This window comes from Planotetraspora kaengkrachanensis (assembly GCF_016862895.1).
In the GTDB taxonomy this organism is placed as follows: domain Bacteria; phylum Actinomycetota; class Actinomycetes; order Streptosporangiales; family Streptosporangiaceae; genus Planotetraspora; species Planotetraspora kaengkrachanensis.
Window position 1 is genome coordinate 1 of sequence record NZ_BONV01000045.1, and the last position, 44,504, is coordinate 44,504.

Sequence of the window (44,504 nt, forward strand, 5' to 3'; positions counted from 1 at the left end):
CTCATCATGTTCCTTCCGGGGATGTCGTAATGGACCGTCTGCCTAGCTGGATTCGCCAGCACCTCGCCGCGATCAGAGCAGTCATCGTGCTGACTGTGATCCTCGGCGGTATCTATCCACTGGTCATCACCGGCGTCGCACAGGCGCTGTTCAACTCCAAGGCCGACGGCCAGATCATCGAGAAGAACGGCGCCGAGGTCGGCAGCGCCATCATCGGCCAGAACTTCACCGACAAGGACGGCAACCCGATCGGGAAGTACTTCCAGAGCCGTCCGTCCGCCGCCGGCGACGGGTACGACATGTTGTCGACCGCCGCGAGCAACCTCGGTCCCGAGGACGTCGTCGACACCCTTCCCGTCCCCGGCGCCACGGACGACGAGGGCAACCCGGACACCGGATCACAGAGCCTGCTCACCCAGATCTGCGCCAGGTCCAAGGCGGCAGGCGAGCTGAACGGCGTCAGCGGCGCCCGGCCGTACTGCACGGCCGACGGCGTGGGCGCGGTCCTGAAGGTCTTCCCGGCAGCCGGCAAGCCGACCCGCGCGGTCAGCGTCAACCAGGCTTGCCCGGCGGCGCCCTTCATCGCCGACTACCAGGGTGTGAAGGTCGAGTGCGGCAAGCCCGGCGAGGACTACTCGGCCGGCCGGACCGTGCCCGTCCGCGGCGACGCGCCGACGCCCGCGGTTCCCGCGGACGCGATCACCGCGAGCGGCAGCGGGCTCGACCCGAACATCTCGGTGGCCAACGCCGACCTTCAGGCCCCCCGGGTGGCCAAGGAGCGCGGCCTGGACGTCGCGAAGGTGCGCTCGCTCATCGACGAGAACACCACCGGCAGGGCTCTCGGCTTCATGGGCGAGCCCGCGGTCAACGTCCTGCAGCTCAACCTGGCCCTCGACGACCTGGCCTCCGGCACGGGACAGTGACGGCCGTGCCAGGGCGACGCTCCCGCACCGGCCCCGGATTCAGCTCCGGGGCCGGCGCGGGCCCCCGTGGCCGGCGCGCGCCGGGCGGCGACGCCCGGCGGCGTTCCATCGGCCACTTCGTCCGGCGCTCCGCCGGGCGGCCGGTCCACGGACCGGCCGGATGCTCCACGCGGACCCTCCCGCCTCGCGGGAAGGACCGGGGGACATCGTGACACGCGTTCTCGTCGTCGACGACGAACCCCAGATCATCCGGGCGCTGCGCATCAACCTGGTCGCGCGCCACTACGAGGTCGCCGTCGCCTCCGACGGGGCGTCGGCGCTCCGCGAGGCGGCCGACTGGCATCCCGACCTGGTCGTGCTCGACCTCGGGTTGCCCGACCTCGACGGCGTGGACGTCATCCACGGCCTGCGCGGGTGGACCAACGTCCCGATCATCGTGCTCTCCGGGCGCACCGGGCACCAGGACAAGGTCGACGCCCTCGACGCGGGCGCCGACGACTATGTCACCAAGCCCTTCGGAATCGACGAGCTGCTCGCCCGCGTCCGGGCGGTCAGCCGCCGGGTCGTGGCCCAGGAGCCCGGACCCTCCGTGATCCAGATCGGCGACCACTCGGTCGACCTCGTCGACAAGACCGTCTCCGGCGACGTCCGGCTGACGCCCACCGAGTGGCATCTCCTGGAGATCCTGCTGCGCAACCCGGGCAAGCTGGTCAGCCAGCGGCAGCTGCTGACCCGGGTCTGGGGCGCGGGGTTCCTCAAGGAGACCAACTACCTGCGCCAGTACATGGCCCAGCTGCGGCGCAAGCTCGAGCGGGATCCCGCTCATCCCGAGCATCTCATCACGGAACCGGGCATGGGCTACCGGTTCAAGCCCTGAGAGGACGCGATGTCCGCAGTAGCGAGCCCGCCCGCCGTTCCCGCGGCGCGGGAGTCCGACGGCGAACGGCACCGGCTCACGGTGATCGGCGGGCTGGCCGCGCTCTCGCTGGACGCGATGGCGTCCGTGGCGTACGGCCCCGAGGCGATCGTCGTGGTGCTCGCTCTCGCGGGCGGCGCGGGACTGGGCTTCGCCCTCCCCGTCACCCTGGGGATCGCACTGCTGCTGGCCGTGCTGACCCTGTCCTACCGGCAGGTCATCGCGGCCTTCCCCCAGGGAGGCGGCGCGTACGGGGTGGCGAAGACCCACCTCGGCCCGCGGGCCGGCCTGCTCGCGGGCGCGAGCCTCATCGTGGACTACGTGCTGAACGTGGCGGTGTCCGTGGCGGCCGGCGTCGCGGCGCTGACCTCCGCCTTCCCCGGGCTCGTGCCGTACACCGTCTGGTTGTGCCTGGCCGTCCTCGCCCTGGTCACCGCGGTCAACCTGCGGGGCATCGCGCACAGCGCCCGCGCCTTCGTCGCGCCCACGGCCGTGTTCGTCGGGGCGATCCTGCTGGTGATCGTGGCGGGTCTGCTCCGTGACGCGCCCGCGACGGCCGTCGAGCACGCCGCCCAGGCCGGGAACCTGAAGGCAGTCGGCGTCCTGCTGCTGCTCAAGGCCTTCGCGAACGGCTGCGCCTCGCTCACCGGAGTCGAGGCGATCGCCAACGCGGTCCCCTCCTTCCGCGCGCCCAGGGTCAGGCGGGCCCAGAACGCGGAGGTCGCCCTCGGCGCGCTGCTGGCGGTCATGCTGATCGGCATCGCCGTCCTGATCGGGAAGTTCGCGATCGCGCCCGTCGACGGGATGACCGTGCTCGCGCAGGTCAGCCGGGCGTCCGTGGGCGACGGGCCGCTGTTCTACCTGGTGCAGTTCGCGACCGTGGTGCTCCTCGCGCTCGCCGCCAACACCTCCTTCGGCGGCCTGCCCGTGCTGGCCCGGCTGCTCGCCCAGGACAACAACCTGCCGCACCTGTTCGCCGTGCGCGCCGACAGGAACGTCCACAGGTACGGCATCGCCTTCCTCGCCGTGACCTCCGCCGCGCTGCTGGTCGCGGCACACGGCGAGATGAACCTGCTGGTCCCGCTGTTCGCCGTCGGGGTCTTCGTCGGCTTCACGTTGTCCCAGGCAGGCATGGTCAGGCACTGGATGACCGACCGGCCCGACGGGTGGCGCGGGCGCGCGGCGCTGAACGGGTTCGGCGCGCTGCTGACGGCCGTCGCCGCGGTCGTGGTCGCGGTCTCGAAGTTCACCGAGGGCGGCTGGCTGATCGTGGTCGCGCTCCCGCTGATCGTGCTGCTCATGCGGCGGATCAACCGGTCGTACGCCCTGATCGGCAAGCGCCTGGAACTGGGCAGGACGCCCGTGCCGCCCCGTCCGCGCAGGTCGCTCGTGGTCGTCCCCGTCCAGCAGGTCAACCGGCTCACACGTGACGCCCTGTCCGCCGCGCTGTCTCTCGGCGACCGCGTGGTGGCGGTGCACATCTCCCATCCGGAGAACGAGGAGGGGAGCCGCCGGTTCGGCGAGGACTGGGGCCGCTGGGCGCCCGACGTCGAACTGGTGCGGCTCTTCGACGCCCACTGGCGGCTGGACGAGCCCCTCGTGGGCTACCTCGGGAGCGTTCCCGAGGCGCACGTGTTCGTGCTCATCGCCGAGGTCGAACCCGAGCACGTCTGGCAGCGGCTGCTGCAGAACCAGCGCGGCGCCGTCCTCGCCCGCGCGCTGCGCCGGCGCACCGACGTCGTGGTCTGCCGCATGCGGTTCCGGGTCGGCGGGCCCGCCGAGGAGCAGGCCCAGCAGATGGGACGCGAGACGGAAGGCGACCGGCGCGGGAAGAAGGCCAGATGAGCGCACGCGGCGCCGGACATCCGTCGGGGCGGTTCCCGGGCGGATCGACCGGCCCGGACTCCGGGGTGCGGTGGACCCTGCCCGCCATGGTGATCGTGCTCGTCGGCGTCGTGGCCGGCGTCGTCGCCTGCTTCGTCATGACGCGTGCGGCGGACACCTATCCGCTGACCCACCGGCAGGTCGACGCCCACATCGTGCGGGTGATCGGGCCGCCGGGCGGTGGACGGTCCGTGCCCGCGCCGGGAGCCGACGTGGAGGTGTCGTGGACGGGCGGGGACGGGGCGGTCCACAGCGGCAGGACGCACGTCGGCCCGCTTCCGGACCTGAAGGGCTCCGTCCGCGTGTGGGCCGATGCGAGGGAACGGCTGGACTGGGGACCCCCAGGAAACGGCACGATCATTTTGGGATCGGTGCTCGGGGGGCTCGCGGCGGCGAGTGCCGCATGGTCGGCCGGTCGCCTTCTGCGCGTCGGCCGCCGGGCCTGGACGGCGCGCCGCGCCGTGGCCGGATGGGAGCGAGAATGGAAGGACATCACCGCCACAGGGCGGTGATGTCCTTTTTGCAGGGCTGTTCTGCTAGCGCCGCGGCTCAGCCCTGCGGCTCGGGTTCGCCCGCGGGCCATTCGGCGAGGCGGGCGGTCAGGTACTCCGCGATCGACGCGGAGTCCTCATCCTGGTCGGCCAGGTCCTGTTCGAGGACGCACATCATGCGGTCCTGGCGGCCGGCCGGGACATGGTCCCGGCGGGGTCGATCACGATGCCGATCACGTCGAGGTCGTTGATCATGCACCGGAGCGCGGGTTCGCTGAGGCGTATCCATTCCTGGTCACTGCCGAGCACCTTGGCCAGCCGTAGCGGCGAGGTGAAGGCCACCGAGGTCTTCTTGCCCGATGCCGTGCGGAACAGGCGAAGGGAAAGGGAGAGCGTGCCGCGGTTGACGGGCACATATAAAGGATCTTCCAGCATGGGTCGCCTCCAGGGAGAACTCGTACAAGGGCGACGCTAGACCCGGATTTCCGGGAAATGCCTGATCACTACGGAATTCCGACGTCGGTCCCGCGAACGCTGACGCCGCTTTGACGCCCTCGGGACGGCATGCCCGCGCCGGGCGGAGGATCCCGGACCCGCCAGGTGCTCTGGCAGAATTCGGAACGTGACACGCGCGGTGCAGCAGACGACACGTGACCTGCGGCGCCACAATCGCTCCGCGTTGCTCTCGCGCCTGTACGTCCAGGGGCCGACGAGCCGCCAGGACCTGACGATGGAGTCCGGGCTCAGCTCCGCGACGGTGAGCAACGTCGTCTCCGATCTGATCAACGACGGCGTCGTCGCCGAGGCCGGGCTGGTCGATTCCGACGGCGGGCGTCCGCGCACGCTCATCCAGGTGCGCGGCGAGTTCGGCCACGTCGTCGGGGTGGACATCGGCGAGACCCACGTCCAGATCGGGCTGTTCGACTACACGCTCGGGACGCTGGCGACCGCGACGTACTCGGTGGCGGCCACCCGGCTGGAACCCGAGCCGGTCGTCGGCCTCGTGCTCGCCGGGGTGGCGGAGGTCGTCGCCAAGGCCGGCGTCGACGCGGGCGGCCTGCTCGGGATCGGCGTCGGAGTCCCCGGGGCCGTGCAGGTCGCCGGGCGCGAACTGGTCTACGCCCCGACCCTCGGCTGGTCCGCGGTGCCCCTCGCCGACATGTTGCGGCGGGACCTTCCCGCGCCGGTCTACATCGACAACTGCGCCCGCACGCTCGGGCAGGCCGAGATGTGGCGAGGAGCGGGCCGCGGAGCGCGGCGGGCGATCGTCGCGCTCCTCGGCGTCGGAGTGGGGGCCGCGGTGGCGACGGCGTCCGAGCCGTTCCGCGGCATGGCCGGCCTGACCAGCACGACCAGCGAATGGGGCCACACCGTCATCAACGTGGACGGCAGGCCGTGCCGATGCGGGTCACGCGGATGCCTCGAGGCCTACGTGGGGGCGGAGGCGGTCCTCGACGACTACCTGGCGCTTCCTGACGCCCGGCCGTTCGGGTCGGAGGGGACCGAGGCGCGCCTGGCGGAGCTGGTGGCGCGGGCCGAGGGCGACGGCGGCGCGGCGCAGGTCCTCGGCAGGACCGCGGAGTACCTGGGCATCGGCATCGCGAACCTGATCAACCTCCTCAGCCCCGACAGGATCGTCCTGTCCGGATGGGTGGGGGAGACCATGGGGGCCGCGATCCTGCCCGCCGTGCGGGAGACCGTGCGGCGCCACGCCCTGTCCTACATGTACGGCCAGGTCCGCATCGAGCTCGGCCAGCTCGGGCAGGAGGCCGTGGCGCTGGGGGCCGCCACGTTGCCGGTGGTCCAGGTCCTGGCGAGTGGAGGGTCGCTCCGCGCCTGACGGCACGGAGCCCGACGTCGCGCCTGGCGGAGGACGACCCCCCTTGCCATGATCGTCACGCGGTCGTGAGGATGGGGGCCATGCCTGCTTTCACCGCTCCCGACGGGACCGAGCTCGTCTACCACGTGACGGGTGAGGGCGAGCCGCTGGTCTGCCTGCCCGGCGGGCCGATGCGCGCCTCCGCCTACTTGGGCGATCTCGGCGGGTTGTCGGGGCGCCGCCGCCTGATCATGCTCGACCTGCGCGGCACCGGCGACTCCGCCGTCCCCTCGGACCCGGCCACGTATCGCTGCGACCGGCAGGTCGCCGACGTCGAGGCCCTGCGCGACCACCTCGGGCTGGACCGCGTCGACGTCCTCGCGCACTCCGCCGGCGGCGATCTCGCCCTCCTCTACGCGGCGGGGCACCCGCGTCGCGTCCGGACGCTCACGCTGGTCACCGCTCGTGCGCGCGCCCTGGGCGTGGAGTTCACCGAAGACCACCGCCGGGAGGCGGCGGCCCTGCGCGCGGCCGAGCCCTGGTTCGGCCCCGCGTACGACGCCTACGAAGCCGTCTGGGCCGGTTCCGCGACCGACGACGACTGGGACGCCGTCGCCCCGTTCTTCTACGGCCGCTGGGACGCCGCCGCCCAGGCGCACGCCGCGGCCGACCTCGAACAGAGCAACCTGGAGGCGGGGGAGCTGTACGCGGCCTCCGGCGCCTTCGACCCCGGCGCGGCGCGCGCCGCCGTCGCGACGCTGGACGCGCGGGTCCTGGTCCTCGCGGGCGAGCTGGACGGCGCGCCGCGTCCCGAGGTCGCGGCCGCCGTCGCCCGGATGTTCCCCCGGGCGGAAGCGGCCGTCCTGCCGGGCGCCGGCCACTACCCGTGGCTCGACGACCCGCGTCGCTTCACCCGCGTCGTGGCGGCGTTCCTCGACGCGGACGGCCCGTCCGCCACGGGGGCGGGGCAACCGGGATCGCCAGTTGACCTTCAAACGAATGGTACTTAGCTTAAGTCGTGGACTAAGTATCGCGACCCTGGTGCCGCGCACCGGAAGATCCCTCGGAGTTCGAATGCCATCTCGTCATGCCGACGGCCACCTCTACATCGACGGCGCCTGGCGTCCCTCCGCGTCGGGCCGGTTCGGCGACGTGGAGGAGAAGGCGACCGGTGCCCGCATCGGGCGCTACGCCCTGGGCGACGCCGCGGACGTCGATCGGGCGGTGGACGCGGCCCGCGCCGCGCAGCCGGGATGGGCGGCCCTGTCCGCGCCCGAGCGCGCCGGCCACCTGCGCCGGATGGCCGCGCACCTCCACGACCGTTACGAGGAGCTCGTCACCCTGAGCATGCGGGAGACCGGGGGGGTCCGGGCCAAGGCCGAGGACGAGGTCTCCACGACCATCCGCCAGCTCGGCATCTCGGCGGTGCAGGCGACGGAGAACGCGGGGGAGGTCCTCCCGCCCTACAAGGCGGGCAAGCTGTCCCTGTCGCGGGTGGTACCCCTCGGCGTGCTCGGCGTCATCACGCCGTGGAACTACCCGATGAACCTGGCCATGCGGGCGGTGGCGCCCGGGCTGGCGTTCGGCAACACGGTCGTGCTCAAACCGGCGGAGCTCACCCCGATCATCGGCGGGCAGGTGCTCGCCGAGGCGGCCGAGCACGCCGGTCTGCCGCCCGGCGTGCTCAACGTGGTCACCGGCGACGGCCCCGGCGCCGGATGGCCGCTGGCCACCCATGACGGGCTGGACCTGATCGACTTCACCGGCTCGCGCAGGGTCGGCCTGGACATCGCCGCGTCGGCGGCCGCCGTTCTGCGTCCCATTCGCCTCGAACTCGGGGGGGACAACGCATTCCTCGTGCTCGGCGACGCGGACGTCGACCTGGCAGCCTCGCTCGCGATGGTCGCCTCCCTCGAGTTCCAGGGGCAGACCTGCATCAGCTCGAGCAGGCACATCGTGGTCCGCGACGTGGCCGAGGAGTACATCGCCGCGGTGACGCGCAGGGTCGAGGCGCTGCGGGTGGGCGACCCGCTGTCCGGCGAGGCCGACCTGGGCCCGTTGATCAGCATCGCGCAGCGCGACCGGGTGCATCAGACGATCGTCGAACCGTCCGTCGCGATGGGCGCCAAGCTCGTCGCGGGCGGCACCTACGACGGCCTGTTCTACCGGCCGACGGTGCTGACCGGCGTCACGCCGGACATGCCGGCCTTCACCGAGGAGATCTTCGGCCCGGTCATCCCCATCACGGTCGTGGACACCGAGGAGGAGGCCGTCGCCCTGACGAACGGATATCCGATGTTGATGAACTCGGTCTTCACCGCCGACCTCATGCGCGGCATGCAGGTGGCCGAGCGGTTGCAGGCCGGCGAGGTGCACGTCAACGACGCGCACGCCCGGCACGGCGCGGAGAACCAGATGCCGGGCTTCACCCGGCGCCAGTGGATCGGCGTCCAGCGCACGCCGCTCGACCTCCCCGCCTGGACCGCCGATCCGGCGGGCCGTCCGTGAGCGGGCAGCCTGTGAGCGGGTCGTCCGTGAGCGGGCAGCCTGTGAGCGGGTCGTCCATGAGCGGGTCGTCCGCGCGTGAGGGGGCGCGCCGGGCGCTGGTCGTACGCGGCGGCTGGGAGGGCCACGTGCCCGTGGAGGCCACCGAGCTGTTCATCCCGTCGCTCGCCGAGGCCGGGTTCGACGTGACCGTCAGCGAGGATCTCGACGTCTACACGGACGCGGAGCTCATGACGGCGACCGACCTGGTCGTGCAGTGCTGGTCGATCGGGACGATGACCCCGGAGCAGAGCGCCGGACTGGTCTCGGCCGTGCGCGCGGGCACCGGCTTCGCCGGCTGGCACGGCGGAGTGGTCGGCACCTTCGGGGGCAGCCACGACTACCTGAGAATGGTGGGCGGACTGTTCCTGTGGCATCCCGAGGACTTCCTCGAGTACGACGTCACGATCGTGCCCGGACAGGCCGGCCACCCGATCGTCGCCGGTCTCGGCGACTTCACCGTGACGACCGAGCAGTACTGGATGCTCACCGACTCGCTGAACACGGTCCTGGCGCGGACCACGTTCACACCGGAGGACGGCGAGCACGGGGGAGGGCCGGTCGACATGCCCGTGGTCTGGACCCGCCGGTGGGGCGCCGGAAAGATCTTCTTCTCGGCGGTCGGCCACCGGGTCGCCGATCTGGAGCACCCGACGGTCCGTACGCTCACCGAGCGCGGTCTCGTCTGGGCGGCGCGATGAGCGCCCCCGTGGGAGGCTCGGCGGACCGGGCCGTTCCCGGCGCCGTGGTGCTGGCGATGCCCGCGGGCCTGCCGTCCCGGCTCTTCCGTGGAGAGTGCGCGGAACGGCTCCGCGCACTCGTCGGCCCCGACTGGGGCCCGCCCGTGACCGGGTTCCACTCCGCCGAGGCTCTCGAACGGCTGGCGCGGGCGCGCGTCCTGCTCACCGGCTGGGGCAGCCCCGTGATCGACGCCGGGGTGCTCGACCACGCGCCCCACCTGCGGGCCGTCGTCCACGCGGCGGGCACGGTGAAGGGCCACGTCTGCCCCGCGGTGTTCCAGCGGGGCGTCCTGGTGAGTTCGGCGGCCGACGCGAACGCGGTGCCCGTCGCGGAGTACACCGTGGCGATGATCCTGCTCGCCAACAAGGCGGTGCCCGCGATGGCCAGGGAGTACCGCGCCCGGCGGGGGGCGATCGACCTCCTCGGGGAGTATCCCGACGTCGGAAACCACGGCAAGACCGTCGGCCTGGTGGGCGCGTCGAAGATCGGGCGCAGGGTCGCCGAGCTGCTCCGGCCGTTCGACCTCGAGGTGCTGGTCAGCGACCCCTACCTCGACGAGGCCGGCGCCGCCGTGCTCGGTGTGCGCAAGACCGGCCTCGACGACCTGTTCGCCTCCTGCGACGTCGTGTCCCTGCACGCCCCCGCGATCGAGGAGACGCGGGGGATGGTCGACGCGGCCCGCCTCGCGGCCATGCGTACGGGCGCGACCCTGATCAACACGGCCCGGGGGTCACTGGTCGACCACGACGCCCTCATCGCGGAGTTGCGGCGGGGCCGGATCTCCGCCGTACTCGACGTGACGGAGCCCGAGATCACCCCGCCGGACTCGCCGCTGTGGGATCTCCAGAACGTCGTCCTGACGCCCCACGTCGCCGGGTCCCTGGGCAACGAGCTGGCCCGGCTGGGAGAGCAGGCATTGGACGAGGTGTTCCGGGTCATCGACGGCCGGCCGCTGCGCCACCCCGTCGACCTCGCCGCGCTGCCGGTCAGCGCCTGAAACCACGCGCCGACGTCGGCGCCGGGACGCCCCGGGGGTACCCTGCGCTCATGACGCTCGACGATCAGGCTCCGCGTAACGGCCGGCACGACATGAGGGCATCGGCCGCGCCGGTCTCCATCGCGACTCCGGCGCCGTCGTCCGCGGGACCGGTGGGCTGAGGTCATGGCGAGCGGAGTCCGGCGCATCGTCCTGCTCACACTCGGCTGGGAGGAGCTGCCCAAGACGGTCTCGGTGCACGGTGACACTTCGGGGACGCGGCTGCGCGAGCCCGTGCCCGGCGTGCTGCTCCAGACCGACGGCGGCTGGGTGCTGCTCGACACCGGGTTCAACACCGCGTTGATCCGTGACGCGGCCCTCGCCCGGCGGTTCCACCCGCGGCCGGAGTATCTCGCCGTGCTCCCCGGGCCAGGTGAGCCGCTCGAGGAGACGCTCGCCGAAGCGGGCATCGCGATGGACGAGATCCGCGCGGTGGCGGTGAGCCACCTGCACCTCGACCACGCGGGAGGGCTCAAGCACTTCGCCGGGCGCGTTCCCGTGCACGCCCAGCGGACCGAGCTGCGATACGGCCTGTCCGGCGCGGCGGAGGCGCACGGCATCTTCCGCGTCGACTTCGACGACCCGCGCATCGACTGGCGGCTCGCCGACGGGGAGGCGGAGCTCGCCCCGGGAGTGACCGCGGTTCCGACGCCCGGCCACACCCCCGGCCACCAGAGCTTCGTCGTCGACCTGGACGAGTCCGTGGGCGGCGGCGGCTTCGTCTTCGCGTTCGACGCTGCCGACCTCACAGAGAACATCGACGGGGAGCTCGCGGTGGGCGGGTTCATCGACTGCGGGCCTGAGGACACCGTCGAGCAGATCAGGAAACTCAAGAAGATCGCTGCGGCGAAGGGGTATCCGCTGATCCCGGGACACGACCCCGTGGCGTGGCCGGCCTACACGGCCGAGTTCGCCGAGCGCTTTCCGGGCCCGCGCTGATACCAAAAGCCCATGAAATAGCGGCACTCTGGCCCGGCTGAGTGAAAAATGGGGGCGACTGCCACGAAAGGTGGACGCCATGGCCAGCGAGGAGCCCGCCGAGTTATCGGGCATCGACTTCCACGAGATGCCCATGCTCGATCTGGTCGCACTTCACGACGAAAGCGCCGAGGGGCTGCATCCCCTTCCCCAGGCAGTCATGGACCGCATCTGCGAGGCCATACGTGAGGGCATCCATTTCTGCGGATGCGACATGACCGACCTCATGGTCAGGCTACTCGGCGGCTGAGCGCGAGCACCCGCGCCGTTCGGAACGAGCGAGCCCGCCGGAACGCCGTCCCGGCGGGCTCTTTCTGATCTACATTGTAAAGGCGGGGGCGGCGGACGGCCCGCGTTCAGACGGACGGCCCGCGTTCAGACGGACGGCCCGCGTTCAGCGGGTGCGGGAGGAGTAAGGGAGAAGGGCTATCTCGCGGGCGTTCTTGATGGCCCGCGCGAGCTGCCGCTGTTGCCGGCCGCTCACTCCGGTGACCCGGCGGCTGCGGATCTTCCCGCGGTCGGAGATGAACTTGCGCAGCAGATCGGTGTCCTTGTAGTCGATGTAGTCGACACCGAGCAGGGGGTTGGACTTCTTCCGCGGCACGCGACGGGGCTTCATGCGATCTCCTCCAGATCCAGTACGGCGGCGAACGGGTCGTCGTAACCGGCCCAGGCGTCGGGGCCGGCGACGGACTCCTCCGGGGTGAGCAGGCACGAGTCGAGCAGGGCGTGAATACGCTCGCGGTCGAGCTCGGGACCCGTGAAGACGAGGTGCTGGACGCGGTCGCCGACGACGGGCGCCCAGTCGAGCGAGGCGGCCGCGCGGCGTGCGGGCGAGACCAGCTCCCATGCGGCTTCGGGCAGCGCCGCCAGCCACGGGCCCGCGTCCTCCACGGACACCACGCCGGCCACCGCGTCCCAGGCCAGCAACCGCTGCGGCCGCGTGGCCAGCCAGAACCGGCCACGGCTGCGGACCGATTCGGTGACCAGCTCGTCGACGGCCTCGAACAGGCGGTCCGGGTGGAGCGGCCGAAGGCGGTGCCAGACGACCGTGGTGATCTCGTCGGTCACCGCGTCGGACGGCAGCTGCACGGTCGCCGGGTCGACGCGCGCCGCCAGCTCCTCGGCGCGCAGGGCGGCCCCCGTCACCTCGGGGAGCGGCCCGTCCACCGGCGTGACCGGGGTCAGCGGGGTGAGATGGCCCAGCACGGCGCACGTCAGCTCCACGTCGCCCTCGTCGCCGTCGCCCTTGTGGACCATCAGGCCGGTGGCGTACTCGATCTGCCGGGCGAGCACCTCGGCCAGGTAGCGCTGGTCACCCTGCGCGGCCTGCCTGCCGACCTCGGAAAGGCGGTCCGCGCGGGCGATGTCCACGGGCATGTGCACGGCGTCCAGCGCGGTCAGCACGGCGGTGACCCTGAGGAGGTCGCGCGCCTCCTCGCAGTCGAGGGCCTCGGCGACCGACCGGGGCTCGACCGAGTCCCACAGGTCCGCGATCAGCAACGGGGCCGCGCCGGCCTGCCGTACGAGCTCGGGGACCAGATCCTCGCGGACCGTGCAGGTGACGCAGCCGTGGGCGAGCCGGACGTCGGTCCTGTCGCGGATCCGGGAGGCGTCGCGGACGACCCGCTCCACCCGGCCGCGGGTCACGTCGCGCAGGTCGTGGTGGACGGCGAGCGCGCCGGGATGGGCGCGCAGCAGCCGGTCGACGGCGGCGGTCCTCGCCGCGTCGTGCAGGCCCGCGACGAGGACAACAGGGACGGACACGTGGTCTCCCTCCAGGAATAAAACGGTTATCATTTTCATTCTACGACCCGAAAGGAGCTGGAGTGGCCAGAAGCGAGGTGCGTCCCGTGGTCAAGCTGCGTTCGACCGCCGGAACCGGCTACACCTACGTGACCCGCAAGAACAGGCGCAACGACCCCGACAGGCTGACGCTGCGCAAGTACGACCCCATCGCCCGGCAGCACGTGCTGTTCAGAGAGGACCGATAACCATGAGGAAGGGCATCCACCCCGAGTACCGTCCGGTCGTCTTCCGCGACCCCAGCGCGGACTTCGCCTTCCTGACGAGGTCCACGGTCACCAGTGACAAGACCATCGAGTGGGAGGACGGCAACGTCTACCCGGTGGTCGACGTCGACGTGTCCTCGGCGAGCCACCCGTTCTACACCGGCCGCGGGCGGGTGCTCGACACCCAGGGCCGCGTCGAGCGGTTCCGGCAGCGCTACGGGAGCCGGTGATGTCGGCTCACTGCCAGCTGACCGGGGCCGCACCGGTCTTCGGTAACAACGTCTCCCACTCCCACCGGCGCACCCGGCGCCGGTGGGAGCCCAATGTCCAGCGCAAGCGCTACTGGCTGCCGAGCGAGGGCCGGTTTGTACGGCTCACGCTCAGCGCGAGGGCGATCAGGACCATCGACAAGATCGGCATAGAGCGGGCCGTCGCGCGGATCCGGGCACGGGGGGAGAAGGTCTGATGGCCAAGAAGAGCAAGATCGCGGCCAATGAGCGCAGGAAGGCGGTCGCCGCCCGCTTCGCAGGCCGCCGGGCCGAGCTCAAGGAGCTCGTCAGGACGGGTTCCGCGGACGAGCGCGCGAGGGCCGTACGCGAGCTGAGCAGGCAGCCGCGGGACGCCAGTGCCACCCGCGTGCGCAACCGGGACGTGGTCGACGGCCGTCCCCGGGGATATCTGCGCACGTTCGGGATCTCCCGCGTGCGCTTCCGGGAGATGGCCCACCGGGGAGAGCTCCCCGGTGTCACCAAGTCGAGCTGGTAGGAGAGCCATGGCCGTCCCCAAGCGCAAGACGTCCCGCAGCAACACGCGCAGCCGCCGTTCCCAATGGAAGGCGCAGGCCCTCGACCTGGTGCCCATCGTCCTCGACGGGAGGCGGATCCTCGTTCCCAGGCGACTCGTGAAGGCCTATCACGCGGGGCTCATCGAGCCCCCTTCCTAGGTCCTATCTCCCTGGGCCCTGTCGCTCCAGGCGAGGGAGCAGCGGTGCCCGAGGGGCCCGGCGCGGTGGCCGACCCGCGTCCGGGCCCCTCGGCGTCTACGGACTCCGCCGGTCCCGGGTGTGCCGGCGGCTGATCCGGATGCCGAGCGCGGAGCGCGACAGCGCCAAGGCCGTGCGGGCGGACGGGTTGATCCGCATCGCCTCGTAGGCCGCGATGGTGGACAACGCCCTGCCGCCGGGACCGAGCCCGCGGGCGAGACGGCCGATGGTGAGCCACGCCTTGGCCCGGTCGCCGGCGTTGAGCGCCGCCACCGTCAGGAGCCTGCGCGCCTCGGCGAGCTCGCCCTCCTGGGCCAGGATGTCCGCCATGCCGAGCAGCACGTCCATCGGGCTGCGGTCGAGGAGCACGGTGTTCCCGACGCGCAGGGCGTCGTCGTGCCGCCCGGACTCGTAGAGCTCCTTGAACTCGGCGACCCGGAAGTCGAGCCGCTGTTCTGCCCGCGCCGCGAGGCGTTCGTCGTACAGGCCGTCGAGGCCGTCGGACGGCCCGGCCGCCTCCGTCGAGCGCGGCAGGCTGAGCGCGGTCGACATGCGCTCGGTGAAGGCCGGGATGTCGAACAGGTCCTCCACCTCGCGGAAGCCGTCCTCCGAGATCGGTTCGCACAACACCGCCTGGAGCGCGGCGAAGGCGGCGTCGGGGGTGTACTCGCCGAAGGACCGGTAGCCGGACACCCCGGCGAGGACCTCGTGGGAGCCGACCCGCTCGTACGTCACCACGCGCAGCCTCTGCTGCACCGCCTCGACCACCGACAACGGCATCGGGTCGTCGACGCTCGAGAGGAAGAAGACGTCGGACTCGGCCAGCTCACGCCGTACGCGGCGGCGCGGCAGCGGGCCGAGCCACTCGACGGCGTCGGAGACGAGCGTGCTCTCACCGAGCCGCCGCGTCCGCTGCCCGATCCAGGTGAAGCGCCAGGGCAGGCCGAGAGCGCGGGCCCGCTCGGCCACCCGGGAGAACAGGTCGACGCCCTTGCGGTCCTGGACGCTGCCCACCATGACGATCCGCGACTCGCTGGAGACCCCCTCCCTGGCCAATCGCCGCTCGGGATCGCGGGGCACGGTGTTGTAGACGATCATCGGGTCCCTGGCCCCCAGCGTGCGGAACAGGTCGGCCTGCGCCTTGGAGACGCACAGCAGCTGGACGAGGGGGAGCAGCTCCAGCATGTCCGTGTGCCTGTCGCCGCGGATGCTCGCCTCGTAGTCCATCACCCACTGCGTCTCGTGGACGTACACGGCGACGCGGATCCCCGACTCGACGAGGGCGCGCACGACCTCGTTGGCGATGGGGGACCGCCAGAAGAAGGCGAGGCTGTTGACCAGCACCACCTCCATGTCGCGCAACGCCGCGAGCACGTCGCTCACGGTCGAGAACGCCTGGATGTCGAAGTAGTGGACGGCCACGGGGCTGCGGGCGAGCAGCGACTGGGTGTAGGTGAGCACCGGGACGGCGACGCCCGTGGCGTAGGAGAAGTCGTCGCCGAGCACGGCGAGCGAGTGCGGCCGGGTGACCCGGTCACGCACGTCGGCCAGGGCGCGTTCGGTGAGCGTCGCGGGCGCGGGCGCGGACGCGGGGGAGCGGATGGCACGTTCCACCGGGGCGGGAGACGGCTTCCGCGGGACCCGCGCCGCGAGGATCACGTCGAGGATGTCGTCGGCCACGCCGTCGCCGAAGCTGAGGAAGTGGTCGAGCGGCTCGCCGTGGGCGTTGCCGGCGAACGTGGCCGACGTCTTGAGCTGCAGGGCGACGTCGGTGAGCGCGGCGATGGAGCCGACGTTGCGCAGCATGGCGTGCTGGATCACCGGGAAGACGATGTTCAGCCGCTCGGGGTTGTAGAGCACCAGCGGCGTGCCGGCGCGCAGCGTCTGCAGGTAGGTCGTGGAGAAGAACGTGACGGCCAGGTCGTAGGGTCGCAGCCCCGCCGCGTCGACGAGCACGTCCGCGCCGCGGACGGTCACGTCCGGCAAAGTCTCCAGCCATTCGAGATGGGAGTCGCGCGACGACGGGTGGGGCTTGACGTCGATCGTCCCGTACGGCGCCAGCGCCGCGACCATCTCGGTCAGCACCTCACGGTGGTCCTTGGCGGTCAGCTTGCCCTGGTCGGACAACGACTGGTCCAGGACGACGATCCGAAGGGGCTCTCCGGGCGTCCGGGATGGGCGGAAGGACAGAGCGCGGGCGGCGTTGACCAGTTCGGGGTCGTCGCTGTGGCCGAGCGCCCCGGTGATCACCACGTCGCCCGACTCGGAACTCGACCGGAACCTCAGGTGATTGCTCGTCGCCGGGCCCCAGACGCAGACGGCGGAGGGGCCCGACGCGCCGTAGTACCAGTTCTGGTCGCGCTGGGATCCCGCGTGCCGCTTGTAGTGGAAGTCGAGATGCCCGTCCTGGACGAGCACGACGGGCAGCCGCCCGTTGAGCGCGCGGGCGACCAGCCGCCCCCGGCGCGACTGGTCGTTGAACAGGACCAGCCGGTCGACGTCCTCCTTCTCGGCGAATTCCACGATGCGCCGTTCCAGCTCGTCGGCGAATTCCCGGTCGCCGATCGGTTCGCCCACCTCGAAGAGGTTCCGTACGGTCGTATGGGGGAGGCGGGCCTGCCCTTCGGCGGCGACCCAGGCGGCCACGTCGCCTTCGGCGTCCGCCGTCAGGACCGAGAAGTCCAGTGCTTGCGGGCGCTCGGTCGCGGTGAGCCGGCCAGTGAGGGCGATTCCATTACGGTTCTCGACGAATATCGCTATATGCACTGTTGAACGTCTCCACTGGTCATTGCGGGCGCACGCCGGTGTTCGCCGGCGGCGCCGTCCCCTGGGCAACAGCGGTGGTTCAATCAACGGGATTTATATGCGAATCATAGCCGTCGGATAAGAATCGCCCGAAGTGTACCTTGAATTCGATCAGATATCTGATGGGTATCAAGAGAATAACAAATGGCGATTCGTGCGAACTTTTTCCACCCGGCTTCGTTCCGGCCGGCGGCTCGTGCGGCGGCTCGTGCGGCGGCTCGTGCGGCGGCTCGTGCGGCGGCTCGTGCGGCGGTTTTCCGGGTGGCCGTCCGTCAGCGGGAGTCGAACGCCCTGCGGTTGGCCTCGATCTCGGTGTAGTTCGCGCTGGCCCAGGCCGCGAGGGCGAAGACCGGTTCGAGCAGGGTCCGGCCCAGGCGGGTGAGCTCGTACTCCACCCGTGGTGGGACCTCGGCGTACACCGAGCGGGTCACCAGTCCGTCGCGCTCGAGATGACGCAGGTTGAGGGTGAGCATGCGCTGGGAGATGCCGCCGACGGCCTCGCGGAGCTCGCCGAACCGCCGCGGTCCGTGCTGGAGCGTGCCGATGATGAGCAGGCTCCACTTGTCGCCCACCCGGTCGAGGACCTCCCGGACCATCGGCCCTTCACGTGAGACGCGGTCGCACGGGTTGGGTGCCCCTTGCCCGTCCTCCATCGCGTCTCCCGGTTCCCGTCGGGATGAATTCGGCCCATCCTTTAATGCTCAAATATCATCGTAATACGGGATAAGAATGAATCCGCCCGGTGAGCCCGCGCGTGCCGCCCCCCTTGTACGGCACGGCAGGAACGGCCGCGCGCACAGCCCGCGACCGCCCCTGCTCTTCGTGCTCGACCAGGCCGTTCCTCGATGCCCGGTCTCAGAAGGCCCAGGGGCCGAAGCGTCCCCAGGCGATGATCGCGGCGAGGACGAGCAGGATCACGTTGAACGGCACGAGCTTCGTCTCGCTCCGGCGCAGGTGCACCGGGATGGCGCCGACCTGGACGAGGGCCAGTCCCGTCGCCGCGAGCGGCGTGAGGATCGGCGCGATGTCGAGGGCCGCCGGGAGGATCAGGCCGATCGCGCCCAGCAACTCGAGGACGCCGATGAGCTTGACCTGGCCGTCGGAAAGGTCTTCCACCCAGCCCATCTGCGGGGCCAGCGCGGCACGCGACTGGAAGGTCTTCTTGATTCCCGCGAACAGATAGAGCAGGGCGAGGATGCTCTGCAGCACCCACAAGACGATGTTCATGGTGACTCCGTGGGGGAGGCCCGCCGCGCGTAGCGGCCGGCAGGTGCGAAGCGCGCACGAATAGCCACATAAGAGCAGGTCAACGCCATTAGTTACTGTTTGTGCGCATGCTCATGATGCACCAATGCCACATGGCCCGCAAAAGGCACATTGATGTGCCTATGAGACATCGATGTGCCCACGCGCCCTGCTCGGCCGGGCAGGGGCGCGTGGCGGGGGCCCGCTCAGCCGAGCCCGGAGTTTCCCGGCGTGGACGTGGCCCAGGGGGTGACGACGATCCTGCGGATCGCGGTGCCCGCCGCCTGACTCGACCAGGCCGCCGAGACGCGGTCGAGCGGGGCCATGTCGAAGGCGACCTTCAGCCCGCCCTCGACGGCGTGCTCCATGACCTGCGAGAAGGCGGCCCGCCGCTGGTCCTTGGTGAGGTCGTTGTTCGTGTATCCGAGCACCGCGGCCGAGCGGCTGCGCAACGTCGAGGAATCGAGGGTCGCGCTGTCCGCGGCCGATCCGCCGAGATTGACCAGTCGGCCGCCCTGCGCGAGCACCCGCACCGCCGCCTCGGCGGGCACCCCGAAGAGCGGGTCGATGACGACGTCGACCCCTCCGTCGCAGACGGCCGCCATCCGTCCCGCCAGCGTCGCGGCGTCGTCGCCGGCTTCGATGGGGACGACCGCGTCCGCGCCGGCGGCCCGGGCCGCCTCCCGCGCCGCGTCGGACCGGCAGGCGGCGACCACGCGCCGCGCGCCGAGCAGCCGGGCGGCCTGCACGGCCACCTGCCCGACGACGCCGCCCGCCCCGAGGACGAGCACCTGTTCGCCCGGCCGGACCGCGGCCCGCCAGGTCAGGGCCATCCAGGCCGCGACCGCGGACAGCCCGAGCGCCGCGGCCTGGGTCTCGCCGACGCCGTCGGGGAGCGGCACGAGGTCGTCCTCGGGGACGGAGCAGTACTGCGCCAGACTTCCGTCACCGGGCCGCATCCCGGCCGAGGTGGGGAACCACACCCGCGTCCCCGCGGGCCCCCATCCGGTGTCCTCCGTGAGATGCCCGACGCCCTGCACGCCCGGCACGTACGGCAGCGCGGGAACGCCGAAGTACGAGGAGCCCGAGGCGCACAGGAGGTCGAGCGGCGTGATCGGGGCCGCCAGCACGCTGACGACGGTCCGGCCCTCCCGCCGCTCAGGTCTGTCCCGCTCACCCCGTCGCGGCGCCTCCCCGCACGCGTGGACGATCGCCGCGCGCATCACGTCGCTCACGTCGCGATGTCCGGGTACGGCAGGCCGAAGTGCTGGAGTCGCCTGCCGTACTCCTTCTGGAAGGCGAGCGGCTCGTCGTAGTCGCGCTCGAACATCGCGATGAAGAGCGTGAGCGTGAGGAACGGGTGGGCGCCGAGCTCGAACAGCCGCACGTAGTCGTGGGCGGCCAGCGCTTCGCGCTCGGCGTCCTCGAACTTCAGCCAGGTGCTCGCCTCGCCGGAGTGGCTGCCGAGGATCGCGTTGGCCCGCTCGGCCTCCCACCAGGCGACGGTGCCGCGGGGGTCCTCGCGGTAACGCTCGACGAGGTCCGGGTCGCGGTCGACGGTGAACAGGAACTTGTCGATCAGGTACTTGCTCATGCGGTCACCCCGTTGGGATACCAGGTGAAGTACGCCTCCATGGTGTGGAACAGGTCGAGCGTGTCCACGTAGTCGGCCTTGGCGCCCTCTCCGGCGACGCCCATCATCAGCATGAAGTCCATGAAGCCGTGGGTGGCGTTGCCCGGCTCCCACAGGCTGTCGAGGGTCACCTCCGACAGGCAGCCCTCGATGTCGCCGGAGGCGATCCACTCGACGGCCTTCCTGTCGAACTCCGGGTCGGGTCCGTGCGGGCCGAACTGGCGGGGTCCGCCCAGCTCGAGCGACAGGTGGCCGGTGCCGATGACGGCGACCCGCTTGTCGCTCGGCCACGACTCGACGAGCTGCCGGATCGTTCGGCCGAGCTCGACGAAGCGTTTCGGCCGGGGCAGCGGCGGCGCGAAGATGTTGGTGTACACGGGCACGATGGGCAGGTCGGCCTCGGGACGGAGCGTGATGATCGGGCAGGTCACGCTGTGGTCGATGCGCAACTCGTTGCTGAAGGCGAGGTCGAAGCCGGCGTCCAGGCCATCACGCAGGATGTGGGCCGACAGGTCCTCCTGGCCGCGCAGCAGCATGCGCGGCAGGCCGAACTCGCGCTCCTCGTTGTAGAAGTTGGCGTCGTAGAAGGGCGCCTTCCCGATGAGGAACTGCGGCATGTTGTCCAGCCAGAGCTGGTGGAAGTGGTCGGAGCCGACCATCACCAGCACGTCGGGGTTCGCCCGGGTCAGCGTCTCGCGGAAGGCCGCGATCTTGGCGACCCACGCGTCGGCGAACGGCGGGCGTTCCTCCGGCGGGGCCGTACTCGCCCGGTAGTAGAAGGGGTGATGCGTGGACGCGATCACCGCGACCAGTTCTGCCATGAGACCTCCCGGGGCGGGTGGGGGTGAGCGGTCAGTCTTCGTCCGGCACGTACGTGGCGTTCCGGTCGACGGTCATGTAGACGTCCATGCCGATCGGCCGGCGGCGCTCCTCCGCGAGATGCCCGAGGAGCCCCGCGGCCCGTGCGAGCAGGGCGAAGCCGCGCAGCAGGTCGACCGGCAGGCCCAGGTCGGCCAGGGCGGCCCCGCAGACTCCCGCGCCGTTCAGCGGCAGTGTTCTGCCCAGGACCGTTGGGTGCACCCGGCCGATCGCCTCGAACAGCCGCAGGTGCGGTCCGCGCAGCCCCTCCTCGTCGGCGACCGCGAGGAGCACCGGCGTGCGCGGGTCCTGCACCTTGTGCACCGGGTGACCGAGGCCGGGGACCAGCCGCCGGGCCTCGCGCGCCTCGGTGACGGCCGCGAGCGCGAGCGCGTCCCAGCCGTCGCCGTCGGTGGGCAGCGGGCCCTCATGGGCGGCGAGGACGCCGGCGAGGAAGCGCCCGCTGTCCTCGGTGACGCCGAGGAACCGCGATCCCCCGCCGAGCAGACCGGCGGCGAGCGCCCCCTGCACGGACTCCGGCGCGCTGAGGTAGGTCAGCCGGGCGGCGATCGCCGTCGGGGTGAATCCGTGATCGGCGAGTGCGACCAGCACGGTCTCGAATACCCGCGTCTCCTGTGGCGTGGGCCGGCGCCCGGCCACCAGCCAGAACGCGAGCTCGCCGAAACCGACCTTCCCCATGAGGTCGCCCGCCAGGTCCTGCCCGAGCAGCCGGATGGCCGTCGGGTCGGAGGTCCCGATCGAGGTGGGAAACGTCGCGCCGTCCATGGATGGTTCCTCGCTGTTCGTCGTCGCTGTCCTGCCCTGCGCGCCCCCCGTGGGCGCGTCAGGTGTCCTGCCGCGCGGGCCGCTCCGGCCGGGTCAGCCACTCGCGTATCTCCGCGCCGTGCTCGTCGAGCGCCGGGGGAGGCAGCCGGTAGGAGGGCTCGGTCAGGGAGAAGGTGATGGGGTTGCGCACCGAGGGGACGGTCCGGTCGCCGTCGCCGGGTCGCACGACCGGATCCAGGCCCAGTTCCTCGGCGAAGGCGACGCCCTCGTCGACGGTGTTGATCGGCCCGCAGGGCACACCGGCCGCGGTGAGCGCGTGGAACCACTCCATCTTCGGCCGCCGGCCGAGCCGTTCCACCAGCAGCGGGCGCAGCGCCTCGCGGTTGGCCGTCCGGTCCCTGGTCCGCGCGAACCGCGGATCGTCGACGAGTTCGGGGACGCCGAGGACCTCGCAGAGCTTGCGGAACTGGCCGTCGTTGCCCGCCGCCACGATGAGGTCGCCGTCGGCCGCGGGCAGCGGCTCGTAAGGGAACAGGCTCGGGTGGGAGTTGCCCATGCGCAGGGGAACGACGCCGGCCGCGACGTACGCGCTGGAATGGTTGACCAGCCCGGACAGCGCGGTGCTCAGCAGGTTGACCTCGACGTGCTGGCCCTGGCCCGTGGCGGCCCGGTGGTGCAGCGCCGCGAGGATGCCGATGCTCGCGTGCAGGCCGGCCATGACGTCGAAGACGGAGATCCCGGCGCGGTACGGCGGTCCGTCCGCGTCGCCGGTGAGGCTCATGAGCCCGGACATGGCCTGCACGATGAGGTCGTAGCCGGGCAGGGAGGCCCCGCCGCCCGAGCCGAACCCGCTGATCGACGCGTACACGATCCCCGGGTTGGAGGCGGTCACCGACTCGTAGTCCAGCGCGAACCTGCGCAGACCGCCCGGCTTGAAGTTCTCCACCATGATGTCGGCCCGCCGGGCGAGCTCCCTGGCCGCCGCGAGGTCGCCTTCGTCCTTCAGGTCGAGCGCGACCGACCGCTTGTTGCGGTTCACGCCCAGGTAGTACGTGGACACCTCGTCGTGCACGGGAGGCATCCACGTGCGCGTGTCGTCTCCCGAGGGGCTCTCCACCTTGACGACCTCAGCGCCGAGGTCGGCCAGGAGCATCGTGGCGTACGGCCCCGCGAGGATGCGGGAGAAGTCGGCCACGAGCAGGCCCGACAACGGCCCGGACGCTGCGGACGGGGTCGCGGCGCTTGAGGTGGTCATGAAGGAGCGGGTTCCTCTCTGAGGATGGATCATTGGGCCGACCGGCTCATGCGTCCGTTGAGCGGACGACTGTCCGCTGTGGCAGTCTGCGCGTCCCGATCGTTCCTGTCAAGGTGCGGGACGGCCGGGCCGCGCGCTCTCTCACGGACGGGTGAGGCGTGCACTCGGGGCCGGATCAGGACGCGGTCACCTGCGGGATCGACTCGTGCAGCGCCCAGTCGGCGCTGATCGCGGCGGCCGTCCTGAGCAGGAGTGGAAGGTGCTCCTCCGTGAGCTTCTCGACCGGCGTCTCGGCGGCGTGCGCGTTGACGTTGAGCGCCGCGACGACCCGGCCGGTCCCGTCGCGCAGGGGGACGGCCACGGACCGGATGCCGAGCGCGAGCTCCTGGTCGGTCAGCGCCCACCCCTTGGCCCGCACGTCGCGGAGCTCGGCCTCCCGCTCGTCCGGGCCCGGCTGCCTGCGGGCGCTGATCCCCGACCGGCCGGGCTCGGCGAGCACCCGGTCGACCTCGGCGGGTGCGAGGCCGGCCAGCAGGACCTTCCCGAGCGAGGTCTGCAGGGCGGGGAAGCGCGTCCCGATGCTCACCGACAGGGCGACGATCTTCGGCACCGCCACGCGGGCCACGTACACGATGTCCGGGCCGTCCAGCTGCGCGATGGACGACGACTCCCGCGTCCTGGCCACGAGGCTCTCCATGTGGGGGCGGGCGATCTCCCACAGGCCGGTGGAGTGGACGTAGGAGACCCCGAGTTCCAGCACGCGCGGGGTGAGGGCGAAGCCGCCCTGCTCGCTCCTGGCGTACCCGAGCTCCTCGAGGGTGAGCAGGATCCGGCGGGCCGTCGGACGGGCCAGCTCGGTGGCGGTCGCCACCTCGGTGAGGGACATCACCGGCCGCCCCGGCCGAAACGCCCTGATCACATCGAGACCGCGCGCGAGCGCCTCGATGAAGTCGGGTCCGGTGTCCTTGCGCGCCATGTCGGTGTCTTTCCTGTCGGTTCAGTGGCCTTCCGACTCTAACCGTGGTGCGGCGTGATGTCCGCATGTCGGATCGGCCGGCCGGGCCGGGCCGCGATTCCCGGCGTCCCGGCACCCTTGACAGCGACGATGGCTCACCTCATTGTTACATCCACATTGCGTTGACCGCTCTACGGACGTTCGTCCGTGAATGCCCGCGTGCCGCGATCCCCCGCGGCGGCGGATGAGGGCCCAGGGAAGAAGTGGGGCACGATGAGCACGACGACCACCCACGACACGAGCAGCGGCGACCTCGGACCTGGACGGCCGGTGGTGTTCCGCAAGGGCGTCGTCCTGACGATGGACGACCGGCATGACATCCTCCGCGACGCCGACGTGCTGGTGGTGGGTGAGCGCATCGCGGCCGTCGGGCACGGCCTGGAGGTCCCGGAAGGCACGCTCGAGATCGACGCGAGCGGCGGAGTCGTCATGCCCGGCATGATCGACACGCACCGGCACATGTGGCAGACGGCGATGCGCGGATACGGCGCCGACTGGACGCTCACCCAGTACTTCGTCTGGTACTACCTCGAGTGGGGGAAGGTCTTCCGCCCACAGGACGTGTACGCGGGCAACCTGCTCGCCGCGATCGAGGCGCTGGACGCCGGTGTGACCACCACCGTCGACTGGTCACACGGCCTGCAGACCGTCGACCACGCGGACGCCGCCGCGGACGCCCTCGAGGCGGTGCCGGGACGTTTCGTCCTCGCCTACGGCAACATCCAGCAGGGTCCGTGGGTGTGGTCCACCGCCCCCGAGTTCCGCGACTTCGTCAGCCGCCGCGTCCACGGGCGCGGGGACATGTTCGGGTTCCAGATGGCCTTCGACGTGACGGGCGACCCCGAGTTCCCCGAGCGGGCCGCGTTCGAGGTCGCCCGCGACCTCGGCGTCCCCGTCACCACCCACGCCGGTGTCTGGGGCGCGACCAACGACGACGGTATCCGCCTGATGCACGAGAACGGCTTCATGACGCCGGAGACCGTCTACGTCCACGCCGCGACGCTCAGCCCCGACTCCTACCACCGGATCGCCGCGACGGGCGGCTCGGTCTCGGTGTCCACGGAGAGCGAGCAGAGCGCGGGCCAGGGTTACCCGCCCACCTGGCGGTTGCGCAAGCACGACATCCCGGTGTCCCTGTCCATGGACACCAGCGTGTGGTGGAGCGGCGACCTGTTCTCCGCGATGCGCACCACGCTCGGCGCCGACCGCTCGCGAGAGCACATGGAGGCGCACGGCCGGCAGGAGACGGTCACCCACGCGCACCTGCGCGCCGAGCACGTGGTCGACTGGGCCACGCGCGGCGGCAGCAGGGCACTCGGCCTGGACGGCGCCGTCGGAAGCATCGAGGCGGGCAAGAAGGCCGACATCGTGCTCATCAAGAACGACCATTCGCCCGTGATGTTCCCCATGTTCAACCCGTACGGGCACGTCGCCTTCCAGGCGCAGCGCGCGGACGTGCACACCGTCGTGGTCAACGGCCGGATCGTCAAGCTCGACCACCGGCTGGTCGGGATCGACCTGGCCGCCGCTCGGCGCAGCGTCGAGAGCACCGTCGAGCATCTCGTCGGCGCGCTCGGCGAGGAGGCGTGGGCCAAGGGAATGAATCCCGACGTCCCCGAGACGAAGGTCTTCGACAACCCCTACACCTACACCGACTGGGACGCCCGCGGCGCCCAGTGGAAGGCGTGAGCAGGGGGTCACTCACACGTGAGGCGAGGTTCCGGCGTGTAGGTCGTCCGGAACCTCTGCCGCCGGACCTCCTCGCCGTCCTTCTTGAAGATCCGCCACACGTCGATCGTGAACCCGTCGACGCCGGTCATCGGGATGCACTTGGGACCGTCGTCGGTCAGCGTGGAGAAGCTCTTCACGTTGTAGTGCGCGGAACTCTGCGATTCCACGTCGAACCGTTTGGTGCTCCAGAAGTTCACCGTGACGGACGTGCTCGTGTACGACGTGGTGATGAACACGCCGTATGGAGAGTCGTTGCGCCACCGGAAGTCGGGCTGGGGGAAGGAGACCGTCGACTCACGTCCCGCCGGGTAGCGGGAGATGTAGAAGGAGTGCGGCGTGTGCTGCACGTCCTGGAAGCCGCCGAAGAAGACGGCGTTGAACATCGTGGTGGTGAACTGCGAGACTCCGCCGCCCACGTCGTCGACGTACCTGCCGTCGAGGATCATCGGAGCCTCGACGAACCCCCGCGCCACGTCGCGCCTGCCGACCAGCCCGTTGAGGGAGAAGGTCTCCCCGGGCCTGACCAGGTGCCCGTTCACGATCTCGGCGATGCGGTGGATGTTGGTCACCCTGGGCGCGCAACACGGATGTTCCGTGGTGTAGGAGCTCACCTGCTGGGTGACGCCGAGCGCGCGCGCCTGCGCGGTGGTCAGCCGCGGCGCCCCCTTCGTGATCGGCACCTCGACGGTGCGGCTCCCGCCGTCCTCGATCGCGGCGGCGACGAGGCTGCCGAGTCGGCCGGCGTCGATCGCCTGGCCGGTTCGTGACGGGACGACGCGCGGCTCGCCGTCGACGATCTCGAACGTGGCGTCCCTGGGGGCGCGGTCGTCGCCGATGAGCCGGGAACGGAAATCCGCGGCGGTGTCGCCCGCGTCGAAGGACGGGCGCATCAGGCCCGGGCCCGCCGCGACGAAGCGCAGGTCGCCCGCGAGATCCTCGCGGCTCAACGTCGCCTGGCGAGAGCCGTTCTTCAGCAGGAACGGGGCCGCGACGGCCGTGCGCGCGGTGGTTCCCGCGACCCGGCGGGCCACTTCGGCGGATACCTGAGGGGTGACGACGCGCACCGGCAGCCGGACCGGCTGCGCCGACCGGAGGTAGGCGGAGCGGAGCGCCTGAGCGGCCTGCGCCTGGTCGAGTGCGCGGCCGTTCCGGGGGAGCGTCACAGAGGGTTCGAGGTTCCGGTAGCCGACCTCCGCCTCCCGCACGGGGACGTCGAACTCCGCGGCGAGTTCGGAGACACGCGCGGTCAGCCGTCCGGTGTCGACGGCCACGCGCGGAGCGACCTCCTGCCCGCCGAACAGGACACGGACCACGGAGACGGGGGTGGGCCAGCCGGTCCCGGCATCCGCCACGGACCCCCTGACATCGACCGACAGCCCGATCTCCGCGGGCGTGAGGATCTCGCGCTCGCCGCCGGAGTCCGAGGCGGTCGCGCCGAGATGGGTGATCAGCGGCCGGGCGGCCGGGTCCGCGATCCCCTTGCGGAGCACCGCCTCCGCGGACGCGGAGGACAGGCCGCCGATGTCGACGCCCGCGACGCGGGTGCCGGGGAGGACCTCCCCGGACAGTGCGCCGGCGGCGGCGAAGTAGCCGGCCGCTCCCGCCGCCGCGACCACCCAGAGGACGAGGAGGGACCTGCGTAACCAGCGGCGCGGAGGAGCCGGACTGGAATCGGGCTCGACGAGTTGCGAAGACGTCATGGGCTCAGCCGCCAGCCCTCGGGCCCGTCATGCGATCTCCTCACCTGTACGCCGGTCCCCCGGACGCGTGTGCGGGTGGCGCGTGAACGACGTGGTTCGCGCCCTCATCTGGCCCGCCCCATCGTACGGGCCCGGGGCCCGGCTCTCCGGGATGGATGCGGACCCGTTGGGGCTCCTTGTTGCGATTCGGCGAACGCCGGATGACGACCTCTTGACGGCCCAACATAGACGGGTATAAACACATACGAAACAACATCGAAACGGCGGTGAATCAACAGGATGTACGCCGAGGAACGGCAACAGGAGATCCTCCGTGAGGCCCGCGCCGCCGGACGTGTGGACGTGGTGACCCTGGCGGAGCAGTTCGGCGTCACGACGGAGACGATCCGCAGGGATCTGACCGTCCTCGAACGCGCGGGCGTTCTGCGGCGGGTGCACGGCGGCGCCATCCCCGTCGAACGGCTCGGCTTCGAGCCGGCCGTCGCGACGCGCGACGAGGTCATGACCGCGGAGAAGGAGCGCATCGCCAAGGCCGCCCTCGCCGAGCTTCCCCAGGACGGCGCCATCGTCATCGACGCCGGCACCACGACCGGCCGTCTCGTCCAGGAGCTTCCCGCCGACCGCGAGCTCACCGTCATCGTCAATTCGCCGCCACTGGCGACCGTGCTGGCGACCCGGCCCAACGTGACGGTGTTCCTCCTGGGCGGCCGGGTCCGCGGCAGGACGCTGGCGACCGTCGAGGACTGGGCGCTGCAGCAGTTGTCACAGCTTCACGTCGACGTGGCCTTCATGGCGACCAACGGCTGTTCGGTCGCCCGGGGGCTGACGACCCCCGACCCGTCCGAGGCGGCGATCAAGCGGGCGATGGTCGCCTCGGCGCAACGTTCCGTGCTCCTGGCCGACCACACGAAGTTCTCCAGCAACTACCTGGCCCGCTTCGCGACGTTGTCGGAGATCGACGTGATCGTCAGCGACGCCGGCCTCGATCTCGAGCTGGCGTCGGACCTCGCCGCGGCCGGGCCGGAGGTCGTCCGCGCATGATCCTCACCTTGACGCTGAACCCGAGCCTGGACCGCACGATAGAGGTCGGCTCGCTGACCAGGGGAGCGGTCATCAGGGCGGCCGCAGCACACCTCGATCCCGGCGGCAAGGGAGTCAACGTCTCACGCGCGCTGCTGGCCAACCAGGTGCGCTCATGCGCGGTCATACCGTTCGGAGGCGACGAGGGGCGGCAGCTCGTCGGGCTGCTGTCGGCCGAGGGCATCGACATGATCCCCGTCTCCGTCGGCGGATCGACCAGGTCCAACGTCACGCTCGCCGAGCCCGACGGAACGGTCACCAAGCTCAACGAGCCGGGCACGGCGCTCACCCCGTCCGAGCTCGACACGCTGGCGAGCGCGGTGCTCGGCGCGGCCGAGTCGGCCGACTGGGTCGTCGCCTCGGGCAGCCTGCCGCCCGGAGTGCCCGTCGACGTCTACGCGGGACTGTGCCGCAGATTCGCCGCCGCCGGCATCCAGACGGCCATCGACACGAGCGGGCCCGCCCTGGTGGCGGCGGTCGCCGCGGGTCCCACGCTCGTGAAGCCCAACCGCGAGGAGCTCGCGGAGGCGACCGGCACGCCGATCACCCGTCTCGGCGACGTCATCGACGCCGCGGAGAAGCTGCGCGGGATGGGCGCGCGCTCCGTGCTCACCAGCCTCGGCGCGGACGGCGCGCTCCTCATGGAGGACGACCGGTTCTGGTACGGCCGGTGCCCCGTCGAGGAGCCGCGCAGCAGCGTGGGGGCGGGCGACGCCATGCTCGCCGGCTTCCTCGCCGCGGGCGCGTCCGGCGAGGCGGCGCTGGCCGAGGGGCTCGCCTGGGCGAGCGCCGCCGTGGGTTTGCCGGGGAGCCGGATGCCCGCCCCGGCCGACATCGATCGTTCAGCAGTCCGGATCAGCACTCCTGATCCGGCCCAGCCGCTTGTGTCCGGGGGATGAGAAGCGGCGCGTAACCACCGGCACCACCCCAGCCGGCCTGCCAGGCCGGCCTCCCCGGAAGGAGCACATTCAGTTGGCCACTCCCTATACACCGACGGTCCAGGGGACCGGCATGCGGGCGACCATCCAGCGGTTCGGCGGGCACCTCGCCGGCATGATCATGCCCAACATCGGGGCGTTCATCGCCTGGGGCCTGATCACGGCGCTGTTCATCCCGACGGGCTGGGTGCCCAACGCGACCCTGGCCGAACTGGTCGGCCCCATCATCACCGTCCTGCTTCCCGTGCTGATCGGATACACCGGTGGCCGCATGGTGCACGGACAGCGCGGCGCCGTCGTCGGCGCCGTCGCGACCATGGGCGTCGTGGTCGGCGCGGACGTCCCGATGTTCCTCGGCGCCATGATCATGGGTCCGCTGGGGGCGTTCGTGATCAAGCAGGTCGACAGGATGTTCGCGGACCGCATCAAGGCGGGCTTCGAAATGCTCGTCGACAACTTCAGCGCGGGCATCGTCGGCGGCGTCATGGCCATCCTCGGAGTCCTGGCCATCGGCCCGGTCGTCAGAACGATCACCGAGGCCGCAGGCGACGTCGTGGAGTGGCTGGTCCACCACGACCTGCTGCCGCTGGCGTCGGTCCTGATCGAGCCGGCCAAGGTGCTGTTCCTCAACAACGCGATCAACCACGGCGTCCTCACCCCGCTCGGCGTGGCGGAGTCGGCCGGCGTCGGCAAGTCGATCCTGTTCATGCTGGAGTCGAACCCCGGCCCCGGCCTGGGCCTTCTCCTCGCGTATATGCTGTTCGGACCCCGGGCGCTGCGGGCCAGCACCCCGGCGGCGATAGTCATCCAGTTCTTCGGCGGAATTCACGAGATCTACTTCCCGTACGTTCTCATGAAGCCCCGTCTCATCCTCGCCACGATCGCCGGCGGCGCCGCGGGCATCCTCACCTTCCTGGTCACGGGTGCCGGGCTCATCGCCTCGCCGTCACCGGGCAGCATCTTCGCCTACTTCGCGGTGACTCCGAAGGGCGGCTACTTCGGGGTGATCGCCGGAATCGTCGTGGCCGCCGCGGTCTCGTTCGCGGTCGCGTCGGCACTGCTGGGCTTCGGACGGAAGAACGGCGACGAGCAGGCGGAGACCGAGCCCGGCGCCCTGCCCGAGGACGAGACCGGTACCGGAACAGGCACCCAGACCGACGGCGCGGCCGGCAGTGAGTCCGTGCCCGCCACGAAGGAGTCGTGACCACCATGTCCAGCATCGAGAGCAAGGACGTCCACAAGATCGTCGTGGCCTGCGACGCGGGCATGGGCAGCAGCGTCATGCTCGCCAGCCAGCTCCGCAAGCAGCTGAAGAGCGCGCAGGTCCAGGTGGAGCACACCCCGGTCAACTCGATCCCGGCCGACGCCGACGTCGTGGTCTGCCACGTCGGGCTGGCCGACCGGGCCCGGGCCACCGCTCCCGACGTGGTGCTCATCCCCTTCCAGGTCTTCATCGGAGACCCGGCGGTCGCCAAGCTGGTCGCCACCATCAAGAGCGGCGGCACGATCAATGCCTGAGACGGCCCCGCTGCCGCTCGACCCCCGCGCCGTCCGCCTCGACGAGCAGGCGGACGGCCGCGACGGAGCGATCCGCCGCTGCGGCGAGGTCCTCGTCGAGGTGGGCGCCGTGGAGCCCGACTACATCGACGCCATGCTCGAACGTGAGCGCTCGATCTCCACGTACGTCGGCGAGGGCGTCGCCATCCCGCACGGCACCCTGGTGGCCAAGGACTCCGTCCACCACGACGCGATCTGCGTGCTGCGCTTTCCCGGCGGCGTCGACTGGGACGGCGAGCAGGTCTCCGTCTGCGTCGGCATCGCCGCGCGCGGCGACGGCCACATCAGGCTGCTGTCGGAACTCGCCCAGATCCTGCTCGATCCCGAGCAGGCACAGGCTCTGCGGGAGGCGACCGATGTCTCCGACGTCATCCGCCTGCTGCAACCCTCCAGAGAGGAACCATCCGAGTGAAGGTCGCCCGTTTCCACGCTCCCGGCGACATCCGCATCGAGGACGTGCCGGAGCCCGTCGCGGGTCCCGGGGACGTGAAGATCCGTGTCCGCAACTGCTCGACCTGCGGCACCGATGTCAAGATCTTCAAGTTCGGCCACCACCACATCAGGCCGCCGAGGGTCATGGGCCACGAGATCGCCGGCGAGGTCGTCGACGCCGGCGAGGGCGTGACCGGCTGGGCGCCGGGCGACCGCGTCCAGGTGATCGCCGCGATCCCCTGCGGACAGTGCGAGGAGTGCCGCCGGGGCCACATGACGGTCTGCCCGAACCAGGAGTCGATGGGCTACCACTACGACGGCGGCTTCGCGCAGTACATGATCGTCCCGGCGAAGGTCCTCGCCGTCGACGGGCTCAACCGCATCCCCGACGGCCTCGGGTTCGCCGAGGCGTCGGTCGCCGAGCCGCTCGCCTGCGTACTCAACGGCCAGGAGCTGGCCCGGGTCGGCGAGGGCGACGACGTGGTCGTCATGGGGTCGGGACCCATCGGCTGCCTGCACGTACGGCTGGCCCGCTCGCGCGGCGCCTCGCGCGTGTTCCTGGTCGACCTCAACGCGGACCGGCTGGCCATGGCGGCCGATCTGGTCAGGCCCGACGCGGCGATCTGCGCCGCCGACACCGACGTCGTCGACGAGGTGCTCAAGCTCACCGGCGGAAGGGGGGCGGACGTCGTCATCACGGCCGCCGCGTCCGGGGCCGCCCAGGAGCAGGCGCTGCAGATGACGGCCAGGCAGGGACGCATCAGCTTCTTCGGCGGGCTGCCCAAGGACGATCCGATCATCCGGCTCGACTCCAACCTGGTGCACTACCGCGAGTTCACGATCGTCGGGGCCAACGGCTCGAGCCCGGCCCACAACAAGCGCGCGCTCCAGCTCATCGCCGACGGATCGGTGCCCGTGGCCGATCTGATCACCCACCGGCTCCCGCTGGGCGAGGTCCTCGACGCCATCGACATCGTGAGCCGCGGCGCCGCGATCAAGGTCACCATCGAACCCTGACATCGAACCCTGAGAAGAAGGAGGAGCCAGATGCCGGAAAGGACAGTGACCGTCGCCTCGCGGTCCGGCCTGCACGCGCGCCCCGCCAAGATCTTCGTCCAGGCCGTGGCCAGGCAGGGCACCGCCGTCCGCATCCGCGTCGGCGACGGCAAGCCGGTCCCCGCCAACAGCATGCTGGCCGTGCTGTCGCTCGGTGCCGGGCACGGCGCCGAGGTCACGCTCGACGCCGACGGTCCGGGCGCGGAAGAGGTTCTGGACGCGCTCGCCGACCTGCTGTCCCGTGACCTCGACGCCGAGGAGGCCTCCGATGCCTGAGCCGGCGCCCGGCGTGCTGCGCGGCCTGGGCATCAGCCCCGGCCGCGCCGCCGGCCGGGTGCACACGATGGCCGGACCGCCCCTGCTCCCCGCGCCCGTGCCGGTCGCGGACACCGACGCCGAGACCGCCCGCGCGGTACGCGGCCTGGAGTCGGCGGCCGGGGAACTGGCCGCCCGGGCCCAGGGCGCGGCCGACCCCACGGCCCGGGAGATCCTCGAGGCGCAGGCCATGATCGCGGCAGACCCCATGCTGCGGGAGTCGGTCGAGCAGCGGGTGGCCGCCGGGTCGGACGCCGCTCACGCCATCGACGCCGCGTGCGCCGAGCAGCGGGAGGCGCTGCTGGCCGTCGGCGGCTACATCGCCGAACGGGCGAGCGACCTCGACGACGTCAGGAACCGCGCCGTCGCCGCCGTGCTCGGCCTGCCCATGCCGGGCCTTCCGTCCCCCGGCCACCCGTTCATCCTGGCGGCCGGCGACCTCGCCCCCGCCGACACCGTCAACCTCGACCCCGGCGTGGTGCTCGCACTGGTCACGGAGAAGGGCGGGCCGACCAGCCACACCGCGATCCTCGCGCGGGCCCTCGGCATTCCCGCGGTGGTGGCCTGCCCCGGGATCCTGTCCGTGGCGGACGGGACCTGGGCGTCCGTCGACGGCGACGCCGGCGAGGTGCGCACCGGCATCGACGAGCGGACGGCGGCGGACGTCGAGCGCGCGGCCCGCGCCGACCGCGACCGGCTCGCCTCATCGACCGGTCCGGGGCGCACCGCCGACGGGCACCCGGTGAAGCTGCTGCTCAACATCGGATCAGCGGCGGACGTCCCGGCGGGCTCACCGGGGGAGGGCGTCGGGCTCTTCCGCAGCGAGTTCCTCTTCCTCGACCGCAGGACGGCCCCGAGCCACGAGGAGCAGACCCGCGCCTACGAGGACGTTCTCCGCGCCTTCCCCGATGCCGCGGTCGTGGTCCGCACGCTGGACGCCGGCACCGACAAGCCCCTGCCGTTCCTCGGTCTGCCCGAGGAGCACAACCCGGCGCTGGGCGTGCGCGGGCTGCGGGTCGCGCGCCGGTCGCCCGAGGTGCTGGACGCCCAGCTCGACGCCTTGGCCGAGGCCGCGCGCGCGAGCGGCGCCTCGCCCTGGGTGATGGCGCCGATGGTCACCACGGCGGGGGAGGCGGCCGACTTCGCCCGGCGGGCCCGTGTCCGGGGGATCACGCACGTGGGCGCCATGGTGGAGGTCCCGGCCGCGGCCCTGCACGCCGACCGGCTCCTCGCGGAGCTGGACTTCCTCAGCATCGGCACCAACGACCTCAGCCAGTACACCTTCGCCGCCGACCGGCAGCACGGCGAACTGGCAGATCTGCTCGACCCGTGGCAGCCGGCGCTGCTCCAGCTGATCGAGCGGTGCGCGGAGGCGGGGCGTGCCGCCGGCAAGCCGGTCGGCGTCTGCGGAGAGGCCGCGGCCGACCCGTTGCTGGCCACCGTGCTGGTCGGGCTCGGCGTCACCAGCCTGTCGATGTCGGCGAGGAGCGTGCCGGCGGTACGGGACGCCCTCGCCCGTCACTCTCTCGGGCAGTGCAGGGAACACGCCCGGCTCGCGCTGACGGCCGCCGATCCGGGCGCGGCGAGGGCCGCCGTACGCGAGGCCGCGGCCGCCTGAGGTGCGGCGCCCGGATCCGCGGGCGCCGGGCTCGGCCGGTCGGGGAACTCCGACCGGCCCGGCGATCTCAGTCGGTGTGGGGGAGGGGGATGGCGGAGAAGACGGCGTCGGGGTCGTACCTCCTCTTCGCCGCGCGCAGGCGCCCCGCGTTGCCGCCGTAAGCCACTTCGGCCTGGTCCCGGTCGTCCGGGCCGAGCAGGTTCGGGTACCCGCCGGGGAGCGCACAGGGTTCGAGCGCGGAGGAGACGGCGCCCGCCCACGCGCGATGCGCGCCGCCGTCCCCGTCCGGCTCCCAGGCCGCGACGATCTCGGCTGCGAAGTGGTCGCGCCGTTCGCCGAACGCCGTGTCGCCTGGGGGCACCGCGGCGGCCGCGCCGTGGAAGTGGTGGACGGCGATGCCGGACAGCGGGGACGTCCGCGCGTCGCCGGCGAACACCATCGCGTCGATCGCTTCGGGCGTGTACGCCGGGAGCGACCGGGTGCGGATCGAGTAGTGCCTGCCTACGGCGATGTGCGCGTCGAACAACCCGAGCATCTCCGCGTAGCTCATCGGCGCGACCTGGGAGAGCAGGGGCGTGCCGAGCCGGGTGAGCTCGTCGATGTGCTTGGCGCCCTCCGATGGCGGGCCGCTCCACGCCGGAGACAGGAAGAGCGTGGGGGAGCCGTCCGGCCCCGACAGGACACCGGTCTGGACGGTCAGCTCGTCCGGCGCGGAGGCGATCAGGTCGGCGAAGCCGCGCAGCACGGAGCCCGCCTGCGACCATGGGTAGACGATGAGCCCGGCGAGCAGCCCCGGGATCTCGTGCAGCCGCAGGCGCATCGACGTGACGACGCCGAAATTGCCGCCTCCGCCGCGCAGGGCCCAGAAGAGCTCGCTTTCCCGGGTCTCGTCCGCGATCACGAGACGCCCGTCCGCGAGGACCACCTCGGCGGCGAGCAGGTTGTCGAGCGCCAGGCCGAATCGCCCGCCGAGCGGCCCGTATCCGCCGCCGAGGGTGAGGCCCGCCATGCCGACGTGCCCCACGGTGCCGGTCACCGCGAAGAGGCCGTGCGGTGCGGCGGCGGCGATGACGTGGGCCACCGTGGCACCGCCGCTCACGGTGGCGACGGAGGCGTCCGGGTCGACGGCGACGGAGGTCATCGCGGCCAGGTCGACGACCAGCCCGTCGTGCCGCAACGACCGGCCCGCCCAGTCATGCCCGCCCGCTCGGACGGACAGCGGCAGGCCGTGCGTGCGGGCCGCGTCGACGGCGGCTTGGACGTCGGACGGCGTCGCGCAGTGCACGATCACCGCGGGGCGATGGGTCACCGCACCGTTCCAGATGCGGATGGTCTGGTCGTAGGCGGGGCCGGACGTCGAGACGCGCCCGGGCCCGAGTCTCGTCTCCAGGTCGCGCGCGGCGGCGCGGGTCCTGTCATGTGTGCCCACGATCACTCCCTTCGCGTGGCGGGCCCGGTCGGACGGGCCGCCCCAGTCGAGGTGGATCCATGCTCTATTGAGAATGTCGTGGACATGCTTATCAGAGTCAGGCTCTGATGAAAATAGCCCTAAGGTGGCGATATGAGTGGAAGCATGGCCGCAGGTGGGAGGCCGGTCAGCCGGCGGGCCGAGTACGCCGAGGCGACGCGACAGGCGATCATCGACGCGGCGCGCACACTCTTCGGCGAGAAGGGGTTCTTCGCCACCAAGGTGGACGACATCGCGGTCGCCGCCCGGGTGGCGCCGGCCACCGTTTACGCGGTCGGCGGCGGGAAGCAGGGGCTGCTCAGGACGCTGATGGACGTCTGGACCACGGCACCGATCGTGGCCGACAACATCGAACGCATCGGGAGGCTCGAGGACGCGCACGCGATCCTGCGCACGGTCGCCACGGTCACCAGGGAGATGCGGCAGGAGTTCGGGGACATCATGCGCGTCATGATCGCCACGGCGCCGCACGATCCGGGGGTCGCGGAGAGCCTGGCGACGGCCACCGCGCGCTATCGCTCGGGGAACGGGTTCGCCGCGCGGCGCATGGCCGAGCTCGGCGCGCTGCGTCCGGGACTCGACGCGCGGGAGGCCGAGGACATCCTGTGGCTCTACTTCGGTTACGCCGGGTTCTTCGCCCTCGTGGACGACAACGGGTGGTCGTACGAGAAGGCGGAGCGGTGGCTGCTCGAGGCCGCGAGTCACGCGCTCTTCGGGGATGCCGGCGCCCCGGCGGCGTGACACGAGGCGGTGCCGCCTTCGCCCGCCGCGTCCCCCTCACCGGGCGGTCAGCGGACCGGCCCGAGTGCCGGGGCCGGGCCGTCAGGTGAGGGCGACGGCGGCCTCGCCGGTGTAGGCGAGGAAGGTCAGGGTCTCCTGGAGGTACAGCCGGACGCTGGTCGCGTCGTGCGACTCGTAGCCGATCGAGAGGTCCTGGCCGATGCGCAGCTCGTAGTCTCCGCCACGGGTGGTCAGCAGGAACGCGCCACTGATGGCCGGGGCCCAGATGATCTCCCCGTCGATGAGGCGGGCGAGATGCTCGTGGATGGGGTAGCCGTGGTCGGAGGTCTCGTTGACCGCGGTGTAGGCGTCCGCGCTGAGCGCGAGCGAGTAGGGGCCGTCGACTCCGGCCAGGCGCAGGGTGGTGATCGCCTGGCTGATCGTGTTCGGGTAGTCCCGCACCTCCGGGGGGAGCCCCAGCGGCGGGTTGATCGAGCCGCGCCGGATTCCCTCGATGCCGGCCGCCGTGTACCCCTCGAAGACGGCGCGGTCCTCGGCGTAGGCCATCTGCCTGGCGGCCTCCTTGGCGGGGTCCCAGTCCGGGTCCTTCGCGCCCCGCTCGACGTCGTCGACGGCCTGGCGGTCCACGGTGAACGGCACCCGCAGTTCGACGAGGGCCTGGGACCCGCGCAGGCGCGCCCCGACACCCGGGGCGGGCGCCTCGACCGGGGTCAGATGGCCGGTGGGCACCGAGGCGAGGGCGACGCCGCCCGGCTCGGGCACGTCGACCAGGCGGCGCCCCGCGAGATGCCGGATGAACGTCCGGCGGACCTCGCTCTCGAGGTCGGCCCAGGCCGCTTCCGAGACGGGCGCGAGTTCGCGGTGCAGGTTGTTCATCGAGGTGTGCTCCTCTTCAGATGCTTGAGGTCGCCGATCGCCAGGGAACCGTCGGATGCGCGCGGGGACACGGGGGCCACGGTGGGGGCCACTGTGGCGGACACGGCCGGAGGTTCGGTGGCGGTGAGCTCCGCGCCGGCCTCCCGCCCGGTCTCGAGCCGCCCCGGCGGCGGGGGAGGGTCGTCGAGGAAGTCGGCCGACGGCGCGAAGAACAGGCAGCCGGTGACGGCGGTCGAGACGTCGAGGATCCGGTCGTGGGCGCCCGGCGGGTCGCCGACGAACATGCGCTCCAGCATCAGCTCCGTGACCGACGGCGAGCTGGAGTAGCCGATGAAGTACGTGCCGAACTCTCCGCGCCCGGGCGCGCCGAACGGCATGTTGTCGCGCACGATCTGGAGCTCGGAGCCGTCGGGGCCGGTGACGGTGGTGAGCGCCACGTGGGAGTCGCCCGGCTTGACGTCGTCGGGAAGCTCGATGTCCTGCAGCTTGGTGCGCCCGATGGCCCGCTCCTGCGCCTCGACCGGCAGGGCGTTCCACGCCGCGAGGTCGTGGATGTACTTCTGGACGATGACGTAGCTGCCGCCGTCGAAGCCGGGGTCCTGGTCCGGGTCGGCGGCGCCGACGGTCACGGCGTCGTACGCGTCCCGCCCAGTGGGGTTCTCGGTGCCGTCGACGAATCCGAGCAGGTCACGTTCTTCGAAGTACTTGAACCCCTGCACCTCGTCGCAGACCGTGACGGCCCCCCGCAACCGGTCCATGATCTGTGCGGCCAGCTCGAAGCAGAGGTCCATCTGGCCGGCCCTGATGTGGAACAGCAGATCGCCGGGCGTGGCGACGGCGGTGTGCCGGGCGCCGGCCACCTCGCGGAAAGGGTGGAGCTCGGCGGGGCGCGGGCCGGCGAACAGACGGTCCCACACGTCGGATCCGATGGCCGTGACGCAGGTCAGCGCCCCGGACGGGACACGGAAGCCGACCGACCTGACCAGCCCCGACACGTCGGACAGGAGCTCCCGGACGACCGCCTCGCCCCCATGGTCCACCGTCACGATCAGGAAGATCGCCGAGCTGGTGAGCGGTGTCAGCACGGCCTGTGGCTCGGGTGCTCGCTCCGTCACGATGAATGCCTGACCCTTCTCCGGTTCGCAGTGCTCCGTCTGATGGGGGACATCCACGGAGGATATGTCAGCGAGGTCAGAGGTTGTGGCGCCGGGGTGAGTGTCATGGGACGTCTCGCCGGCGCCGCGTCACATCCTGCGGGCCCGCGGCCTGGCCGGGCATCCGTCAGATGGCTGCATCCCGGGCGAGGTCCCGCGTGGTCCCGGCCCCGCCCTTCTCCGCCGATGCGCGGGGAGGGCGGGGTCGCACGCGCCCTACAGGCTGCTGCCGGGCGTCAGCAGGTCGTCGAGGCCGATGCGCCGGAAGAAGTCCACCCGGATGCGGTCGGCCACCGCGGAGACCACCTCGCTCCCATCGCGGCTGGGGTCGACGTGGGTGCGCAGCGGCCTGGTCCCTGCGGGCATGTCCACCACTCGGACGATGGCCTCCGCCACCTCCGAGACGTCGGCCGTCGGCGGCAGCAACCCGGCCAGGCGGACGTTGACGTCGTCCATCAGGGTCGCGTACTTCTCGTCGTAGGAGACGACGCGCTCGGCGTCGTCCGGCCGCCCGGCGTGGAGGAAGTGGTTGGTCCCCTCGGTGTACGCGCCCGGGACGACGATCGCGGTCTCGACGCCGAACCGGATCAGCTCACCGGCGTAGCTGACGGCGAGGGCGTCCATCGCGGCCTTCGCCGCGAAGTAGGGGCCGAGGAACGGCGGGCACCCGCCGCGCGTGCTCGAACTGCCGACCCACACGAGCAGCCCCTCGTGCCGGTCCCGCATGTACGGCAGGGCCGCCCGGTTGACGCGCTGGGTTCCCACCACGTTGGTGTCGTACACCTGGGCGATCTGCTCGGGGGTGAACGCCTCGGCGGGCCCGAGCACCATGTGCCCGGCGTTGTGCACGACCACGTCGAGACGGCCGTGGGCGCGCACGATCTCGCTGATCGCGGCGTCCGCCGACGTCTGCGAGGACACGTCGAGTTCGATCGGCCGCAGGTCGACGGAGTTGTCCGCGGCGTACTTGTGGAGGTCGGCGACCGCGGGCGCGTTACGGCCCTCGGTCTCCCTGATGCCCGCGTACACGGTGTGACCCGCGTGGGCGAGGGCGCGCGCGGTGAGCGCGCCGAAGCCGCTGGACGCGCCGGTGACGACGACGATCTTGCTGGGGTTCATAGGGGATTCCTTTTCCGGGTGCCGGCCGCGCGTCAGATGGCGCCGCCGTTGGCCCTGATGACCTGGCCGTTCACCCAGTGGCCTTCGGGGCTCGCGAGGAAGGTGACGACGGCGGTGATGTCCTCCGCCGTGCCGAGGCGCTCCAGCGGGGGCGCGGCGGCCAGCCGGCCGAGGTTCTCCTCGGTGTTGTTCTCGTAGAGCAGGTCGGTGGCGGTCGGGCCGGGGGCCACGACGTTGACGGTGATGTCGCGGCCGCGCATCTCACGGGCGAGGATGAGGGTCATCGCCTCAACGGCGCCCTTGCTGGCGGCGTATCCGCTGTAGCGCGGGAAGGCGAGCCCGACGACCGACGACGAGAAGTTGATGAGCGTGCCGCCGGGCCGCAGGCGCCTGACGGCCTGCTGGGAGACGACGAACGTGCCGCGGATGTTGGTGCGGTGCATCTCGTCGAGCACGTTGAGATCGAGCTCGGCCAGGGTGGACAGGACCATCCGGCCCGCGGCGTTGACGACCACGTCGACGCCGCCGAAGGTCTGCTCGGCCAGGTCGAACACCTCGGCCATGTCGTTCTCGTCCGCGACGTCGGCCTGGGCGGCGATCGCCTGGCCGCCGGCCTCGCGGATCTCCTTCACCGTCACGTCGGCCGCGGCCTGGTTTCCTCCGTAGACCACGACGACGGCGAGGCCGTCCGCCGCGAGCTTCCTGGCCACCTGGTTGCCGATGCCGCGCGATCCTCCGGTGACGACGGCGACGCGTGCCTGGCCGGATTCGTTCTCCGTGGTGATGGACATCGAGGTATCCCCGCATTCATAGCAGTGCTTTCGCGTTTGCGTTAACAACGATACCACGATTTGGAAGTCTCGTTACCCGTCCTTGTTATCGCCGTTAACACCCCGTGCCCTTGGGTGTGATCATGCACGGGTTCGGTCATGCGCCCTCTGAGCAGGCGCGACACGAGTCGTGATCATGCACAAACTCGTGATCAATGCGGCCGACCTGGGTGTTTGCCGTTCGTGATCATGCATGATGCAGTGCATGATCACGGCACGCGTGACTGCAGGTAGACCACGTGATGGCCGAATCTGCGCATGATCACAAACAAGGTTGGCGCAGGTCGGCGGGCAGGCTCACGAGGTTGTGCATGATCACGCACGGGGGTGGCGCGGGTCGGCGGGCAGGCTCACGAGGTTGTGCATGATCACGAGGTTGTGCATGTTCACAAACATGGGGTGGCGCGGGGCGGTGGGTGCGCTCACTAGGTTGTGCGTGATCAATCCCTCACGCGGAGGGGTGGGTCTTGACGCTGGGATGGACGGCGACGATGACTCGGTGATCACGGCCGCCCTCGGCCGCCTCGTCGTGATACTTGCTCACCAGTGCGGCCACGGCCCCCGCCAGCTCTTCCGCGAACGCCGCGCGGTCGGCCGCCGAGGCGAAGCGCACCTCTCCGTCCAGCGCGAACGTCGCCACCCGCTTCCGCGCGGCCGTCGCTCCTGTGATCAGCTCGCCGACGTCCCGCACCAGCTGCGCCGCCAGCGCGAGCAGCCACCGTGCCGACAACCGATCGGGCGCGCGTGACGGGTCCGGCTGCACCGGCGCCAACGCCAGCGGCGAGATCACGTACGAGGCCGCGGTCGCCCGCATCACCCGCTCGGTCATGTTGCCCTTGCGGCGCTCCTCCACCAGCTCCACCAGGCCGTGCCGCTCCAGTGCCTTCAGGTGGTAGTTCACCTTCTGCCGCGGCAACCCCACCTTGGCCGCCAGCATCGTCGCGGACCCGGGCTCCGCCAACTCCGCCAGCAACCGCGCGCGCACCGGATCCAGCGACACCTCGGCCGCCGCCGGATCCTCGATCACCGCCACATCGAACATTGCTTCACCATCCCACCGACAATTATCTCTGTCAACGCACTAGAAGTTGTCGGAAAGTCTCCCGGTCTGGTCGAACGGTACGCCTGATCGGCGATGCCCGGCGCCCGCCCGGCCGTACGGTGAAGGTGTGCTGACGGTGGGGGTTGATCTCGCGGCCGAGGCGGTGCGTACGGCCGTGGCCTGGGTGGAATGGTCGGCGGGAGGAGCGCGTGTCAGGGACGTCGCCGTGGGCGCGGACGACGACCTGATCGTCGAGGCGGTCAAGGGAGCCGCCAAGTCGGGGATCGACTGCCCGCTCGGCTGGCCGGACCTGTTCGTGTCGTTCGTCTCCGCGCATCGGGCGGGCGACGTCGTCGTGCCCACGGGCCTGGGCCGCGACTGGCGCAGGGACCTCGCGCTCCGCCTGACCGACCGGGCCGTCCACGAACGGACGGGGTTGCGCCCGTTGAGCGTCTCCGCCGACCGCATCGCCCACCCCGCGATGCGCTGCGCCGCCCTGCTGGCGAGGCTCGGCGCGGAGACGGGAGCGGCGGTGGCACGCGACGGCGGCGGCCCCGTCGTCGAGGTCTATCCGGCGGCCTCGCTCAAGATGTGGGGCCTGCCGTACCGCGGATACAAGAGGACGGAGAACGCCGAGGCGCGGGACCGGATGATCGACGTCCTGCTGGCCGCGGCGCCCTGGCTGAGCCTGGGCGACCACGAAGCCGCCTGCCGGAGGTCGGACGACGCCGCCGACGCGGTCGTCGCCGCTCTCACCGCGCGGGCGGCGGCGTGCGGGCTCGTCACCGCTCCCGGGCCGGAGCAGGCCGCCGGCGCCGCCACCGAAGGCTGGATCGCGGTGCCGACCTCTTCGCTGGACTCGCTGCGCTAGACAGGCGCCCTGTCGTGGTTCACATGGTCACCGCGTCGGGCACGGGTCCGGCGTCGGCCACCGGCTCGATGCCGGCGAGGGCCGCGTCGAGCGGCACCTTGAGGAACTCGATGTTCCCAGTGGCCTGCATCATGACCACGCCGCCCTGGATCGCCGCCAGGATCGAGGACGCGACCTTGTCCGCCTCGAGGGACGACTCGGCCGGCCCGTCCGCCTGCGCGCGGCGGACTCCGTCGGCGATCCGGGTGTGCCACGTCTCGAGCAGGTCGGCGACGATGACGCGGATGCCCGGGTCGGCGGGGCCCAGCTGGGTGGTCAGCGCGCTCAGCGGGCAGTGGACGCCCTGTTCTCGGTATTTCTCGACCACCGCGTCGCGCCACGCCTGCCAGCTTCCCGCGGGCCCGAGCCCGTCGAGGAAGGGCTGCTGGTCGTCCAGGACCTCACCGGCCTCGTGCTCGGCGACCGCCCGGAGCAACTCTGCGCGTCCGTCGGGAAAGTAGTGGAACAGCTGGCTTTTGCTGGTCGCCGTCGCCGCGCGGATGTCGTCGAGGCCGACCTGGTCGGCTCCCCTTGTGCGGACCAGCTCCGCAGTGCCGGCGACGATCCGTTGCCGGGTCGCGGCGCCCTTGGCGGTGAGAGCACGGGTCATGGTCAGGAGAATACAAGGCTGGACTTCACAGTCCAGTCCGATGCGGGATCTTCGGGGGGAGGAGCGACCGGGCCGGTGTTCCGTCCGGTCGGCGCCCGGTTCGGGTGCGGTCTCAAATGTTCATGTGTGGTCTCAGCGGTGAACGAGGGACTCGATCGGCGCCGCGTCGACCCGGAAGGCCTCGCGGAGTCGCGTGGCGTCGAGGACCACGCCCAATGTGCCGTGCACCCCGGTGAGGTGGAGCGTGCCGCCTGCCCGCACGGCATCGTCGAGGCCCTCGATCAGGACCTCCAGGCCGGTCGAGTCGCAGAACCACAGGGCCGAGGCGTCCACCACGAGCCTGACGCGTCCCTCGGAGACGAGCCGCCTCAGTGCGCCGCGCAACAGTCCGCCGGTCGCGATGTCGAGTTCGCCGGCTAGGGCGACCACGGTGACGGCCGGATGATCGTTAACGGTGATGTCGAGCTGAGCAGTCATATGCGCGCCTTCGGTCGGATCGGGGCGTGCTGTCCGAAATGACGCTATCCGTTCGAGCGTCTACGGTAAGTAACGTCCGTGCTCGGTTCGAGCCGTGGAAGGCGCACAGCGCAACCTCCCGGGAATCCGCTGGTCAACCGGGTAAAGCCGGGAACTCCATACCACCTGTCACACGCGACGCGTCGAAGCGGGGCTCCCGGTGGGCGTGGTGTCGGCCGCCCGCCTCCCGTCCGACGGCCATGATCCGTCTTACCGGCCGCCCGGTATAAACCGGTCTTTGGCGGTAAGAGAGACTCGTATCCGTAACAAACGGTATGCCGGAAAAGGCAGCAAGGACAGGGAACAGCCATGTACAAGCGCATCCTCGCGGCGGTCGACAACTCCCCGCGTTCGGGCCGGGTCCTGGAGACGGTCGAGAACCTCGCCAAGCTCACCGGTGCGGCCGTCGACGTGGTTCACGTGGGCGCCTCGCAGGTGGTGTACGACACGGTCGTCCAGGTTGAGGATGAACGGGAGGCCCAGGCGGTCGTCGACGGCGCGCTGGCGAGGTTGAAGGAGGCGGGCGTCGCGGCCCGGGGTGAAGTGCTGACGGGGCTTCGCGGCGACGTCTCCAACATCATCGTCGAGCGGGCGCAGGAGTTCGGCAGCGACCTGATCGTCCTCGGCCCCGCCCGCCACACGCAGCTGGGCGTGCTCGTCGGCGAGAGCGTGAGCGAGAAGGTCGCGCTGCACACGCCCACGTCGGTCCTGCTGGCCGTCTGATGCCGTGCCGGGTGAGTCGTCGGGCGACCCGGTGATCGCCCGACGTTCATCCGGCCGCGGCCGCGGAAGCGCCCGTCCCGCTGCTCCGCGGTGCCGTCGCGCTGCTCCGCGGTGCCGTCGCGCTGCTCCGCGGTGCCGTCGCGCTGCTCCGCGGTGCCGTCGCGC

Annotated in this window: 49 protein-coding genes; 28 read left to right on the plus strand and 21 right to left on the minus strand. The window is 71.5% G+C overall.

Annotated features, from left to right (window positions below; translation table 11 throughout):
• Positions 1 to 29 precede the first annotated feature (29 nt).
• The 4 genes from Pka01_RS34745 to Pka01_RS34760 all read left to right on the plus strand — a co-directional run bounded on the left by Pka01_RS34745 (position 30) and on the right by Pka01_RS34760 (position 4,235).
• The gene (locus tag Pka01_RS34745) at positions 30 to 923 is read left to right on the plus strand and encodes a potassium-transporting ATPase subunit C (RefSeq protein ID WP_203887222.1); all 894 of its coding nucleotides are present in this window, start codon (positions 30 to 32) and stop codon (positions 921 to 923) included.
• A 208-nt stretch (positions 924 to 1,131) separates the two neighbouring features.
• Positions 1,132 to 1,800 carry a response regulator gene (locus Pka01_RS34750; protein ID WP_203887223.1) on the plus strand — a complete coding sequence of 223 codons (669 nt, stop codon included), beginning with the start codon at positions 1,132 to 1,134 and terminating at the stop codon, positions 1,798 to 1,800.
• Between the two features lie 9 nt (positions 1,801 to 1,809).
• Positions 1,810 to 3,684, plus strand: coding sequence for an APC family permease (locus tag Pka01_RS34755; protein ID WP_203887224.1), 1,875 nt, complete (start codon positions 1,810 to 1,812; stop codon positions 3,682 to 3,684).
• Positions 3,681 to 4,235, plus strand: a complete 555-nt coding sequence (locus Pka01_RS34760) for a hypothetical protein (protein ID WP_203887225.1) — start codon at positions 3,681 to 3,683, stop codon at positions 4,233 to 4,235. The genes Pka01_RS34755 and Pka01_RS34760 overlap by 4 nt, the downstream gene beginning before the upstream one ends.
• Before the next feature lie 153 nt (positions 4,236 to 4,388).
• Here Pka01_RS34760 and Pka01_RS34765 read toward each other — a convergent pair whose 3' ends face one another.
• Entirely contained in the window at positions 4,389 to 4,649 is a 261-nt protein-coding gene (locus Pka01_RS34765) for an SAV_915 family protein (RefSeq protein WP_203887226.1), read from the minus strand.
• A gap of 187 nt (positions 4,650 to 4,836) precedes the next feature.
• On the opposite strand from Pka01_RS34765, the gene Pka01_RS34770 reads away from it, so the two are divergent.
• The 7 genes from Pka01_RS34770 (at position 4,837) to Pka01_RS34800 (ending at position 11,582) form a co-directional block, all read left to right on the plus strand.
• Positions 4,837 to 6,054 (plus strand): ROK family transcriptional regulator, encoded by a 1,218-nt coding sequence (locus Pka01_RS34770; protein WP_203887227.1) that lies wholly within the window; start codon positions 4,837 to 4,839, stop codon positions 6,052 to 6,054.
• A gap of 80 nt (positions 6,055 to 6,134) precedes the next feature.
• Positions 6,135 to 7,043: an alpha/beta fold hydrolase gene (locus Pka01_RS34775; RefSeq protein WP_203887228.1), complete on the plus strand. Its 909-nt coding sequence runs from the start codon at positions 6,135 to 6,137 to the stop codon at positions 7,041 to 7,043.
• A gap of 64 nt (positions 7,044 to 7,107) precedes the next feature.
• The gene (locus Pka01_RS34780; RefSeq protein ID WP_203887229.1) at positions 7,108 to 8,541 is read left to right on the plus strand and encodes an aldehyde dehydrogenase family protein; all 1,434 of its coding nucleotides are present in this window, start codon (positions 7,108 to 7,110) and stop codon (positions 8,539 to 8,541) included.
• Positions 8,542 to 8,597: 56 nt separating this feature from the next.
• Positions 8,598 to 9,278: a ThuA domain-containing protein gene (locus Pka01_RS34785; protein ID WP_203887230.1), complete on the plus strand. Its 681-nt coding sequence runs from the start codon at positions 8,598 to 8,600 to the stop codon at positions 9,276 to 9,278.
• A complete protein-coding gene (locus Pka01_RS34790; RefSeq protein ID WP_203887231.1) occupies positions 9,275 to 10,315 on the plus strand; it encodes a hydroxyacid dehydrogenase in 1,041 nt (346 codons plus the stop codon). Before Pka01_RS34785 ends, Pka01_RS34790 begins: the two co-directional genes overlap by 4 nt.
• Before the next feature lie 165 nt (positions 10,316 to 10,480).
• Positions 10,481 to 11,293 (plus strand): N-acyl homoserine lactonase family protein, encoded by an 813-nt coding sequence (locus Pka01_RS34795; protein WP_203887232.1) that lies wholly within the window; start codon positions 10,481 to 10,483, stop codon positions 11,291 to 11,293.
• 79 nt (positions 11,294 to 11,372) lie between these two features.
• On the plus strand, positions 11,373 to 11,582 hold the full coding sequence (locus Pka01_RS34800) for a hypothetical protein (RefSeq protein WP_203887233.1): 210 nt from the start codon (positions 11,373 to 11,375) through the stop codon (positions 11,580 to 11,582).
• A 144-nt stretch (positions 11,583 to 11,726) separates the two neighbouring features.
• Here the strand turns inward: Pka01_RS34800 and rpsR are convergent, their stop codons facing one another.
• Positions 11,727 to 11,951: a 30S ribosomal protein S18 gene (gene rpsR, locus Pka01_RS34805; protein WP_203887234.1), complete on the minus strand. Its 225-nt coding sequence runs from the start codon at positions 11,949 to 11,951 to the stop codon at positions 11,727 to 11,729.
• Positions 11,948 to 13,099: a CobW family GTP-binding protein gene (locus Pka01_RS34810; protein ID WP_239115851.1), complete on the minus strand. Its 1,152-nt coding sequence runs from the start codon at positions 13,097 to 13,099 to the stop codon at positions 11,948 to 11,950. The genes rpsR and Pka01_RS34810 overlap by 4 nt, the downstream gene beginning before the upstream one ends.
• A 62-nt stretch (positions 13,100 to 13,161) precedes the next feature.
• Between Pka01_RS34810 and rpmG the strand changes: the two genes are divergently transcribed.
• The 5 genes from rpmG to rpmF are packed head-to-tail and all read left to right on the plus strand — an operon-like array spanning position 13,162 to position 14,287.
• The gene (gene rpmG, locus Pka01_RS34815; protein WP_203887236.1) at positions 13,162 to 13,326 is read left to right on the plus strand and encodes a 50S ribosomal protein L33; all 165 of its coding nucleotides are present in this window, start codon (positions 13,162 to 13,164) and stop codon (positions 13,324 to 13,326) included.
• Positions 13,327 to 13,328: 2 nt separating this feature from the next.
• Positions 13,329 to 13,574, plus strand: a complete 246-nt coding sequence (locus Pka01_RS34820; RefSeq protein WP_203887237.1) for a type B 50S ribosomal protein L31 — start codon at positions 13,329 to 13,331, stop codon at positions 13,572 to 13,574.
• Positions 13,574 to 13,810, plus strand: a complete 237-nt coding sequence (gene rpmB / locus Pka01_RS34825) for a 50S ribosomal protein L28 (protein WP_203887238.1) — start codon at positions 13,574 to 13,576, stop codon at positions 13,808 to 13,810. The genes Pka01_RS34820 and rpmB overlap by 1 nt, the downstream gene beginning before the upstream one ends.
• Positions 13,810 to 14,109, plus strand: a complete 300-nt coding sequence (gene rpsN, locus Pka01_RS34830) for a 30S ribosomal protein S14 (RefSeq protein ID WP_203887239.1) — start codon at positions 13,810 to 13,812, stop codon at positions 14,107 to 14,109. The genes rpmB and rpsN overlap by 1 nt, the downstream gene beginning before the upstream one ends.
• 7 nt (positions 14,110 to 14,116) lie before the next feature.
• Complete coding sequence (rpmF, locus tag Pka01_RS34835) at positions 14,117 to 14,287, plus strand: 50S ribosomal protein L32 (protein WP_203887240.1); 171 nt, start codon at positions 14,117 to 14,119, stop codon at positions 14,285 to 14,287.
• Positions 14,288 to 14,383: 96 nt separating this feature from the next.
• On the opposite strand, the gene Pka01_RS34840 is transcribed toward rpmF, so the two are convergent.
• The 9 genes from Pka01_RS34840 to Pka01_RS34880 form a co-directional block, all read right to left on the minus strand.
• Positions 14,384 to 17,092, minus strand: coding sequence for a glycosyltransferase family 4 protein (locus tag Pka01_RS34840; protein WP_203887241.1), 2,709 nt, complete (start codon positions 17,090 to 17,092; stop codon positions 14,384 to 14,386).
• A 311-nt stretch (positions 17,093 to 17,403) separates the two neighbouring features.
• Positions 17,404 to 17,784 (minus strand): winged helix-turn-helix transcriptional regulator, encoded by a 381-nt coding sequence (locus Pka01_RS34845; protein ID WP_239115853.1) that lies wholly within the window; start codon positions 17,782 to 17,784, stop codon positions 17,404 to 17,406.
• A gap of 202 nt (positions 17,785 to 17,986) precedes the next feature.
• Positions 17,987 to 18,358, minus strand: a complete 372-nt coding sequence (locus Pka01_RS34850; RefSeq protein ID WP_203887242.1) for a DoxX family protein — start codon at positions 18,356 to 18,358, stop codon at positions 17,987 to 17,989.
• Between the two features lie 224 nt (positions 18,359 to 18,582).
• Positions 18,583 to 19,611 carry a quinone oxidoreductase family protein gene (locus tag Pka01_RS34855; protein ID WP_239115855.1) on the minus strand — a complete coding sequence of 343 codons (1,029 nt, stop codon included), beginning with the start codon at positions 19,609 to 19,611 and terminating at the stop codon, positions 18,583 to 18,585.
• Positions 19,608 to 19,970 carry a hypothetical protein gene (locus Pka01_RS34860; protein WP_203887243.1) on the minus strand — a complete coding sequence of 121 codons (363 nt, stop codon included), beginning with the start codon at positions 19,968 to 19,970 and terminating at the stop codon, positions 19,608 to 19,610. The genes Pka01_RS34855 and Pka01_RS34860 overlap by 4 nt, the downstream gene beginning before the upstream one ends.
• Entirely contained in the window at positions 19,967 to 20,830 is an 864-nt protein-coding gene (locus Pka01_RS34865) for a DODA-type extradiol aromatic ring-opening family dioxygenase (RefSeq protein ID WP_203887244.1), read from the minus strand. Before Pka01_RS34865 ends, Pka01_RS34860 begins: the two co-directional genes overlap by 4 nt.
• Before the next feature lie 31 nt (positions 20,831 to 20,861).
• Complete coding sequence (locus Pka01_RS34870; RefSeq protein ID WP_203887245.1) at positions 20,862 to 21,653, minus strand: citryl-CoA lyase; 792 nt, start codon at positions 21,651 to 21,653, stop codon at positions 20,862 to 20,864.
• A gap of 58 nt (positions 21,654 to 21,711) precedes the next feature.
• Positions 21,712 to 22,908 (minus strand): CaiB/BaiF CoA transferase family protein, encoded by a 1,197-nt coding sequence (locus Pka01_RS34875; protein WP_203887246.1) that lies wholly within the window; start codon positions 22,906 to 22,908, stop codon positions 21,712 to 21,714.
• A 175-nt stretch (positions 22,909 to 23,083) separates the two neighbouring features.
• The gene (locus Pka01_RS34880) at positions 23,084 to 23,884 is read right to left on the minus strand and encodes an IclR family transcriptional regulator domain-containing protein (protein WP_203887247.1); all 801 of its coding nucleotides are present in this window, start codon (positions 23,882 to 23,884) and stop codon (positions 23,084 to 23,086) included.
• A 252-nt stretch (positions 23,885 to 24,136) separates the two neighbouring features.
• Here Pka01_RS34880 and Pka01_RS34885 point away from each other — a divergent pair, with 252 nt between their 5' ends.
• Complete coding sequence (locus Pka01_RS34885) at positions 24,137 to 25,612, plus strand: amidohydrolase family protein (protein ID WP_203887248.1); 1,476 nt, start codon at positions 24,137 to 24,139, stop codon at positions 25,610 to 25,612.
• Between the two features lie 8 nt (positions 25,613 to 25,620).
• Here Pka01_RS34885 and Pka01_RS34890 read toward each other — a convergent pair whose 3' ends face one another.
• Positions 25,621 to 27,354: a VanW family protein gene (locus Pka01_RS34890; RefSeq protein ID WP_203887249.1), complete on the minus strand. Its 1,734-nt coding sequence runs from the start codon at positions 27,352 to 27,354 to the stop codon at positions 25,621 to 25,623.
• Positions 27,355 to 27,633: 279 nt separating this feature from the next.
• Between Pka01_RS34890 and Pka01_RS34895 the strand changes: the two genes are divergently transcribed.
• From Pka01_RS34895 to ptsP, 8 genes are all read left to right on the plus strand, one after another.
• Complete coding sequence (locus Pka01_RS34895; protein ID WP_203887250.1) at positions 27,634 to 28,395, plus strand: DeoR/GlpR family DNA-binding transcription regulator; 762 nt, start codon at positions 27,634 to 27,636, stop codon at positions 28,393 to 28,395.
• Entirely contained in the window at positions 28,392 to 29,333 is a 942-nt protein-coding gene (gene pfkB, locus Pka01_RS34900) for a 1-phosphofructokinase (protein ID WP_203887251.1), read from the plus strand. The genes Pka01_RS34895 and pfkB overlap by 4 nt, the downstream gene beginning before the upstream one ends.
• 73 nt (positions 29,334 to 29,406) lie before the next feature.
• Positions 29,407 to 30,576, plus strand: coding sequence for a mannitol-specific PTS transporter subunit IIC (gene mtlA / locus Pka01_RS34905; RefSeq protein ID WP_239115857.1), 1,170 nt, complete (start codon positions 29,407 to 29,409; stop codon positions 30,574 to 30,576).
• Between the two features lie 5 nt (positions 30,577 to 30,581).
• A complete protein-coding gene (locus Pka01_RS34910; protein ID WP_203887252.1) occupies positions 30,582 to 30,890 on the plus strand; it encodes a PTS sugar transporter subunit IIBC family protein in 309 nt (102 codons plus the stop codon).
• Positions 30,883 to 31,341 (plus strand): PTS mannitol transporter subunit IIA, encoded by a 459-nt coding sequence (locus Pka01_RS34915; RefSeq protein WP_203887253.1) that lies wholly within the window; start codon positions 30,883 to 30,885, stop codon positions 31,339 to 31,341. Before Pka01_RS34910 ends, Pka01_RS34915 begins: the two co-directional genes overlap by 8 nt.
• On the plus strand, positions 31,338 to 32,378 hold the full coding sequence (locus tag Pka01_RS34920; RefSeq protein ID WP_203887254.1) for a zinc-dependent dehydrogenase: 1,041 nt from the start codon (positions 31,338 to 31,340) through the stop codon (positions 32,376 to 32,378). The genes Pka01_RS34915 and Pka01_RS34920 overlap by 4 nt, the downstream gene beginning before the upstream one ends.
• Positions 32,379 to 32,408: 30 nt before the next feature.
• The gene (locus tag Pka01_RS34925) at positions 32,409 to 32,693 is read left to right on the plus strand and encodes an HPr family phosphocarrier protein (protein WP_203887255.1); all 285 of its coding nucleotides are present in this window, start codon (positions 32,409 to 32,411) and stop codon (positions 32,691 to 32,693) included.
• Positions 32,686 to 34,350, plus strand: coding sequence for a phosphoenolpyruvate--protein phosphotransferase (gene ptsP, locus Pka01_RS34930; protein WP_203887256.1), 1,665 nt, complete (start codon positions 32,686 to 32,688; stop codon positions 34,348 to 34,350). Before Pka01_RS34925 ends, ptsP begins: the two co-directional genes overlap by 8 nt.
• Before the next feature lie 67 nt (positions 34,351 to 34,417).
• On the opposite strand, the gene Pka01_RS34935 is transcribed toward ptsP, so the two are convergent.
• Positions 34,418 to 35,779: an FAD-binding oxidoreductase gene (locus Pka01_RS34935; protein ID WP_203887257.1), complete on the minus strand. Its 1,362-nt coding sequence runs from the start codon at positions 35,777 to 35,779 to the stop codon at positions 34,418 to 34,420.
• Between the two features lie 132 nt (positions 35,780 to 35,911).
• Here Pka01_RS34935 and Pka01_RS34940 point away from each other — a divergent pair, with 132 nt between their 5' ends.
• On the plus strand, positions 35,912 to 36,559 hold the full coding sequence (locus tag Pka01_RS34940) for a TetR/AcrR family transcriptional regulator (protein WP_203887258.1): 648 nt from the start codon (positions 35,912 to 35,914) through the stop codon (positions 36,557 to 36,559).
• An 81-nt stretch (positions 36,560 to 36,640) separates the two neighbouring features.
• On the opposite strand, the gene Pka01_RS34945 is transcribed toward Pka01_RS34940, so the two are convergent.
• The 5 genes from Pka01_RS34945 to Pka01_RS34965 form a co-directional block, all read right to left on the minus strand.
• A complete protein-coding gene (locus tag Pka01_RS34945; protein ID WP_203887259.1) occupies positions 36,641 to 37,435 on the minus strand; it encodes a family 1 encapsulin nanocompartment shell protein in 795 nt (264 codons plus the stop codon).
• Positions 37,432 to 38,550 (minus strand): Dyp-type peroxidase, encoded by a 1,119-nt coding sequence (locus Pka01_RS34950; protein ID WP_239115860.1) that lies wholly within the window; start codon positions 38,548 to 38,550, stop codon positions 37,432 to 37,434. Before Pka01_RS34950 ends, Pka01_RS34945 begins: the two co-directional genes overlap by 4 nt.
• 255 nt (positions 38,551 to 38,805) lie before the next feature.
• Entirely contained in the window at positions 38,806 to 39,708 is a 903-nt protein-coding gene (locus tag Pka01_RS34955) for an SDR family oxidoreductase (RefSeq protein WP_203887260.1), read from the minus strand.
• Between the two features lie 32 nt (positions 39,709 to 39,740).
• The gene (locus Pka01_RS34960; RefSeq protein WP_203887261.1) at positions 39,741 to 40,499 is read right to left on the minus strand and encodes an SDR family oxidoreductase; all 759 of its coding nucleotides are present in this window, start codon (positions 40,497 to 40,499) and stop codon (positions 39,741 to 39,743) included.
• 487 nt (positions 40,500 to 40,986) lie between these two features.
• Positions 40,987 to 41,580 (minus strand): ArsR/SmtB family transcription factor, encoded by a 594-nt coding sequence (locus tag Pka01_RS34965; RefSeq protein ID WP_203887262.1) that lies wholly within the window; start codon positions 41,578 to 41,580, stop codon positions 40,987 to 40,989.
• A gap of 136 nt (positions 41,581 to 41,716) precedes the next feature.
• On the opposite strand from Pka01_RS34965, the gene Pka01_RS34970 reads away from it, so the two are divergent.
• A complete protein-coding gene (locus Pka01_RS34970) occupies positions 41,717 to 42,451 on the plus strand; it encodes a DUF429 domain-containing protein (protein WP_203887263.1) in 735 nt (244 codons plus the stop codon).
• Between the two features lie 19 nt (positions 42,452 to 42,470).
• Here the strand turns inward: Pka01_RS34970 and Pka01_RS34975 are convergent, their stop codons facing one another.
• Together Pka01_RS34975 and Pka01_RS34980 are read right to left on the minus strand one after the other, a co-directional pair.
• Positions 42,471 to 43,100 (minus strand): TetR/AcrR family transcriptional regulator, encoded by a 630-nt coding sequence (locus tag Pka01_RS34975; RefSeq protein WP_203887264.1) that lies wholly within the window; start codon positions 43,098 to 43,100, stop codon positions 42,471 to 42,473.
• Positions 43,101 to 43,232: 132 nt separating this feature from the next.
• On the minus strand, positions 43,233 to 43,577 hold the full coding sequence (locus tag Pka01_RS34980; RefSeq protein WP_203887265.1) for an STAS domain-containing protein: 345 nt from the start codon (positions 43,575 to 43,577) through the stop codon (positions 43,233 to 43,235).
• Positions 43,578 to 43,925: 348 nt separating this feature from the next.
• Between Pka01_RS34980 and Pka01_RS34985 the strand changes: the two genes are divergently transcribed.
• Positions 43,926 to 44,339, plus strand: coding sequence for a universal stress protein (locus Pka01_RS34985; RefSeq protein ID WP_203887266.1), 414 nt, complete (start codon positions 43,926 to 43,928; stop codon positions 44,337 to 44,339).
• Positions 44,340 to 44,504 lie beyond the last annotated feature (165 nt).

Coding starts and splice junctions, on each gene's coding strand:
- Pka01_RS34745 (WP_203887222.1), top strand. CDS start 30: ATGGACCGTCTGCCTAGCTGGATTCGCCAGCACCTCGCCGCGATCAGA.
- Pka01_RS34755 (WP_203887224.1), top strand. CDS start 1,810: ATGTCCGCAGTAGCGAGCCCGCCCGCCGTTCCCGCGGCGCGGGAGTCC.
- Pka01_RS34760 (WP_203887225.1), top strand. CDS start 3,681: ATGAGCGCACGCGGCGCCGGACATCCGTCGGGGCGGTTCCCGGGCGGA.
- Pka01_RS34765 (WP_203887226.1), bottom strand. CDS start 4,649: ATGCTGGAAGATCCTTTATATGTGCCCGTCAACCGCGGCACGCTCTCC.
- Pka01_RS34775 (WP_203887228.1), top strand. CDS start 6,135: ATGCCTGCTTTCACCGCTCCCGACGGGACCGAGCTCGTCTACCACGTG.
- Pka01_RS34780 (WP_203887229.1), top strand. CDS start 7,108: ATGCCATCTCGTCATGCCGACGGCCACCTCTACATCGACGGCGCCTGG.
- Pka01_RS34785 (WP_203887230.1), top strand. CDS start 8,598: ATGAGCGGGTCGTCCGCGCGTGAGGGGGCGCGCCGGGCGCTGGTCGTA.
- Pka01_RS34790 (WP_203887231.1), top strand. CDS start 9,275: ATGAGCGCCCCCGTGGGAGGCTCGGCGGACCGGGCCGTTCCCGGCGCC.
- Pka01_RS34795 (WP_203887232.1), top strand. CDS start 10,481: ATGGCGAGCGGAGTCCGGCGCATCGTCCTGCTCACACTCGGCTGGGAG.
- Pka01_RS34800 (WP_203887233.1), top strand. CDS start 11,373: ATGGCCAGCGAGGAGCCCGCCGAGTTATCGGGCATCGACTTCCACGAG.
- rpsR (WP_203887234.1), bottom strand. CDS start 11,951: ATGAAGCCCCGTCGCGTGCCGCGGAAGAAGTCCAACCCCCTGCTCGGT.
- Pka01_RS34820 (WP_203887237.1), top strand. CDS start 13,329: ATGAGGAAGGGCATCCACCCCGAGTACCGTCCGGTCGTCTTCCGCGAC.
- rpmB (WP_203887238.1), top strand. CDS start 13,574: ATGTCGGCTCACTGCCAGCTGACCGGGGCCGCACCGGTCTTCGGTAAC.
- rpsN (WP_203887239.1), top strand. CDS start 13,810: ATGGCCAAGAAGAGCAAGATCGCGGCCAATGAGCGCAGGAAGGCGGTC.
- rpmF (WP_203887240.1), top strand. CDS start 14,117: ATGGCCGTCCCCAAGCGCAAGACGTCCCGCAGCAACACGCGCAGCCGC.
- Pka01_RS34845 (WP_239115853.1), bottom strand. CDS start 17,784: ATGGAGGACGGGCAAGGGGCACCCAACCCGTGCGACCGCGTCTCACGT.
- Pka01_RS34850 (WP_203887242.1), bottom strand. CDS start 18,358: ATGAACATCGTCTTGTGGGTGCTGCAGAGCATCCTCGCCCTGCTCTAT.
- Pka01_RS34860 (WP_203887243.1), bottom strand. CDS start 19,970: ATGAGCAAGTACCTGATCGACAAGTTCCTGTTCACCGTCGACCGCGAC.
- Pka01_RS34865 (WP_203887244.1), bottom strand. CDS start 20,830: ATGGCAGAACTGGTCGCGGTGATCGCGTCCACGCATCACCCCTTCTAC.
- Pka01_RS34870 (WP_203887245.1), bottom strand. CDS start 21,653: ATGGACGGCGCGACGTTTCCCACCTCGATCGGGACCTCCGACCCGACG.
- Pka01_RS34875 (WP_203887246.1), bottom strand. CDS start 22,908: ATGACCACCTCAAGCGCCGCGACCCCGTCCGCAGCGTCCGGGCCGTTG.
- Pka01_RS34880 (WP_203887247.1), bottom strand. CDS start 23,884: ATGGCGCGCAAGGACACCGGACCCGACTTCATCGAGGCGCTCGCGCGC.
- Pka01_RS34885 (WP_203887248.1), top strand. CDS start 24,137: ATGAGCACGACGACCACCCACGACACGAGCAGCGGCGACCTCGGACCT.
- Pka01_RS34890 (WP_203887249.1), bottom strand. CDS start 27,354: ATGACGTCTTCGCAACTCGTCGAGCCCGATTCCAGTCCGGCTCCTCCG.
- Pka01_RS34895 (WP_203887250.1), top strand. CDS start 27,634: ATGTACGCCGAGGAACGGCAACAGGAGATCCTCCGTGAGGCCCGCGCC.
- pfkB (WP_203887251.1), top strand. CDS start 28,392: ATGATCCTCACCTTGACGCTGAACCCGAGCCTGGACCGCACGATAGAG.
- Pka01_RS34910 (WP_203887252.1), top strand. CDS start 30,582: ATGTCCAGCATCGAGAGCAAGGACGTCCACAAGATCGTCGTGGCCTGC.
- Pka01_RS34915 (WP_203887253.1), top strand. CDS start 30,883: ATGCCTGAGACGGCCCCGCTGCCGCTCGACCCCCGCGCCGTCCGCCTC.
- Pka01_RS34925 (WP_203887255.1), top strand. CDS start 32,409: ATGCCGGAAAGGACAGTGACCGTCGCCTCGCGGTCCGGCCTGCACGCG.
- ptsP (WP_203887256.1), top strand. CDS start 32,686: ATGCCTGAGCCGGCGCCCGGCGTGCTGCGCGGCCTGGGCATCAGCCCC.
- Pka01_RS34940 (WP_203887258.1), top strand. CDS start 35,912: ATGAGTGGAAGCATGGCCGCAGGTGGGAGGCCGGTCAGCCGGCGGGCC.
- Pka01_RS34945 (WP_203887259.1), bottom strand. CDS start 37,435: ATGAACAACCTGCACCGCGAACTCGCGCCCGTCTCGGAAGCGGCCTGG.
- Pka01_RS34955 (WP_203887260.1), bottom strand. CDS start 39,708: ATGAACCCCAGCAAGATCGTCGTCGTCACCGGCGCGTCCAGCGGCTTC.
- Pka01_RS34960 (WP_203887261.1), bottom strand. CDS start 40,499: ATGTCCATCACCACGGAGAACGAATCCGGCCAGGCACGCGTCGCCGTC.
- Pka01_RS34965 (WP_203887262.1), bottom strand. CDS start 41,580: ATGTTCGATGTGGCGGTGATCGAGGATCCGGCGGCGGCCGAGGTGTCG.
- Pka01_RS34975 (WP_203887264.1), bottom strand. CDS start 43,100: ATGACCCGTGCTCTCACCGCCAAGGGCGCCGCGACCCGGCAACGGATC.
- Pka01_RS34980 (WP_203887265.1), bottom strand. CDS start 43,577: ATGACTGCTCAGCTCGACATCACCGTTAACGATCATCCGGCCGTCACC.
- Pka01_RS34985 (WP_203887266.1), top strand. CDS start 43,926: ATGTACAAGCGCATCCTCGCGGCGGTCGACAACTCCCCGCGTTCGGGC.